This window comes from Ruegeria sp. HKCCA5491, from assembly GCF_013034565.1.
GTDB lineage: Bacteria > Pseudomonadota > Alphaproteobacteria > Rhodobacterales > Rhodobacteraceae > Ruegeria.
This window is the reverse complement of the sequence record NZ_WQGG01000010.1, coordinates 1-54974: the sequence shown is the minus strand read 5'-3', so window position 1 is coordinate 54974 and position 54974 is coordinate 1. Positions and strand designations below refer to the sequence as shown.

59 protein-coding genes and 1 tRNA gene (1 of these 60 running past the window's edge) are annotated in these 54974 nt (G+C 56.3%); 28 read left to right on the top strand and 32 right to left on the bottom strand.

Translation table 11 applies throughout. From position 1 onward, the window contains the following. The 3 genes in view from obgE to GOV88_RS13970 are tightly spaced (at most 25 nt apart) and all read left to right on the top strand, a layout consistent with a single transcriptional unit that may run on beyond the window. Nucleotides 1–469 carry the 3' end of a GTPase ObgE gene (obgE, locus tag GOV88_RS13980; RefSeq protein WP_171240818.1) on the top strand. The gene continues 566 nt to the left of window position 1, outside the view, so 469 of the gene's 1035 nt are visible here — the last part of the coding sequence; its start codon lies beyond the left edge, outside the window; it ends in the stop codon at nucleotides 467–469. Next, nucleotides 457–1563, top strand: a complete 1107-nt coding sequence (gene proB, locus GOV88_RS13975; RefSeq protein ID WP_171240817.1) for a glutamate 5-kinase — start codon at nucleotides 457–459, stop codon at nucleotides 1561–1563. Before obgE ends, proB begins: the two co-directional genes overlap by 13 nt. 25 nt (nucleotides 1564–1588) lie before the next feature. Then, complete coding sequence (locus GOV88_RS13970; RefSeq protein WP_171240816.1) at nucleotides 1589–2851, top strand: glutamate-5-semialdehyde dehydrogenase; 1263 nt, start codon at nucleotides 1589–1591, stop codon at nucleotides 2849–2851. On the opposite strand, the gene GOV88_RS13965 is transcribed toward GOV88_RS13970, so the two are convergent. Beyond that, nucleotides 2848–3444: a histidine phosphotransferase family protein gene (locus tag GOV88_RS13965; RefSeq protein WP_171240815.1), complete on the bottom strand. Its 597-nt coding sequence runs from the start codon at nucleotides 3442–3444 to the stop codon at nucleotides 2848–2850. The two genes, GOV88_RS13970 and GOV88_RS13965, sit on opposite strands and share 4 nt — an antisense overlap. Nucleotides 3445–3487: 43 nt before the next feature. On the opposite strand from GOV88_RS13965, the gene GOV88_RS13960 reads away from it, so the two are divergent. The 5 genes from GOV88_RS13960 (at nucleotide 3488) to tsf (ending at nucleotide 7281) form a co-directional block, all read left to right on the top strand. Next, entirely contained in the window at nucleotides 3488–3670 is a 183-nt protein-coding gene (locus GOV88_RS13960) for a DUF3553 domain-containing protein (RefSeq protein WP_170388360.1), read from the top strand. Nucleotides 3671–3768: 98 nt separating this feature from the next. Continuing rightward, the gene (locus GOV88_RS13955; RefSeq protein WP_171121425.1) at nucleotides 3769–4524 is read left to right on the top strand and encodes a GNAT family N-acetyltransferase; all 756 of its coding nucleotides are present in this window, start codon (nucleotides 3769–3771) and stop codon (nucleotides 4522–4524) included. Then, nucleotides 4490–5365 (top strand): 1-acyl-sn-glycerol-3-phosphate acyltransferase, encoded by an 876-nt coding sequence (locus GOV88_RS13950; protein ID WP_171240814.1) that lies wholly within the window; start codon nucleotides 4490–4492, stop codon nucleotides 5363–5365. Before GOV88_RS13955 ends, GOV88_RS13950 begins: the two co-directional genes overlap by 35 nt. Nucleotides 5366–5531: 166 nt before the next feature. Further along, on the top strand, nucleotides 5532–6329 hold the full coding sequence (rpsB, locus tag GOV88_RS13945; protein ID WP_171240813.1) for a 30S ribosomal protein S2: 798 nt from the start codon (nucleotides 5532–5534) through the stop codon (nucleotides 6327–6329). 76 nt (nucleotides 6330–6405) lie between these two features. Further along, nucleotides 6406–7281 (top strand): translation elongation factor Ts, encoded by an 876-nt coding sequence (tsf, locus tag GOV88_RS13940; RefSeq protein ID WP_171121428.1) that lies wholly within the window; start codon nucleotides 6406–6408, stop codon nucleotides 7279–7281. Between the two features lie 383 nt (nucleotides 7282–7664). Here tsf and GOV88_RS13935 read toward each other — a convergent pair whose 3' ends face one another. Together GOV88_RS13935 and aroQ are read right to left on the bottom strand one after the other, a co-directional pair. Then, nucleotides 7665–8414, bottom strand: a complete 750-nt coding sequence (locus GOV88_RS13935) for a LuxR family transcriptional regulator (RefSeq protein ID WP_171240812.1) — start codon at nucleotides 8412–8414, stop codon at nucleotides 7665–7667. Continuing rightward, the gene (aroQ, locus tag GOV88_RS13930; protein ID WP_171121430.1) at nucleotides 8411–8860 is read right to left on the bottom strand and encodes a type II 3-dehydroquinate dehydratase; all 450 of its coding nucleotides are present in this window, start codon (nucleotides 8858–8860) and stop codon (nucleotides 8411–8413) included. Before aroQ ends, GOV88_RS13935 begins: the two co-directional genes overlap by 4 nt. An 82-nt stretch (nucleotides 8861–8942) precedes the next feature. Between aroQ and GOV88_RS13925 the strand changes: the two genes are divergently transcribed. Further along, the gene (locus tag GOV88_RS13925) at nucleotides 8943–9083 is read left to right on the top strand and encodes a hypothetical protein (protein WP_171240811.1); all 141 of its coding nucleotides are present in this window, start codon (nucleotides 8943–8945) and stop codon (nucleotides 9081–9083) included. Nucleotides 9084–9249: 166 nt separating this feature from the next. Beyond that, entirely contained in the window at nucleotides 9250–10068 is an 819-nt protein-coding gene (locus GOV88_RS13920) for an SDR family oxidoreductase (protein WP_171240810.1), read from the top strand. A gap of 90 nt (nucleotides 10069–10158) precedes the next feature. Here GOV88_RS13920 and GOV88_RS13915 read toward each other — a convergent pair whose 3' ends face one another. Beyond that, nucleotides 10159–10764, bottom strand: coding sequence for a 2-hydroxychromene-2-carboxylate isomerase (locus GOV88_RS13915; RefSeq protein ID WP_171240809.1), 606 nt, complete (start codon nucleotides 10762–10764; stop codon nucleotides 10159–10161). 246 nt (nucleotides 10765–11010) lie between these two features. Between GOV88_RS13915 and GOV88_RS13910 the strand changes: the two genes are divergently transcribed. After that, a complete protein-coding gene (locus GOV88_RS13910) occupies nucleotides 11011–11880 on the top strand; it encodes an acyl-CoA thioesterase II (RefSeq protein ID WP_171240808.1) in 870 nt (289 codons plus the stop codon). 167 nt (nucleotides 11881–12047) lie between these two features. Here GOV88_RS13910 and GOV88_RS13905 read toward each other — a convergent pair whose 3' ends face one another. From GOV88_RS13905 to GOV88_RS13855, 11 genes are all read right to left on the bottom strand, one after another. Beyond that, nucleotides 12048–13277, bottom strand: a complete 1230-nt coding sequence (locus GOV88_RS13905) for an acyl-CoA dehydrogenase (protein ID WP_171240807.1) — start codon at nucleotides 13275–13277, stop codon at nucleotides 12048–12050. A 123-nt stretch (nucleotides 13278–13400) separates the two neighbouring features. Next, the gene (gene phoB, locus GOV88_RS13900) at nucleotides 13401–14090 is read right to left on the bottom strand and encodes a phosphate regulon transcriptional regulator PhoB (protein WP_171121435.1); all 690 of its coding nucleotides are present in this window, start codon (nucleotides 14088–14090) and stop codon (nucleotides 13401–13403) included. Between the two features lie 3 nt (nucleotides 14091–14093). Beyond that, entirely contained in the window at nucleotides 14094–14804 is a 711-nt protein-coding gene (phoU, locus tag GOV88_RS13895) for a phosphate signaling complex protein PhoU (RefSeq protein ID WP_171121436.1), read from the bottom strand. Nucleotides 14805–14820: 16 nt separating this feature from the next. Further along, entirely contained in the window at nucleotides 14821–15618 is a 798-nt protein-coding gene (gene pstB, locus GOV88_RS13890; protein ID WP_171240806.1) for a phosphate ABC transporter ATP-binding protein PstB, read from the bottom strand. Nucleotides 15619–15628: 10 nt separating this feature from the next. Further along, nucleotides 15629–16990, bottom strand: coding sequence for a phosphate ABC transporter permease PstA (gene pstA, locus GOV88_RS13885; RefSeq protein ID WP_171240805.1), 1362 nt, complete (start codon nucleotides 16988–16990; stop codon nucleotides 15629–15631). Then, nucleotides 16987–18459: a phosphate ABC transporter permease subunit PstC gene (gene pstC, locus GOV88_RS13880; RefSeq protein WP_171240804.1), complete on the bottom strand. Its 1473-nt coding sequence runs from the start codon at nucleotides 18457–18459 to the stop codon at nucleotides 16987–16989. Before pstC ends, pstA begins: the two co-directional genes overlap by 4 nt. An 84-nt stretch (nucleotides 18460–18543) precedes the next feature. Beyond that, complete coding sequence (locus GOV88_RS13875; RefSeq protein ID WP_171121440.1) at nucleotides 18544–19584, bottom strand: substrate-binding domain-containing protein; 1041 nt, start codon at nucleotides 19582–19584, stop codon at nucleotides 18544–18546. Between the two features lie 196 nt (nucleotides 19585–19780). Further along, nucleotides 19781–20827, bottom strand: coding sequence for an ATP-binding protein (locus GOV88_RS13870; protein ID WP_171121441.1), 1047 nt, complete (start codon nucleotides 20825–20827; stop codon nucleotides 19781–19783). A gap of 22 nt (nucleotides 20828–20849) precedes the next feature. Next, entirely contained in the window at nucleotides 20850–21371 is a 522-nt protein-coding gene (locus GOV88_RS13865; RefSeq protein WP_171121442.1) for a gamma carbonic anhydrase family protein, read from the bottom strand. Next, the gene (gene gmk, locus GOV88_RS13860) at nucleotides 21368–22009 is read right to left on the bottom strand and encodes a guanylate kinase (protein WP_171121443.1); all 642 of its coding nucleotides are present in this window, start codon (nucleotides 22007–22009) and stop codon (nucleotides 21368–21370) included. The genes GOV88_RS13865 and gmk overlap by 4 nt, the downstream gene beginning before the upstream one ends. 15 nt (nucleotides 22010–22024) lie before the next feature. Next, entirely contained in the window at nucleotides 22025–22903 is an 879-nt protein-coding gene (locus GOV88_RS13855) for a YicC/YloC family endoribonuclease (protein ID WP_254449239.1), read from the bottom strand. Nucleotides 22904–23159: 256 nt separating this feature from the next. Between GOV88_RS13855 and GOV88_RS13850 the strand changes: the two genes are divergently transcribed. Beyond that, complete coding sequence (locus GOV88_RS13850) at nucleotides 23160–23825, top strand: PAS domain-containing protein (protein ID WP_171240802.1); 666 nt, start codon at nucleotides 23160–23162, stop codon at nucleotides 23823–23825. Nucleotides 23826–23860: 35 nt separating this feature from the next. On the opposite strand, the gene GOV88_RS13845 is transcribed toward GOV88_RS13850, so the two are convergent. After that, nucleotides 23861–25231 (bottom strand): class II 3-deoxy-7-phosphoheptulonate synthase, encoded by a 1371-nt coding sequence (locus tag GOV88_RS13845; RefSeq protein WP_171121446.1) that lies wholly within the window; start codon nucleotides 25229–25231, stop codon nucleotides 23861–23863. 168 nt (nucleotides 25232–25399) lie between these two features. Between GOV88_RS13845 and GOV88_RS13840 the strand changes: the two genes are divergently transcribed. Continuing rightward, nucleotides 25400–26404, top strand: a complete 1005-nt coding sequence (locus GOV88_RS13840; RefSeq protein ID WP_171121447.1) for a GlxA family transcriptional regulator — start codon at nucleotides 25400–25402, stop codon at nucleotides 26402–26404. On the opposite strand, the gene GOV88_RS13835 is transcribed toward GOV88_RS13840, so the two are convergent. Beyond that, nucleotides 26401–27498, bottom strand: a complete 1098-nt coding sequence (locus tag GOV88_RS13835) for a PQQ-dependent sugar dehydrogenase (protein WP_171240801.1) — start codon at nucleotides 27496–27498, stop codon at nucleotides 26401–26403. The genes GOV88_RS13840 and GOV88_RS13835 overlap by 4 nt on opposite strands. A 153-nt stretch (nucleotides 27499–27651) precedes the next feature. Here GOV88_RS13835 and GOV88_RS13830 point away from each other — a divergent pair, with 153 nt between their 5' ends. The 7 genes from GOV88_RS13830 (at nucleotide 27652) to GOV88_RS13800 (ending at nucleotide 33737) form a co-directional block, all read left to right on the top strand. Next, nucleotides 27652–28833 carry an ABC transporter substrate-binding protein gene (locus GOV88_RS13830; RefSeq protein ID WP_171125033.1) on the top strand — a complete coding sequence of 394 codons (1182 nt, stop codon included), beginning with the start codon at nucleotides 27652–27654 and terminating at the stop codon, nucleotides 28831–28833. Between the two features lie 127 nt (nucleotides 28834–28960). Continuing rightward, nucleotides 28961–29749 (top strand): ABC transporter ATP-binding protein, encoded by a 789-nt coding sequence (locus GOV88_RS13825; RefSeq protein ID WP_171121450.1) that lies wholly within the window; start codon nucleotides 28961–28963, stop codon nucleotides 29747–29749. Beyond that, nucleotides 29746–30576 carry an ABC transporter ATP-binding protein gene (locus GOV88_RS13820; RefSeq protein WP_170769848.1) on the top strand — a complete coding sequence of 277 codons (831 nt, stop codon included), beginning with the start codon at nucleotides 29746–29748 and terminating at the stop codon, nucleotides 30574–30576. The genes GOV88_RS13825 and GOV88_RS13820 overlap by 4 nt, the downstream gene beginning before the upstream one ends. A gap of 2 nt (nucleotides 30577–30578) precedes the next feature. Continuing rightward, nucleotides 30579–31004, top strand: a complete 426-nt coding sequence (locus GOV88_RS13815) for a hypothetical protein (protein WP_171240800.1) — start codon at nucleotides 30579–30581, stop codon at nucleotides 31002–31004. After that, nucleotides 31004–32014 (top strand): branched-chain amino acid ABC transporter permease, encoded by a 1011-nt coding sequence (locus tag GOV88_RS13810; RefSeq protein ID WP_171211476.1) that lies wholly within the window; start codon nucleotides 31004–31006, stop codon nucleotides 32012–32014. Before GOV88_RS13815 ends, GOV88_RS13810 begins: the two co-directional genes overlap by 1 nt. Then, complete coding sequence (locus GOV88_RS13805) at nucleotides 32011–33324, top strand: branched-chain amino acid ABC transporter permease (RefSeq protein ID WP_171121453.1); 1314 nt, start codon at nucleotides 32011–32013, stop codon at nucleotides 33322–33324. Before GOV88_RS13810 ends, GOV88_RS13805 begins: the two co-directional genes overlap by 4 nt. Before the next feature lie 140 nt (nucleotides 33325–33464). Then, nucleotides 33465–33737 carry a hypothetical protein gene (locus tag GOV88_RS13800; protein ID WP_254428763.1) on the top strand — a complete coding sequence of 91 codons (273 nt, stop codon included), beginning with the start codon at nucleotides 33465–33467 and terminating at the stop codon, nucleotides 33735–33737. A 45-nt stretch (nucleotides 33738–33782) separates the two neighbouring features. Here the strand turns inward: GOV88_RS13800 and GOV88_RS13795 are convergent, their stop codons facing one another. Further along, on the bottom strand, nucleotides 33783–35324 hold the full coding sequence (locus GOV88_RS13795) for a helicase HerA-like domain-containing protein (RefSeq protein ID WP_171240799.1): 1542 nt from the start codon (nucleotides 35322–35324) through the stop codon (nucleotides 33783–33785). A 436-nt stretch (nucleotides 35325–35760) separates the two neighbouring features. Between GOV88_RS13795 and GOV88_RS13790 the strand changes: the two genes are divergently transcribed. After that, nucleotides 35761–36354 (top strand): invasion associated locus B family protein, encoded by a 594-nt coding sequence (locus GOV88_RS13790; protein ID WP_171240798.1) that lies wholly within the window; start codon nucleotides 35761–35763, stop codon nucleotides 36352–36354. Between the two features lie 57 nt (nucleotides 36355–36411). On the opposite strand, the gene GOV88_RS13785 is transcribed toward GOV88_RS13790, so the two are convergent. From GOV88_RS13785 to GOV88_RS13770, 4 genes are read right to left on the bottom strand one after another with little or no spacing between them, the layout of a single operon-like run. Continuing rightward, complete coding sequence (locus tag GOV88_RS13785; RefSeq protein WP_171240797.1) at nucleotides 36412–37620, bottom strand: beta-ketoacyl synthase; 1209 nt, start codon at nucleotides 37618–37620, stop codon at nucleotides 36412–36414. Nucleotides 37621–37629: 9 nt separating this feature from the next. Next, nucleotides 37630–37887: an acyl carrier protein gene (locus tag GOV88_RS13780; protein WP_171121457.1), complete on the bottom strand. Its 258-nt coding sequence runs from the start codon at nucleotides 37885–37887 to the stop codon at nucleotides 37630–37632. Nucleotides 37888–37919: 32 nt separating this feature from the next. Next, nucleotides 37920–39011: a UDP-3-O-(3-hydroxymyristoyl)glucosamine N-acyltransferase gene (gene lpxD, locus GOV88_RS13775; protein ID WP_171240796.1), complete on the bottom strand. Its 1092-nt coding sequence runs from the start codon at nucleotides 39009–39011 to the stop codon at nucleotides 37920–37922. A 35-nt stretch (nucleotides 39012–39046) separates the two neighbouring features. Continuing rightward, the gene (locus GOV88_RS13770) at nucleotides 39047–40648 is read right to left on the bottom strand and encodes a murein L,D-transpeptidase (protein ID WP_171121459.1); all 1602 of its coding nucleotides are present in this window, start codon (nucleotides 40646–40648) and stop codon (nucleotides 39047–39049) included. A 356-nt stretch (nucleotides 40649–41004) separates the two neighbouring features. Here GOV88_RS13770 and GOV88_RS13765 point away from each other — a divergent pair, with 356 nt between their 5' ends. Next, nucleotides 41005–41574 (top strand): DUF882 domain-containing protein, encoded by a 570-nt coding sequence (locus GOV88_RS13765; protein WP_171121460.1) that lies wholly within the window; start codon nucleotides 41005–41007, stop codon nucleotides 41572–41574. Between the two features lie 130 nt (nucleotides 41575–41704). On the opposite strand, the gene GOV88_RS13760 is transcribed toward GOV88_RS13765, so the two are convergent. The 9 genes from GOV88_RS13760 to GOV88_RS13720 form a co-directional block, all read right to left on the bottom strand. Then, nucleotides 41705–41781, bottom strand: a tRNA-Arg gene (locus tag GOV88_RS13760). 65 nt (nucleotides 41782–41846) lie between these two features. Next, nucleotides 41847–43067 carry a cysteine desulfurase gene (locus GOV88_RS13755; RefSeq protein ID WP_171121463.1) on the bottom strand — a complete coding sequence of 407 codons (1221 nt, stop codon included), beginning with the start codon at nucleotides 43065–43067 and terminating at the stop codon, nucleotides 41847–41849. 13 nt (nucleotides 43068–43080) lie between these two features. Beyond that, nucleotides 43081–43647, bottom strand: coding sequence for a Yip1 family protein (locus GOV88_RS13750; protein ID WP_171125001.1), 567 nt, complete (start codon nucleotides 43645–43647; stop codon nucleotides 43081–43083). Then, nucleotides 43644–44129 (bottom strand): YIP1 family protein, encoded by a 486-nt coding sequence (locus GOV88_RS13745; RefSeq protein ID WP_171124999.1) that lies wholly within the window; start codon nucleotides 44127–44129, stop codon nucleotides 43644–43646. The genes GOV88_RS13750 and GOV88_RS13745 overlap by 4 nt, the downstream gene beginning before the upstream one ends. Then, the gene (locus GOV88_RS13740; RefSeq protein WP_171240795.1) at nucleotides 44129–45409 is read right to left on the bottom strand and encodes a SufD family Fe-S cluster assembly protein; all 1281 of its coding nucleotides are present in this window, start codon (nucleotides 45407–45409) and stop codon (nucleotides 44129–44131) included. The genes GOV88_RS13745 and GOV88_RS13740 overlap by 1 nt, the downstream gene beginning before the upstream one ends. Then, nucleotides 45409–46164 carry a Fe-S cluster assembly ATPase SufC gene (gene sufC / locus GOV88_RS13735; RefSeq protein WP_171121467.1) on the bottom strand — a complete coding sequence of 252 codons (756 nt, stop codon included), beginning with the start codon at nucleotides 46162–46164 and terminating at the stop codon, nucleotides 45409–45411. Before sufC ends, GOV88_RS13740 begins: the two co-directional genes overlap by 1 nt. A gap of 73 nt (nucleotides 46165–46237) precedes the next feature. After that, a complete protein-coding gene (sufB, locus tag GOV88_RS13730; RefSeq protein ID WP_171240794.1) occupies nucleotides 46238–47758 on the bottom strand; it encodes a Fe-S cluster assembly protein SufB in 1521 nt (506 codons plus the stop codon). Between the two features lie 18 nt (nucleotides 47759–47776). Next, nucleotides 47777–48820: a cysteine desulfurase family protein gene (locus GOV88_RS13725; RefSeq protein ID WP_171240793.1), complete on the bottom strand. Its 1044-nt coding sequence runs from the start codon at nucleotides 48818–48820 to the stop codon at nucleotides 47777–47779. Between the two features lie 60 nt (nucleotides 48821–48880). After that, nucleotides 48881–49339, bottom strand: coding sequence for an Rrf2 family transcriptional regulator (locus GOV88_RS13720; protein ID WP_171240792.1), 459 nt, complete (start codon nucleotides 49337–49339; stop codon nucleotides 48881–48883). 178 nt (nucleotides 49340–49517) lie between these two features. Between GOV88_RS13720 and GOV88_RS13715 the strand changes: the two genes are divergently transcribed. Genes GOV88_RS13715 through GOV88_RS13705 form a run of 3 tightly spaced genes read left to right on the top strand, consistent with a single transcriptional unit; the run spans nucleotide 49518 to nucleotide 51570 of the window. Continuing rightward, on the top strand, nucleotides 49518–50171 hold the full coding sequence (locus GOV88_RS13715) for an alpha/beta hydrolase (protein ID WP_170450609.1): 654 nt from the start codon (nucleotides 49518–49520) through the stop codon (nucleotides 50169–50171). Beyond that, nucleotides 50171–50416: a hypothetical protein gene (locus GOV88_RS13710; RefSeq protein ID WP_171240791.1), complete on the top strand. Its 246-nt coding sequence runs from the start codon at nucleotides 50171–50173 to the stop codon at nucleotides 50414–50416. Before GOV88_RS13715 ends, GOV88_RS13710 begins: the two co-directional genes overlap by 1 nt. Further along, the gene (locus tag GOV88_RS13705; protein WP_171240790.1) at nucleotides 50413–51570 is read left to right on the top strand and encodes an HD domain-containing protein; all 1158 of its coding nucleotides are present in this window, start codon (nucleotides 50413–50415) and stop codon (nucleotides 51568–51570) included. The genes GOV88_RS13710 and GOV88_RS13705 overlap by 4 nt, the downstream gene beginning before the upstream one ends. Before the next feature lie 47 nt (nucleotides 51571–51617). Here GOV88_RS13705 and GOV88_RS20630 read toward each other — a convergent pair whose 3' ends face one another. Beyond that, nucleotides 51618–51749 carry a hypothetical protein gene (locus GOV88_RS20630; protein WP_256367684.1) on the bottom strand — a complete coding sequence of 44 codons (132 nt, stop codon included), beginning with the start codon at nucleotides 51747–51749 and terminating at the stop codon, nucleotides 51618–51620. Between the two features lie 199 nt (nucleotides 51750–51948). Here GOV88_RS20630 and GOV88_RS13700 point away from each other — a divergent pair, with 199 nt between their 5' ends. The 3 genes from GOV88_RS13700 to GOV88_RS13690 all read left to right on the top strand — a co-directional run. After that, a complete protein-coding gene (locus tag GOV88_RS13700) occupies nucleotides 51949–52284 on the top strand; it encodes an SMR family transporter (RefSeq protein ID WP_171240789.1) in 336 nt (111 codons plus the stop codon). Nucleotides 52285–52360: 76 nt separating this feature from the next. After that, nucleotides 52361–54178, top strand: coding sequence for a translational GTPase TypA (gene typA / locus GOV88_RS13695; RefSeq protein ID WP_171121474.1), 1818 nt, complete (start codon nucleotides 52361–52363; stop codon nucleotides 54176–54178). 272 nt (nucleotides 54179–54450) lie between these two features. Beyond that, on the top strand, nucleotides 54451–54974 hold a 524-nt coding region (locus GOV88_RS13690; protein ID WP_171240788.1), incomplete at its 3' end, for a hypothetical protein.

Here is a 54974-nt window from a genome sequence, read left to right as displayed (position 1 = left end):
TCCTTTTACTACTTTGCACCCCAATCTGGGCGTTGTAGCCGTGGATAACGTGGAATTTGTTGTCGCCGACATCCCCGGCCTGATCGAAGGCGCGCATGAGGGGCGCGGCATTGGCGACCGCTTTCTGGGCCATGTCGAACGCTGCGCCGTGTTGCTGCATCTGGTCGATGGCACCTCGGAATCCGTGGCCGAAGATTACCGCACCATCATTCACGAGCTTGAGGCCTATGGCGGAGAACTGGCCGAGAAACCTCGGATCACGGTGCTGAACAAGGTCGACGCACTAGATGACGAAGAACAAGAACTAGCCAAGGCTGAACTGGAAGAAGCGGTGGGCCGCCCCGTCATGGCCATGTCCGGTGTTGCGCATCTGGGCGTGACCGAGGTGCTGCGTGCGTTACGTGCCGAAATTGATGACAACCGCGTGCGCCACAAACCCGCCGAGGAGGCCGCACCTTGGCAACCCTGACGTCGGCGAAACGACTGGTTGTAAAGATCGGGTCCGCCTTGCTGGTGGACCGAAATTCAGGGTTGTTGCGTTCAGATTGGCTGCATTCACTGGCACAGGACGTAGCGTGGCTCAAGGGGCAGGGGACTGACGTCATTTTGGTGTCGTCCGGGTCGATCGCCTTAGGGCGGGGTGTCTTAGGGCTGCCTATGGATGCCCTGCCTCTGGAACAATCACAAGCCGCGGCCGCCGTTGGTCAAATCCGGCTGGCCCGCGCCTATGAAGAGGCGCTGACCCCGCACAATATTACGACAGCACAGGTTCTGGTGACCTTGGAGGATAGCGCCGACCGCCGCCGCTACCTGAACTCACGCGCGACGCTTGAGACATTGCTAAGCCTTGGCGTGGTGCCGATTGTCAACGAGAATGACACGGTCGCAACGGATGAGATCCGGTACGGCGACAATGATCGTCTGGCTGCCCAGATCGCCGTTACAGTCGGTGCAGATCAGTTGATCCTGCTGTCGGACGTGGATGGATTCTATACCGGCAACCCTGTTCAGGATGTCTCGGCCACACGCTATGACGTGATCGAGGAAATCACGCCAGAGATTGAAGAAATGGCGGGTGACGCCGGTTCGGGCCTGTCCAAGGGTGGGATGAAAACCAAATTGCTGGCGGCTAAGATGGCGACGGCGGCAGGTTGCGATATGGCAATCACCGAAGGTTCACCACTGAACCCACTGAAAACACTCGAAAATGGTGCCAATTGCACATGGTTCACCGCAACGGTCGATCCGCACGCGGCGCGCAAACGCTGGATTTCGGCCATGAAACCGCGTGGTGAAATCGTGGTTGATGCGGGCGCGGCGAGGGCCCTTGGCAATGGCAAAAGCCTGCTGCCAGCGGGTATCGTCGAAGTGACCGGAGATTTCGGGCGCGGCGATCCTGTGGCAATCATCGACCCACAGGCGCGGCGGTTGGCCCAAGGACTCAGCCGCTATACCGCGCAAGAGGCGGACGCAATCAAGGGCCGCAAGTCGTCAGAGATCGAAGCCACGCTGGGCTATCCCGGCCGCGCTGTTCTCATCCACCGGGACGACCTGGCGCTATGAAAAACACACGAGAAAGGCACCTGAGATGAAGGATTTTGACAGCATTCCCGCCCTGATGGCTGATCTCGGTGCACGGGCGAAGGCCGCTTCGTCCGAACTGGCCTTTGCCAGTGCCGAGCGTAAGCACGCCGCCCTGATCGCGGCGGCCGATGCAGTATGGGCACGTCGCGCAGAGATCGTCGAAGCCAACAAGAAAGACCTCGAGTTCGGGCGCGAAAAGGGCCTGAGCCCGGCCATGATGGATCGTCTGATGCTGGACGAAGCCCGTGTGCAAGGTATGGTCGATGGGCTGCTAACCGTGGCTGATCAGGCTGACCCAGTCGGTGAGGTTCTTTCCGAATGGGACATGGCGTCCGGCCTCAACATTCAGCGCGTGCGTACACCGCTCGGCGTCATTGGCGTCATCTATGAAAGTCGCCCGAACGTGACGGCGGATGCCGGTGCCTTGTGCCTGAAATCAGGGAATGCCGTGATCCTGCGCGGCGGGTCCGAGAGCTTTCACTCTTCGAGCGCGATCCATGCCTGCCTGGTCGAAGGATTGAAGGCCGCGAACCTGCCCGAAGACGCTATTCAGTTAGTCCCCACACGGGATAGGGCGGCCGTTCAGGAATTGTTGCGAATGACCGACTATGTCGACGTCATTGTCCCGCGCGGCGGCAAAGGTCTGGTTGGGTTGGTGCAACGCGAAGCCCGCGTACCGGTCTTTGCGCATCTCGAAGGGATCGTGCACATCTATATCGACAAAGCTGCGGACCCGGCCAAAACGCTCGACGTGGTGCTGAACGCCAAGACCCGCCGGACGGGGATATGCGGTGCTGCCGAATGCCTGCTGATCCATCAGGATGTGGCCGAGACGCTGGGCCACGATGTCATCGCCGCCTTGCTGGCCACCGGGGTCGAGGTTCATGCCGAGGGCGCCTTGGCCGTCGAAGGCACGCAAGCCGCCAGCGATGAAGACTGGGGAAAGGAATTCCTCGATAGTATCATCGCCGCCAAGCCCGTCGCGGATATCGACGCGGCCATCGCGCATATCCGTCAGTACGGCTCGAACCATACCGACTGCATCATGACCGAAGATACGCAGGCCGCTGCCCGGTTCTTTGAACGCCTCGACAGCGCGATCCTGATGCACAACGCCTCGACCCAATTTGCTGATGGCGGTGAGTTTGGGATGGGCGCCGAGATCGGGATCGCCACCGGTAAAATGCACGCACGCGGGCCGGTGGGGGCGGCTCAGTTGACCAGTTTCAAATATCTGGTGCGCGGCAACGGCACCGTCCGCAGTTAGTACCGGATCACAATTCGGGTTGCAGTGGTCTCTACAGCAACCCGTCGCCCCATTGCAGCGGCCGCATCCGGAAGAAGGGCGAACTGAACCTGCGCCGAGGTAACTTTGTCTACAAAACGGCCCGTCGGGAGGTTTTTCCAAAGGCCACCATCAAGGTTGAGCCTGTCGGCAACGCCTGTGATGACCCAGTTTAGCCCGTCATTTTGCACGTTGACCTCTCCGCCCAGTGGCATCGCGCTTTCGCAGCACATCATCGCCAGAAACGCCAGTTTGACCTGATTGCGCGGAACGGCTTCGGTCAGATGCCAGCTCACGCGCACCCGACCTGCCTTTTCCACATCGTTCAAAAGCTCGGCGACTTCAGCCCGGCCAAGGGGCTGATCACTTGTGGACCCGAAGGCCACGCGAAAGAACCTTATCCGCGCCCCAGCGCTGCCCACGCTGCCCGCGATCAGTTCCATCTCTGGACCTTGCGTGCCGCCAACCATCTCCAGCAGTTCCAGCCCGTTGGTGATCGCGCCAATTGGGCTGATCAGGTCGTGGCAGATCCGCGAGCCGATCAGTTCGGCCAGGTTGACGTCTGTAGCGCTCATGCGTACCTCCTGCTGTATCTGCCACCGGACCCGGAGCCCAGTCATGTCAGACCTCAATGCCATTCTTGCACCGGGCATGTATGTCCGCCACCCCGATTTCCCCGATTGGGGCATTGGACAGGTGCAGTCCAACATCGGTGGCAAAATCACCGTTAACTTCCGCGAGCAGGGGAAAGTGGTGATTGACGGATCGCGCATCGCCCTGATGCCTGTCTTTGATCCGTGAAACTGGTTTAGGAAAGGTTAACGTCCGGTCGGTCTTACCCTATGTTGCCATCCCCCCGAAACCTGCGGTATCAGCGCTGAAACAACACGGAACATCAGATGCCGGACGCGGGCCCATCCTTCACCGTCAAACTTGCCGAGACAGAGGCCGAACTGCGCGCTGCGCAGCGCCTTCGATATGACGTGTTCGTGCGGGAGCTGGGCGGCGGCGGAGAGATGGTCGACCACGAGGCTGGGCTTGAGCGGGATCGCTTCGATCCCTATTTCGATCACATGCTAGCCATCGACGACCAGACCGGCGAAACTGTGGGTGTTTACAGGCTGTTGCCGGGCGAACGTGCCGCAGAGTTGGGTCAATTCTATTCCGAAGACGAATACGATCTGACCGTCCTGAGAGACAGCGGCCGTAGGCTGTTGGAACTGGGCCGTTCCTGCTTGCACCCCAACTATCGGGGCAGTACGGCGATGTACCATCTGTGGAATGGTCTGGCGAGGTATGTGTCAGAACGACAGATCGAAGTTCTGTTCGGCGTTGCCAGCTTTCACGGCACCGATGTGCAGGCTTTGGCGCAGCCTCTGTCCATGCTGCATCACAACCATCTTGCCCCACCGGACTTAAGGGTCCGGGCGCAACCTGACGTGTTTCAGTCTATGAATATCGTCGACGCGGACGCGTTGGATCGTCGCGCGGCCATGGTGCGAGTGCCCGCCCTAATCAAAGCCTATTTGCGACTGGGCGGGTTCGTGGGCGAGGGGGCGTTTATCGACCACACCTTTAACACAACGGATGTGTGCCTGATCCTCGACACGGCGCGCATGAATGAACGCCAACGGCGAATTTATAGCGGAGCATGAAGCGTTGAGTGAATCGTCCTGGCACAGCGAAGATGCCCCTGACCCCATCGAACTTGGCGTTTCGGGCTGGGCGCTTGCCATCCTGCGGGGTGTACCGTTGGTTGTGTTGCTGCTTGGCGGCCTTGCCATCCTTCTCGTCCTGCGTCTGATCGAAATCCCCTTTTTCGGGCTACGTCGCCCAGTGACTCCGTTCATTACGCAATTCGTCTGTCGAAATGCCCTGCGTATTCTCGGCATCGGGTTCAAAGGGTCCGGTGAATTGATGACGCAGCGCGGAGCGGTTGTCGCAAACCACTCATCCTGGCTGGACATTTTTTCGCTGAACGCGCGCAAAAGAGTATACTTTGTGTCGAAGGCAGAGGTCGCCAAATGGCCCGGCATCGGTTGGCTGGCCCGCGCAACTGGCACGGTTTTCATCGAAAGAAACCGCAAAAAGGCGCGCGAACAGACGCTTCTTTTTCAAGAGCGTTTGACCGCCGGTCACAAATTGCTGTTCTTCCCCGAGGGCACATCGACGGACGGGTTGCGCGTTTTGCCATTTAAAACAACGCTCTTTGCGGCGTTCTTCACAGATGAACTACGTGATTTCATGTACGTACAGCCGGTTTCGGTGATCTATCACGCGCCCCAAGGGGAGCCAGACAGGTTTTACGGATGGTGGGGGGACATGGATTTCGGACCGCATCTGCTGAAAACACTCGGGGCGCGGCGTCAGGGCTCTATCGAATTGATTTACCACACACCCGCTAAGGTCAGCGACTTCGCCAACCGCAAAGAACTGGCGGCGCATTGCGAAGCGGCGGTTCGTCACGCACACAGTCTGGCGCAGCTTGAAAAATAAGGGCAAAAGCCTCTTGCGTTGCTATTAAAGCTGCCGTATACGCGCGCCAATCAAACCCGCAGGCGGGGTTTGGGCTTTTTGAGGGAGACATCCTCATCAGGACCGCCGGTTGGAGCATCCGCTTCTTTCACCCCCGCCAAGGCGTAAACCGGAAAAGGAAAATAGCATGGCTCTTCCCGAGTTCACCATGCGTCAGCTGTTGGAAGCTGGCGTTCACTTTGGTCACCAGACACAGCGTTGGAATCCCCGCATGGGCCCGTTCATCTACGGCTCGCGCAATGGCATCCACATCATGGACCTGACCCAGACCGTTCCGATGCTGGATCAGGCGCTACAGGCCGTTCGTGACACCGTTGCAAAAGGTGGCCGCGTTCTGTTCGTTGGTACCAAGCGTCAGGCCGCTGGCCCGATCGCTGAAGCGGCTGAAAAGTCGGCTCAGTACTACATGAACCACCGCTGGTTGGGTGGCACGCTGACCAACTGGAAAACCGTTTCCCAGTCGATCAATCGTCTGAACCAGATCGACGAAGCGATGGAATCCGGTGCCGAAGGCCTGACCAAGAAAGAGCGTCTGGGCATGGAGCGTGACCAAGCTAAGCTGCAGGCTTCGCTGGGCGGTATCCGCGAAATGGGCGGGGTTCCTGACCTGCTGTTCGTCATCGACGTCAAAAAAGAAGCACTGGCCATCGCCGAAGCCAACAAGCTGGGTATCCCGGTTGTGGCTGTTGTCGACACCAACTGCTCGCCCGACGGCGTGGATTACATCATCCCCGGAAACGACGACGCAGCCCGCGCAATCGGCCTGTACTGTGACCTGGCCGCACGTGCAGCTCTGGACGGTATGACCGCTCAGATGGGTGCCGCAGGCGTTGACCTGGGCGCGTTCGAAGAAGCTCCGGTTGAAGAAGCCGTTGCGGAAGAAGCGCCCGCAGAAGCCGACGCAGAAACCCCTGCCGAAGGGTAAGCTGCCCGTCACGTAAATGACATATGGGGCAGGGTATGACCTGCCCCAATTCCGTTTGAATTGAGGAGAGCCAAAAATGGCAATCACAGCAGCAATGGTAAAAGAACTGCGCGACTCGACCGGCGCAGGCATGATGGACGCGAAAAAAGCACTGACCGAAACCGGCGGCAACATGGATGAGGCCGTTGATTGGCTGCGCACCAAAGGTCTGGCCAAGGCGGCCAAGAAATCGGGCCGTACCGCAGCCGAAGGTCTGGTTGCTGTTCACGTTGACGGCGGCAATGGTGTCGCTGTCGAAGTGAACTCTGAAACCGACTTCGTTGCGAAGAACGCCGAGTTCCAGGAAATGGTTGGCAAGATCGCTTATGCGGCTGAAGGCGTTGCTGATGTTGACGCACTGCTGGCGGCTGACCTGGGTGGCAAGACCGTTGCAGACACACTGACCGACAAGATCGCCACCATCGGCGAAAACATGTCGGTTCGCCGCATGGCCAAGCTGTCGGGCGACACTGTTGTGTCATATGTCCACAACGCGGCCACCAACGGCATGGGCAAGATCGGCGTTCTGGTCGCTTTGACCGGTGGCGACGAAGCGATCGGCAAGCAGGTTGCGATGCACATCGCGGCTGTGAACCCTGCAGCTCTGTCCGAAGCCGATATGGATCCGGCGGTTGTCGAGAAGGAAAAGCAGGTTCAGATGGACATCGCCCGCGAATCCGGCAAGCCCGAGCAGGTGATTGAGAAGATGATCGAAGGCCGCATGAAGAAGTTCGTGGCGGAATCGACTCTGCTGAACCAGCAATTCGTTGTGAACCCCGACCTGACCGTTGAAGCAGCAGCCAAAGAGGCGGGCGCAACCATCACCGGCTTCATCCGTTTGGAAGTTGGCGAAGGCATCGTTGTCGAAAAAGAAGACTTCGCAGCCGAAGTTGCCAAAGCCGCTCAGGGCTAAATTTGATCTCAGGACCTGCTTTGGGGTTCTGAGATAACTGCAAAGGCCGGTTACGCATTGCGTGGCCGGCCTTTTGCTTGCGCAAATAAAAAAGGACACCGAAGTGTCCTGTGCTCATTGGTTAGAATGAGGGGCCCCGCATGATGGGGATGGTCGAGGCCCCCCACAATTTCCGACATAGGTACGTGGACGAATAGACGCCCCTTTGCCAGAGCGATCAAAGAGCTTTGTTATTGCAAAGATCCGACCAAATGTTCCCAGGCTAAAGCCACCACTCACGGAACAATATCACTTTGCAACCAAACGCTCAGATTCGGGAAGTCATGTTTTCCTTACCTAGGGTAAATTGACGCAGAGAAGCGTCAATAACTCAGCGATTTTGCCTACATAATGAACATTTGGTTTTGCAGCGATGCTTTGAGAACAGCTTGAGCCGTCGTCTCCACGGCAAGCGACTCGCGTGCAAGCCTGAGATGCTTTTCGACAGTCGCTGCGGTCAGCCCCATCAGCAGGGCAATGTCCTGCGTCGTTTTACCGTCACCCACCCATTCCAGAGCTTCGCGCTGCCGCTTAGTCAGCGCGCGGTTGGGGGCATTGTAGGGCAGGGTCAAAATCTTGAGATGCGCGACATTGTTCATCAACAAAATGTCTTCGCCATGCTCGGCCCATACCTCATCAACTTCTTCCTGTGTGCGCGAGCCGCAGCCTGAAAGAGAGATTGCACCCTTCGAGCGCATAGATACAGAATTGAAGCTGACCGTATAACCGGCCGCAACACCCTTGGAACGATTGAACTCAATAACCTTGCGCTCAAGCTCTGTAAGCGTGCCGTCCTCCATCATGTCCTGAGTAATTTTCCAACTACCGGCGCCTTCGTTCTGCAATGCCCATTTCAGCATCGGAGCGTTGAAATACAGACCATCCCGCAGGAACCCGTCCAGATAATCCCTGCCATGGTTGGTCAGGATCACAAAGTCTTCGGGATCACCCAGCGACGTTTCAGTTCTATAGCGCGTGAACCCATAGAGCAGGCGATCGAAACCATACTCGGCCATTTGCCTGCAATGAGCGTCCCAAAGCTCCTCCAGCGTTTTTGTATAGCTGAGAAAATGGAGATACTCTGCTAGCTTCATGTAGAAGCCCTTGCGTTCAAATGGGCAGACAATGCATCCAGTGCCAATATATAGCTCTGCGGTCCAAACCCGCAAATTTGCCCGATTGCCACACGCGCAATGTACGAGTTGTGCCGAAAGCTTTCACGCGCATGGATATTGGACAGGTGTACTTCGACAACAGGCAACTCAACTGATGCGATGGCATCCATCAACGCGATCGACGTATGCGTATACGCTCCAGCGTTCAGAACGATTCCGTGCTGGGTGCCCTTGGCAACGTGAATTGCATCAATAAGCTGACCTTCATGATTGGATTGGAAATGCGATACGTCCAAACCGACAGAATTGCCGTGTTTCACACACAAGCTTTCAATCATTTCAAGCGTGGTGCTACCGTAAACCTTAGGCTGACGCGTGCCCAGAAGATTTAGGTTCGGACCGTTTAAAATCAGAGCTTTGTGCATTATCTCACTGTTCCTGTTTACAAGTTCATAAACGCGAAAAGGTAGGAATGTCCACCGCCTGCAATTTTTCGAACATAAGGGAATGGCCCTTCCCACACAGTTCCATGGAGCGGCTGTTCGCCTTCCCGAGCTGCGCGCCACGACGAAAACCGCTTTACCCAAGATGCGACTGTCCGACGGTGTCAGCGAAACCAAGATCACGCTCTTTCAGGCGCGACGTTGAGTAATGCTTGCATGTCGTCCCCGTTATCCCTGTTATCCAATCAGAAAGAACACTGGCGTCACCGCAAAAAACATCACGATCCCGGCCAAGCGCACCTTCAAATTGCAGTTGCGCGCCGGATCGCGGCAGTCTTTGCACGCCAACCAAAGCTCGGAGGAGAAAGATCATGACCCCAGAAACGTTGTTCTCAATGAACGGCAAAACAGCGCTCGTGACAGGTGGCGCGACTGGAATTGGGCGCATGGCCGCCGAAGCCTTGGTTAGGGCAGGGGCCCGTGTTCTGATCGCCTCGCGAAACCGCGATGCCTGCGAAGCCGTGGCAGAGGAGTTGAATGCCCTGGATGCCCCGGGCAGCGCCGAAGGGTTCGGAGGCGACGTCGGCACCAAAGAGGGTATCGATGACATGGTGTCCAAGGTTGGGAAGCGGACGGAAAGACTCGACATCCTTATGAACAATGCGGGCGTTACTTGGGGCGCGCCGATGGGGCAGTTTCCCTACGAAGCCTGGGACAAAGTGATGTCTGTAAACGTCGCCGGGATTTTTGACCTGACCCAAAAACTGTTGCCAATGCTGATGAAGTCCGGCACGCCCGATGATCCTGCCCGCGTGGTCAACGTCGGATCCGTGATGGGAGAGGTCCCAATGGGGGACGGTGCCTATAGCTACTCGGCATCGAAGGCGGCGGTTCTGCACCTGACAAAGATCATGGCAAAGGAACTGTCACCATACAATGTCACCGTGAACGCGTTGGCCCCGGGGCCGTTTGTTTCCCGAATGACAGCGTTCGCGACTGCGGACGAGGACGTAAGGGCCAAAGTAGGGAAATCCGTTCCGCTTGGCCGGGTCGGCAGCGAAGAAGACATTGCCGGTTGTATGCTGTTTCTCTGCGGGCGCGGCGGCAGCTATGTAACCGGAGCCGTCATTCCGGTTTCAGGTGGCATTAACGTGGTGACCGCTGGAAACATCTTCGCTGAGGCCCTCTAAGACTATGTTGCGGTAGATGCCGAAGTTTCCGAGCCTTTAAACTGACTAACAGTTTGAGCATACGCACTTCGGCCAACGGGCGACAATTAATCACGACGGACCGGACAGCTCTAGTTCAAGGTTGCCAAGGCTGTTCTTTCCAAAGAACATCTCAGACCCAACAAAGAACGTAGGCACACCGAATACGCCCTTTCTTACAGCAGCTTTTGTTTGATCCTTAAGCTGCTGTTTGACCTCGACACTTGTCATCGCCTCGCGAAGCTTGCGAACAGGCAATTCGTTTTCCTGTAGGATATCCATCAAAACGCCAAGCTCATCAACCTTTTGGCCATGCACCCAAATCGCGTCAAATAAGGCATCTACATATTTGTTTTCCCATGATTTTCCCTTGGCATAAACTGCACCCCGCATGGCAAATTTCGTGTTTACGGGAAAGTGCGGGCTCATGTGGAAACTCAAACCGCGACGTCTGGCAAAACGGTGCAGGTCATGCGTGAGGTAAGCACTTTTCTGACGGATGTCGGAAAAGGCCTGAAACGGGCTTTGGTTATTCGTGGCCTTGAAAACTGTTGCCAGCAACACTGGCACCAAGTTGATTTCCACGTCGTGTCTGTCGGCCAATTCCGGCAGTATCTTATGCGCAAGAAACGCATTTGGACTGCAGAAATCATAAATAAAATCTATGGCTTGCGACATGTTCTTCCTCCTGAAGGAATATGGCTACTACGCACTCACCACAAGCAAATGATTCTCCAACTGCCAACAGTTTAACAGACTGATGCCCTTAAAGTGCGACAGCAGGCGAATTCCGCCGATTTCCTGCCGATCTGCTTAGTGATGCCTCATGAAATCGATTCGCCCTACGGCATTCAGTCAGGGCAATTATTGAACGAAACGGGCTAGGCTGTTACGCCATGTCTTAAATCCAATTGGAGACCCCGTATGACCGAGGCAGAACGTATTCTCATAGACCTTTTGAACCTCGAAAGATTGGAAGTTGACCTTTATCGGGGCGTAGGGTCAGGCGGCGAAACATCCACACGGATATTCGGCGGGCAGGTGGTTGCCCAGGCGCTTGCCGCCGCGTATCGCACAGTGGACGAACGGCTGTGCCATTCCTTACACGCATATTTTATTCGACCTGGCGATCCATCAATACCTGTTATTTATCAAGTTGATAGAGCCCGAGATGGAGGTTCATTTACAACGCGCCGGGTCGTTGCAATTCAACACGGAAAGCAAATCCTGAACATGTCCGCATCGTTTCATGTGCGCGACGAAGGCTGGGATCATCAGCATGATATGCCGCAACTGGAAAAGCCGGAAAATTATCCAGCACGCACAGAGCTAAAGGAAAAATACCTGAGCGCGCTTCCGGAACGATTGCATGGCGAACTGATGCGTGAACGTCCAATTGAAGTGCGAGAAGTCAACCATGTGCATCCTTTGAAACCAGAGAAAACAGACGATCGCAACCAAATGTGGATGCGCATGAATGCCGCAAAGCAAGCAGATGAAAGAACGCAACAATTACTACTGACCTATGCGTCCGACATGAGCCTGTTGAGTTCTGGGATGCGACCACATGGGCTGAGCTGGTTCACAGGCGAAGTTAATGGCGCAAGCCTTGACCACGCCATGTGGTTTCACGCCCCGGTGCGGTTCGAGAACTGGCACTTATACTCAATGGATTCCCCGTGGACCGGACGAGGCCGGAATTTTAATCGAGGCTCAATCTATTCCGAAGACGGAATCCTGGTGGCATCGGTTGCTCAGGAAGGGTTAATGCGGAAAGTCCAAAGGAGCTCGTAAGATTCTGTTTTAACATCAAATTTCCAAGGCAAATGCTGTTTGTACGGCTGTTTTCTAACGCCGCATATTCGCAATTTAACCATAATACAGATTATGCGAACAATCATTGCAGCCCTACAATGAAAAATCGCAGGACTTCCATCCTGCGATTCAACAGTAAAATCCCCTTAGTAAAACGCCTGCAATCCGGTTTGCGCGCGTCCGAGGATCAAGGCATGCACGTCATGCGTTCCTTCATAGGTGTTTACCGTCTCAAGGTTGACCATGTGGCGGATCACCTGGAATTCCAGAGAAATCCCGTTGCCGCCATGCATGTCGCGGGCCATGCGTGCGATTTCAAGCGCCTTACCACAGTTGTTGCGCTTGACGATCGAAATCATCTCAGGCGCTGCTTCGGCCTGATCCATCAGACGACCGACACGCAGACTGCCCTGCAACCCCAACGCAATCTCGGTCTGCATGTCAGCTAGCTTGCGTTGGAACAACTGTGTTTGGGCCAAAGGTTTGTCGAATTGCTTTCGGTCCAAGCCATATTGACGTGCGCCATGCCAACAAGCCTCGGCTGCGCCCATGACGCCCCAGCTAATTCCATAGCGTGCGCGATTCAGACAGCCAAACGGGCCTTTCAAACCTTGCACATGCGGTAACAAAGCATCGTCGCCCACTTCGACACCATCCAGAACGATCTCACCAGTGATCGACGCACGCAAGCTCATCTTGTTTTGAATTTTCGGAGCACTCAGCCCCTTGAGGCCTTTTTCCAGAACGAACCCACGAATTCTACCGTCATGCGCATCCGACTTGGCCCAGATCACGAAGACATCCGAAATCGGAGAGTTCGAAATCCACATTTTGCTACCGGTCAGCCGATAGCCGCCGTCAATCTTTTCGGCACGGGTTTTCATACCGGCCGGGTCTGAACCAGCATCCGGTTCGGTCAGCCCGAAACACCCAATCCATTCACCGCTGGCAAGTTTGGGCAGATATTTTCGGCGTTGTTCTTCGCTGCCATAGGCATAGATCGGGTACATCACCAATGAGCTTTGAACCGACATCATCGAACGATAACCAGAGTCCACGCGCTCTACTTCACGGGCGACCAAACCATAGGAAACGTATCCCCCGCCCAAGCCACCGTATTCTTCAGGGATCGTTGTCCCCAACAGGCCCATTTCACCCATTTCCAGAAAGATCTCGGGGTCGGTTTCTTCGTTCTGAAAGGCGTCGGTGACTCGGGGCTGCAGCTTTTCCTGCGCATAAGCCCGCGCGCTGTCGGAAATCATCCGCTCGTCTTCCGTCAACTGATCAGACAGACGGAATGGATCGTCCCAGGCGAATTGCCCCAAGTCCGGTGCATCTTTGGCGCGCAAGGTGGGCTTCGTATTGGGGGCGTTCATGGTGTGTCTCCGCTCAAATATCTGGGCGCAAACTAACCTGTCAGCCTTTCAAATGACAGTAAGAGATTCGCAACCAACCATGAGTTTTTCTCATGGTCGATTACGCGTGTCCCCTGCCCGGCTTTACCCCAGAGCGTAACCTGCACCGCGTACGGTGCGAACAGGATCTTCGCCACCATGTTGGGTCAATGCTTTGCGCAACCGTCCGATATGCACATCTACCGTCCGTGTATCGACATAGATATCGCGGCCCCACACGCGGTCCAATAGCTGCTCACGGCTCCAAACACGCCCCGGCTTTTCCATGAACGTGCTCAGAAGACGGAATTCTGTCGGGCCAAGCTTCAGAGGTTTACTGTCTCGGCTGACCTTATGTGTTTCGGAATCCAGTATGATATCACCGAACTCCAGCCTAATGCCCACTGTTGCAGGCCGTACGCGCCGCAGTTGAGTTCTGACCCGGGCCATCAGTTCGACAACCGAATATGGCTTGACCACATAGTCATCCGCTCCGGTTTCCAGACCGCGCACCTTGTCGACCTCTTCCGTGCGAGCAGACAGCATAATGATCGGAATGGAACGCGTATCGGGCCTTGATTTTAGCCTGCGGCAAACCTCGATCCCGCTGAGATTTGGCATCATCCAGTCCAGAACGATGATGTCCGGACTGTCCTCATCGACCAAAAGCAGGGCCTCGTCCCCGTTCTCGGCCTTGGCCACCCGAAACCCCTCGGCCTCAAGGTTGTACGCCAGCACCTCACGCTGTGCCAGCTCATCTTCGACCACAAGAACGGTGGGTTGGTCGGCGGACATGTGTCAGATCTCCTGCGGGGTGTGCGACGTGATATCGGCCTTGGGTCGCGCCTCGGCGGGGCGTTCACCCGTGACAAGATAGACAACCTGTTCGGCAATGGCGGTGACGTGGTCGCCCATGCGTTCGATGTTCTTGGCAATGAAATGCAAGTGCATACAGGAAGAAATGTTGCGCGGGTCTTCGGCCATGAAGGTCAGAAACTCGCGGAAGAGGCCGTTATACATTTGGTCCACCTCTTCATCACGGTTGATGACATCGGTGGCCAGTTCTGCGTCACGTTGGATATAGGCGTCCAGCGCGTCACGCAGCATATGTTCAACCTCGCGGGCCATACGGCGAAGAGCCGCAGCGCTGCCGTTGATCTCACCCGCATTGACCAGAACCGTAGTGCGCTTGGCGATGTTCTTGGCATAGTCCCCAATACGTTCCAGGTTGCCTGAAACCTTTAGCACCGACAGCACCAGACGCAGATCACTGGCCGTCGGCGCCCGCAAGGCGATAAGACGCGCAGTTTCTTCGTCGATCAACTCTTCCAGCGCGTCGATGGCCTTGTCGCCTGCGCGGACCTGCTGGGCCAGCTCTTCATCTCGTGATTCCAGCGAGCGAGCGGCGCCCATGATGGCGGCCTCAACCAGACCGCCCATTTTCATGATGTGGGCCTGAATCGCTTCGAGATCGCGGTCGAAAGCGGATGCAATATGTTGTTCAGTCATGATCTGATACCTGTCCTCAACCGATCCGGCCGGTGATGTAGCTTTCGGTGCGGGGATCTTCGGGGTTGGTGAAAATCTGGCCTGTCTCGCCAAATTCAACGAGGTTCCCAAGGTGGAAAAACGCAGTTTTCTGGCTGACCCGTGCGGCCTGCTGCATCGAGTGGGTCACGATCACCACCGAATAGCGCGAACGCAACTCGTCAATCAGTTCCTCGACCTGTGCGGTTGCAATTGGATCAAGGGCCGAGCACGGCTCATCCATCAGAAGGACTTCCGGTGCAGTCGCAATGGCGCGTGCGATGCACAGACGCTGCTGCTGACCACCGGATAGGCCGGTGCCGGGGGCATCCAGACGATCCTTGACCTCATCCCAGATCGCACCACGGCGTAGGGATTTTTCAACGATTTCGTCCAGTTCCGACTTGTTCTTGGCAAGGCCGTGAATGCGTGGGCCATAGGCCACGTTGTCATAGATAGACTTGGGGAACGGGTTCGGCTTCTGGAACACCATACCCACTTTGGCGCGCAGCTGCACCGGATCAACGCGCTTGTCATAGATATCTTCACCATCCAGCAAGATGTCGCCCTCAACCCGGCAGATGTCGATCGTGTCGTTCATCCGATTCAGACAGCGCAGAAAAGTGGACTTGCCGCAACCCGACGGGCCAATGAACGCTGTCACAGTTTTTTCTTCAATCTCAACGTTCACGTCCTTGATGGCGTGAGTGTCGCCGTAATAGACCTGAACCTTGTTCGCGGCGATCTTGATAGCTTTGGAGTCCACGGCTCTCTCCACTCGTGTCATATCGTTCATAATTAGCCCCTTACCAGCGGCGTTCAAAGCGGCGGCGCAGGAGTACCGCGATGGTGTTCATTGTCACGAGGAAGATCAACAGAATGATGATTCCCCCCCAAGCACGTTCGTAAAAAGCAGGGTCAGCGCGTTTGGACCATTCGTAGATTTGTGCAGGCATGGCCGAGTTCGGCGATAGGAACCCCGCCACAATCCCATCCGGCGGGTTCGAGGCGATAAAGCCCACCATCCCGATCAAAAGCAGCGGTGCGGTTTCGCCAAGCGCCTGCGCCAGACCAATGATGGTCCCGGTCAAAATGCCGGGAGCGGCCAGCGGCAGCACATGGTGGAACACAGCCTGCATTTTCGAGGCCCCTACCCCAAGGGCTGCATCGCGTATCGACGGCGGCACCGCCTTCAGCGACGCGCGTGTCGAGATGATGATCGTCGGCAACGTCATCAGCGTCAGCACCAGACCGCCCACCAGCGGCGCCGAGGTCGGTAGGTGCATATAGTTGATGAACACGGCCAGACCCAGAATACCAAACACAATCGACGGGACGGCGGCCAGGTTCGAAATGTTCACCTCAATGATATCTGTCAGCCGGTTCTGTGGCGCAAATTCCTCAAGATAGATTGAGGCCGCAACACCGATCGGCAGCGCCAAAGCTAACACCACGAACATCATGAACAGCGATCCCAGCATAGACACACCGATCCCCGCGGCCTCGGGCCGTTGGTCTGAAGCGTCAGAGCCGAAGATGAAATCGGGGTTGAACGCCTTATACAGCACACCCGCGTCCCGCAGTTGATCTACAAAATCCAACTGTGCAGCCGTTATGCTTTTGTCATTGGCGATGGACTCACGGGTGACGCGGCCTTTCATATACCCATCGACGCGGCTGTTGACCAGAAAGCGGAAGCTGACGGTTTTGCCGATCTCATCTGGGTTGGCGATCACGTAGTTCCGCAACTGAGCCTGCGCCGATTTTGACAGGATCTTACCCATATCTTTGGGTTTCAGATCCGTCTGAATGCCAAGTTTTTGTACTTCGGCCTCAAGCGCCGAGGCAATCAGCGGGGCGTAACCGAAGGTCGAGACCTTTTTGATATCTTCGATGTTGCGGTTGCCCTTCTTGTCCAGCTTGTCGGCCTTTAGTTCGACATTCAGCTCAAGAAAGCTCTGCTGGAAGGCGCCGGTGCCTGCTGTCACGATTTTCGTGACCAGAATGATCAGCATCAGCAGGCCGATCCCGATGGCGGCAATTCCGTACAGCTTGAACCGACCCTCGGCGGCATTACGGCGTTTGGTGCGCGCGTCTTTCTCGAACAGTGAGCCACCCCTGGGCTTTGCAGCAGGAGCAGCGCCAGGCGTTTGGGAAATATCGGTCATTCGTACTGCTCCCGGTATTTGCGTACGATATAAAGGGCGAAGATGTTCAGCCCCAGCGTGATGATGAACAGGGTCAGACCCAGCGCAAAAGCCACCAGCGTCTCAGGGCTGGCAAAGTCGGTATCGCCGGTCAACTGACTGACGATCCGGGTTGTGATGGTCGTCATCGCCTCGAACGGGTTGCCCGAGAACTTGGCGATTGCACCGGCGGCCATAACCACGATCATTGTCTCACCAATGGCGCGGCTGGCGGCCAGCAGGATCGCACCCACGATACCCGGCAAAGCAGCGGGCAGAACCACCTGACGCACGGTTTCGGACTTTGTAGCACCCAATCCCAACGACCCATCGCGCATCGACTGCGGAACCGCGTTGATGATGTCATCCGACAGCGAGGACACGAACGGGATCAGCATGATGCCCATTACCAGCCCCGCAGTCAGCACCGCGTTCGAGCTGGCCATCCAGCCAACCCCCAGCGCACCGCCTTCGCCGAACATCGACACCAATGCGGGGCCGACCGTCAAAAGGGCAAACAGACCGTAAACGATGGTCGGGATACCGGCTAGGATTTCAAGCAGCGGTTTCGCCACAGCGCGCGTCGCGCCCGTGGCGTATTCCGACAGGTAGATCGCCGCGAACAGGCCAATCGGTACCGCGACCAGCAACGCAATCAACGAGATATAGAGCGTACCCCACAGCAGCGGAAGGATCGACAGCTCTGACCCGCCACGGAAGTTGGGGGCCCAAGTACTGCCAAAGAAGAAGTCTTTCCACGAATGAAGCTGGAAGAAGTTCAGCGTTTCAAAGAGCATCGACAAAACGATGCCCACGGTTGTCAAGATCGCGATAGAGGCCGCCAGCAGCAGTAGCGCCAGAACCGCCTGCTCGACCACGTTACGGGCGCGGAATTCTTTATGCGTGCGGATATAAGCGAACGCTGCCCCCAAAAGTGCGACAGCCAGAACAATGGCCTGCATGGCAACCGATCCGGTCGACGTCATACTGCGGTATTTTTGCGCCGCAATCAGGATCGGCTGAGAAATCTCCTGTGTCAGTACCTGCCCGGCGTCCTTTAGTGTTGCCGTCAGTTGATCAATATCCGAATTCGCGTCTTGGGCCTGCGCTTCGGTCATTGCGCCTGCGGCGACTGCCCCATCCAACCCAACGGCCACACGACGTACTTCGCTCATTATGAGGCCGCGATCAGAACCTTCTGGGATCGACTGCTCGGGGATAAGGCTGGAAACCGTACTGTTCACGATCATCGGCTGGGCAAGAAGCCATACAATCAAAACGCCAAGTGCCGGAACCAACGCTGACAGGGCGACATTGTACCCATAATAGGACGGCAGCGAATGCAAATCGCGCGCGTCTCCTCCTGCGCTTGCCAAGGCACGGGAGCGACCCGTGAAGAAACCGATCACTGCCAGCGCAAGCAGGATAAGCAGCAGCCAGGATAATGCCATGAGAACTCCGATGGTATCGCAAGTGGAGGAGTCAAAAAGAACCGGGGCGCGAATATTACGCCCCGGTTCCGTTCACAAGATATATTAGGAACCGCCGCCCAGAACGGTTTCGTTCGCAACTGTTTCCTGTACTTTCGCCAGTTCAGGATCCGAGACCAGACCGTATTCTGCCAGCGGGCCGTCGGGGCCTGCGATCTCGTCCGCGACGAAGAACTCAGCATATTCTTTCAGACCGGGGATCACGCCGATATGGGCTTTTTTCACGTAGAAGAACAGCGGACGCGAAACCGGATACTCACCTGATGCGATCGACTCGGTCGAGGGAACAACGCCCGACATGGTCGCAACTTGCAGCTTGTCGGTATTGTTCTCGTAGAAGGCCAGACCAAAGACGCCGATGCCGTCCTTGTTGCTGTCGATACGGGCCAGAGTTTCGGTGTAGTCGCCGTCGATGTCGACCGACACGCCGTCGGTGCGGATCGCGATGCACTGTTTCTCGGCTGCTTTCTTGTCGTCGCCGGCAGCTGCCTTGAACACTTCGAAATCGCCCAGGTGCTCACAGCCAGCCAAGATAACCTTATCTTCGAACACTTCACGGGTGCCGTGCTTGGTGCCCGGAATGAAGGTTGCGATCGGCTGCGCCGGGAAGTCCGGGTTCACGTCGGCCCAGGTCTTGTTGGGGTTGTCGACAACTTCACCGTCCACGACGATTTTGGCTGCCAGCGCTTTGTACCAGTCTTCCGGCGTGAACTCGAACGAGTTGCCGTTGATGTCGGATGCGAAAACGATGCCGTCATAGCCGATCTGAACTTCGATGATGTCCGTTACACCGTTTTCGGCGCAGGCTTTGATTTCTTTCTCGCGGATAGCGCGCGATGCGTTGGCAACGTCGATGGTGTTTTCACCAACACCTTCGCAGAAGCGCTTGAGGCCAGCCGACGAACCGCCCGATTCAACAACCGGTGTCGGGAAGTCAAAGTTCTCACCGAAGGCTTCAGCAACAATCGAAGCATAAGGCAGGACGGTCGAAGAACCAGCTACCTGAACCTGATCACGAGCAGCGGCAGCAGTGGCCGAGATTGCAGAGATGGCAAGAGCCGAAGCCGACAGTTTTACAAAGGACATTTCAGTCTCCCTGAAAGGATAGAATTTGATCACCCCCATGATGATCCTGCGGCACCCCTAAGAGCCGTGCGTAAGCCTTTTGTGACAGGTTTGTAACGCTTTTATGACACCTTGCTTTGTTTGAAGGTGACGTTACGAAAGAAATATCGGCCAAAAACTGACAAATTGGACGACCATAGACAGAATCTGAACCGAGTTATCGCGGCAAAATAACTGTAAACACAGAACCTTTTCCAAGGTCGCTTTCCACGCGCAGGCGACCACGGTGGCGATTTACAATATGCTTCACAATGGCCAAGCCCAGCCCCGTTCCGCCCAGCTCACGCGATCTATGACTGTCGGCGCGATAGAATCGCTCAGTCAGACGCGGCAAGTGTGTCGCATCGATTCCCGGCCCCTTGTCGATGACCTGTACCCTTACAGCAGGACCACGCATCGCCGTATCCCGGTCCGAGGACGTGATGCGTACCTTGACCACTCCACCGCTGCCGCCGTATTTGATTCCGTTTTCGATCAGGTTGGTGAAAACCTGACGCAGCTGATCGCTGTCACCGGTTAACGTAACAGGCCCCTGATCCGCCGAAAGGGTCAGTTCGACACCGGCGTCCTCGGCCAAAGGACGTACCGAGTTCAAAATCGACTGCATCATTCCCGTCAGTTCCAGTTGCTCTTTCGGGCGGACGCGTTCTTCGCTTTCAACCCGGTTCAATGAAAGCAAATCACCCACCAACCTGTTCATGCGGTTGGCTTCCTCGGTCATGATCTTAAGAAACCGCTCGCGCGCGACGGCATCGTCACGGGCAGGTCCCCGTAGGGTTTCAATGAACCCCATCAAGGCGGTCAGAGGGGTTCGCAGCTCGTGACTGACATTGGCAACGAAGTCACGACGCATCTGACCGGCCTGCTCCAGATGGGTGACATCCTGAAAGATGGCCAACACAGCGCCGCCGGAAACCGCTCCGACGCCGTTCATATACCGGCACTGAACTTCGAAGGTTGTGTCCTGCGCCCCGTCGTTCGCCAGATGACGCGTTTTCGCCGGCCCTTTTGTGCGCAGGCTCTGCTCCATGGCTTCGATGACCTGAGGCTGCCTCAGGATCGTTGCGAAGTGCCGACCCTCGATCCCCGCGCCAAGCAAGGTTTTGGCGTGCGTGTTGGCGGCGATAATGCGTTCCGTTTGATCGACCACCAAAGCCGGCATGGGAACGGCCGCGACAAATTCGGTGAGCTGGTCATTTGACATGGAAAAAACCTCTTGGAGGTAATCAGACCGCCGTCATCGTATCCCGGAACCTGCGCATATTGCTCTGGTAATGCAGGGCGCTTAGGGTCAGACCCTTCGCGGCTGCATCGTCCAATGTGCGCACAACCTTGCCCGGTGATCCCATAACAAGTGAATTATCCGGTATCTCTTTGCCTTCCGTAATCAAAGCCCCTGCCCCGATCAGGCAATTCTTGCCAATCTTTGCCCCATTCAGGACGATCGCCCCCATTCCAATCAGAGAGTTCTCGCCAATCGTACAGCCATGCAGCATAACCTTGTGGCCGATGGTGCAGTTCTTGCCAATAGTCAGGGGAAAACCTGCATCAATATGCATGACGCAGTTTTCCTGAACATTGCTGCCTTCGCCGATGCGGATCTCTTCATGGTCGGCGCGGATGGTGGACCCAAACCAGACCGAGGCGCCCTGCTCCATCACCACTTTACCGATCAGGTTGGCGTCCGGTGCAACCCATGTGTCATCGTGAATTTGCGGCGTATGCTCGCCCAAGGCGTAGATTGTCATGACAGGCCCTCAAATTCATTTTGTAGTGCGCGAACGTGGTTTTGAAGGCTGGGTTGCTGAATACGGCGCATACGTTCGGCGCTGACGATGGTCTTCAGCTTTTCTTCCGTCGAATCCAGATCGTCATTGACCAGAACGTAATCGTAATACCCCCAATGGCTGATTTCGTCCCAGCTCTTGAGCATCCGTTTGGCGATCACGTCGTCACTGTCCTGGCCACGGCTTTCCAACCGACGGCGCAGTTCCGGGATCGAGGGCGGCAGGATAAAGATCGAAAGCGCGTGTTTGCCAAGGTCCGAGTTGCGGATCTGAACTTCACCCTGCCAATCCACATCGAACAAAACGTCCTTTCCGCTGTTGATCGACTCGCGGACAGGCCCGGCTGGTGAGCCGTAGAAGTTCCCGAAAACATGCGCGTGTTCCAGCATCTGCCCTTCGGCGACCTGCTGTTTGAACGCATCCTCCGTCAGAAAGAAATACTCGCGACCGTGTTCTTCGCCCGGACGCGGCGCGCGGGTGGTGGCCGAGACCGAAAACTCCAGATCGGTATCCCACTGCATCAACCGTTTGGCCAATGTGGATTTTCCTGCACCAGAGGGCGAGGACAGAATGATAAGTAGGCCGCGTCGATCCGCCATTTGGCGCTCCTGTCGTTATTCCACGTTCTGAACTTGTTCGCGCATCTGATCTATAACGGCTTTCAACTCAAGCCCTACCGAAGTCAGATCGGCACTTTGCGCCTTTGAACACAGGGTATTGGCCTCCCGGTTGAACTCCTGCATCAGAAAGTCAAGCTTTCGGCCAACTGCAACGTCCTGTTCAAGCAAGTCCCGCGCAGCCAAGACATGCGCTTTCAGGCGATCAATTTCTTCGGTGATATCGGCCTTGACCGCGATCAGTGCAAGTTCCTGCGCAACACGGTCCGGGTCGGCACCCTGCGCGTTATCCATGACGCGCGACAGGTTCTCGCGTAGCGTTTCTGCGACCTTGTCCTTTCGCTGCTCCGCCAGAATTGCAGCCTGTTCTGTCAATTCCGCCACCGTTTCCAGTTGACCGTTCAATATTTGCGAAAGCGACTGACCTTCGGTCTCGCGCATCGCGATAAATTCGGTCAAAAGCCCCGGGAACTCAGCGATTAGATGTCCGACCAATGGCGCAGGATCGTCTACGTCGCTGCCTGCATCCAGCATACCTTTTAACGCGATAAGGTCAGAAGCACGCGACGGGGCAAGCATGATATCCCACGCTTCTGCCATTTGCTGCGTTTTTGCCAGGGCCTCCAGCGCAGCCCCCATTGCGACTTCGTTCAAAACAAGGTCCGGCGCAGATTCATCACGGTTAAGCCGCAGGGACAGCGTGACGCTTCCCCGGCTCAGGGCCTTGGACAATTGCCCACGCAATGCGACCTCTAACCCCGTCAACCAGTCCGGAGCACGCACGCGCATGTCTAGCCCCTTGCCATTGACGCTGCGCAACTCCCACGTCCAGCTATGCGGCCCAAACGCCCCCTTGCCAGAGGCAAATCCAGTCATGGATCTGATCATGCCCGCCCTTTCGTCGCTGCTCGTCTCAGAATACTTGACCGCACCTAATGCCATCACAGCACGCAGGGCAAGAGTTTGCTGGGTTTCGCCTGAAGACAGCTAAGTTAACCATTCATTAAAGAATTCCTCCAAGAGTGGCACCAACCATGTCAGTTTGGCCCCTGTCAGAACTGGTCATTCGAAAGATGCCCCCGATATCTGGCATTTTAGGAAAATGATGGCCACTTGGCGTTAGGGCTATGAAATGACAACCTTTTTCGGAAACGGGTCCGGGTCTAACTTTGGAAAGATCATCGCGATGGATCGCTTTGACAGTGGCCGCATATTTTCACCCATTCGCCAGGCTGAGGCTTATTGGAGCGCGCTGCTATCGGGTGGCGAGATTCCAATGCGATCGCAGATTGATCCGCGCGGACTTGAGAACATTTTGGAAAACACCTTTATCCTCGAACGCATAGCACCCGGCCTGGCCAGGTTTCGCCTTGCGGGCAGTCATCTGAACAGGCTTGCCGGGATGGAGGTTCGGGGCATGCCTCTGACCGCCTTTTTCGAACCGTCGGCACGATCTCAGGTTACAGAGATATTGGAGCAGGTTTTTGCAGGACCTGCGATTGCCGAGTTTGAACTTGCAGGCGCTGGGAAACCGGGGCGCGCCCACCTGGATGCGCGCATGATCCTGCTGCCACTGAAAAGCGATTTAGGGGACGTAAGCCGCGTCTTGGGCGTACTTGCCAGCAATGGCGCCATCGGTGCCACGCCCAGACGGTTCGGCTTGCTTGGTCAGAAGGTTCGCACAGTGGCGTCCGTTCAATCACCGCGTACGAAGATCGAACCGACGCCGAGGGACAAAGGGAGTTTGATCACTCAAAATCCTATTTGCGTCTGGTTGTATCGCGAGATGATTAAGTAACAAAAAAGCGGGCCTTTGCCCGCTTTTTCTATGATTTAGCTCGCCGCTCGTTTGCTGCGATCGCGCCTCAGGTTAGTCAGTTCCTCGGCCACAAGAAAGGCCAGTTCAAGGGACTGCGACGCGTTCAAACGAGGGTCGCAGGCGGTGTGGTAGCGGTCTGAAAGATCCTCTTCCGTCACGGCGCGCACGCCGCCCGTGCATTCGGTTACATCCAGACCGGTCATCTCGAAATGTACACCACCGGGGATAGTACCCTCGGCCTGATGTACGCCAAAGAAGTCGCGAACTTCGCGCAGGACTGAATCAAACGGACGCGTTTTATAGCCCGTTGCCGATTTGATGGTATTGCCGTGCATCGGATCGCAGACCCAAGTCACATTAGCACCCTCTTCCTTCACGGCTTTGACCAGACGCGGCAGATGCTCACCGGCTTTGCCCGCTCCGAACCGCGCGATCAGGGTCAGGCGACCCTCTTCGTTTTCGGGGTTTAGCTTTGACATCAGAACCTTCAGGTCTTCCGCCGTCGTGGTCGGACCGCATTTTAGACCAATTGGGTTCAATACACCGCGGCAGAATTCCACATGCGCGCCGTCGGGCTGACGGGTGCGGTCGCCGATCCAGATCATATGGCCAGACCCGGCCAGCCAGTTGCCCGAGGTCGAATCCAGACGCGTCAACGCCTCTTCATACTCCAGCAGCAGACTTTCGTGGCTGGTATAGAACTCGACGGTCGAGAACTCATGCGTGGTGTCGGCGGTGATACCAGCCGCGTGCATAAAGTCGATCGTGTCCTGAATCCGGTCCGCAATCTCAGAGTATTTCTGAACGTCCTGTTCGTCCGTGAAGCCCAAAGTCCACGAATGCACCATGCTCATATCCGCGAAGCCTCCGGTCGAGAAGGCCCGCAAAAGGTTAAGCGTCGCCGCGGCCTGCGTATAGGCCTGCAACATCTTGCCGGGATTCGGAATACGCGCTTCGGGCGTGAACGCCAGTTCGTTGATGATGTCGCCACGATAACTTGGCAGTTCCACACCATCGACAACCTCGGTCGGGGCGCTGCGTGGCTTGGCAAACTGTCCCGCCATCCGGCCAACTTTGACCACGGGAACTTTGGCGCCATACGTCAGCACCATCGCCATTTGCAGCATCACCTTGAAGGTATCACGGATTGCGTCGGCGCTGAATTGTTCAAAGCTTTCAGCACAGTCGCCACCTTGCAGCAGGAACGCCTCTCCACGTCCGGCGGCACCCAAAAGCTGTTTCAGGCGGCGCGCTTCCCCGGCAAAAACCAGCGGGGGATACTGCGAAAGCTGGGCCTCGACCTTAGACAGCGCGTCCGCGTCGGTATAATCTGGCATCTGAACCCGGGGCTTGTTGCGCCAGTTCGATTTTTGCCACTCGGTCATAGCTTTGATCTCCGCTGAGGTATTCAGGTCGTCTCTATACAAAATGCATTGAAGAGTGACCATATACGATTTGCGCCTCTTGACGCGGGAAACAAGCTTTGATCATGGTTGCTGTCAAATCTGTCGCCGACGCAACGTCATTAGGCGCCGAATCAAGGACACCTCGCCATGCAAGAGCAACGCCAAGTTGTCACGGTGGAAGACACTGCGGCCAACCCTAAGAATTTCGTATTTGTCTTGCTGGACAAATTTTCGCTGCTGTCCTTTGCTTCGGCGCTGGACAGCCTGCGTATTGCCAATCGCATGGCCGACAAAGAGCTGTATTCGTGGACTTTTGCAGGCGAAGGCGGTGATACCGTCAAATGCTCGGCCGGGACCGAGTTCAAGCTGGACACCGATCTGAACGAATTGCAGCGCGACGACGTTGTGATCATATGCGGCGGTGTAGACGTTCAGGCGGCGACCACCAAGAAAGTTCTGAATTGGGTTCGGCGCGAGGCACGGCGTGGTCTGAAAATCGGCGGGCTTTGCACAGCGGCCTATACTCTGGCCAAGGCCGGACTTCTGGACGGCAAACGTGCGACGATCCACTGGGAAAACTCGGACAGCTTTATCGAGGAATTCGATGAGGTCGAGCTAACAAAGTCTGTTTTCCAAATTGATGGCAACCGGATGACAACTGCGGGCGGGACCTCATCCATCGACCTGATGCTGAAGATCATCGCTGATGATTACGGCGAAGATCTTGCCAACGCGGTCGCCGACCAGATGATCTATTCCTCGATCCGCACCGATCAGGACACGCAGCGCCTGTCCACCCCTACCCGCATCGGCGTGCGCCATCCCAAGTTGAGCCAGGTCATCCTGATGATGGAAAAAAACATCGAGGAACCGATCTCACCTTCGATCCTTGCCAAGGATGTGGGCATGTCCACGCGCCAGTTGGAACGCCTGTTCCGTCGCTACCTGAGCCGTTCTCCCAAGCGGTACTACATGGAGCTTAGGCTGCACAAAGCACGCAACCTGCTGATGCAGACAGATATGAGTGTCATTAACGTGGCGCTTGCCTGCGGCTTCGCCAGCCCCTCGCATTTCTCGAAATGCTACCGCGCGCACTATAATACGACACCATACCGGGAGCGCGGTGCACAAAGTGGTCGCCTTTCGGTTTAACCTCCGGGCGACATCCGAAAAACCGCGCCTTCTCCAACGGAAATAAACCAGATGGACCCGTCAGGCGCTTCGACAATGTCCCGGACGCGCTCGGTCTCGGCTCCTTTGATTTGCTCGACTTCCTTTAGGGGTGACCCCTCAAGCCGGGCGATGTAGTTGAACTTGAGCGACCCCACGAAGATGTCGCCCTTCCACTCGGGCCAGAGTTTTCCGGAATACACCATCAATCCCGAAGGTGCGATGGATGGGTCCCAGTAGAATTTCGGTTGCTGCATCCCGGACTTCGCGGTGCCTTCGCCGATTGACTTGCCTGAATAATGCTTACCGTAGGAAATAACCGGCCAACCGAAGTTCTGACCCGGCAGAACAAGATTCACCTCATCCCCGCCCCGCGCACCATGTTCCGACGTCCACAGTCGCCCTTGTGCATCAAGACCCGCGCCCTGCGGGTTTCTATGCCCATAAGACCAAATCTCGGGCCTTAAATCGGGTTGACCGACAAACGGGTTGTCAGACGGGACCGAACCATCCCGGTTTATCCGGAGTACCGAGCCGATATGGTTCGACCTGTCCTGAGCTTGAGGCCGGTCACCGCGATCACCGATTGTGACAAACAAGGTTCCGTCATCGGCTTCTACGACCCGAGACCCAAAATGCCGACCACCAGATCCCCCCGGCATGGCTTCGAAGATCACCCTTAGATTTGTAAGGCGTTTTCCGTTCTCTGACAGGCGTGCGACCGCCACGGCAGTTCCTGCACCACCCTTCTGACTTTTTGAAAAAGTAAGAAAAATTTCACGACTTTGGGCAAAATCGCGTGCGATGGTCACGTCCAGCAACCCACCCTGCCCTTTGGCCACCACATCCGGTGCACCGCGCACCCGGCGGGCGTCCCCGTCAGTGACATATAATAGCTGTCCGTCACGCTCGGTCACCAGAAACGTGCCGTCTGGCAGTATCCCAACCGCCCACGGAGTATCCAGTCCATCGACAAGTGCGCTCACCTGCACCGGACCGGCTGATGTTCTTAGTTCATCGGCGTCGGCCACCATTGGACCGAACAACAGGAGTGAAACCGCGAACGCTCTGAGCATGGGGATCTCCACTTTAGGGGCACTGCGACAACCGCAACAAAACAAATAGGATTATGGGCCGCAAAAACACGTTTGCGTTAGGACTTTTCTTTTCCGAACAGCTTGCCTAGGGTCATGCCCAGAACGAATACGTTCACAATAGGGAGTAACCATATGAAAAAGCTGCTTACAGCAACTGCAGCAACCGCTCTGCTGTCCGGCACCGCAATGGCCGAAGATGTCACACTGGGCGTTCTGTTCGGCTTTACCGGTCCGATTGAATCGCTGGCGCCTGCCATGGGCTCGGGTGCGGAACTGGCAATGGCCGAAGTCACCGAATCCGGAAAACTGCTGGACGGTTCGTCTGTTTCGGCATCCCGGGCTGACACCGGCTGCATCGACAACGGTTTGGCCACCTCGAACGGCGAGCGCATGATTGCAGACGGTGTCGCTGGCATCATCGGCGGCGACTGCTCGGGCGTGACCGGAGCGATCCTGCAGAACGTCGCGATTCCGAACGGCATGGTCATGATCTCACCGTCGGCAACCTCGCCCGGCCTGTCGACCATGGAAGACAATGGCCTGTTCTTCCGCACCGCCCCGTCGGATGCGCGCGAAGGTCAGGTAATGGCCGACATCCTGAACGATCGCGGAATCAGCTCGATCGCTCTGACCTACACCAACAACGACTATGGTAAAGGTCTGGCGGACGCGATCCAGTCGTCGTTCGAGGCTTCGGGTGGCGAAGTCACTATCGTGGCCGCGCACGAAGACGGCAAGGCCGACTACTCGGCCGAAGTGGGCGCGCTGGCCTCGGCCGGTGGCGACATACTGGTGGTCGCGGGCTATCTGGATCAGGGCGGTCTGGGCATCATCCAGTCGGCGCTGGACAGCGGTGCGTTTGACACATTCGGTCTGCCCGGTGGCATGATCGGTGACTCGCTGCCCAATAACGTCGGCCCCGACCTGAACGGCTCGTTCGGTCAGATCGCCGGTTCGGGCGGTGAAGGTGCTGAAAAGTACTTTGCCATGGCCGAAGCTGCGGGTTTCGACGGCTCTTCGCCCTATTCGCCCGAAAGCTATGACGCCGCAGCGCTGTTCATGCTGGCAATGCAGGCCGCCGGGTCCACCAACCCTGCGGACTATGGCGCCAAGATTATGGACGTCGCCAACGCTCCGGGTGAAAAGATCTATCCCGGTGAACTGGCCAAGGGTCTGGAAATGCTGGCCGCAGGTCAGGACATCGACTATGTCGGCGCGTCGGGCGTTGAACTGATCGGCCCCGGTGAAAGCGCCGGTTCGTATCGTGAGATCGAAGTCACCGACGGCGAAAACAAGACCGTCAACTTCCGTTGATCGGACTTAAATAGTCATAAAAACAAGCAGCCCGGGCCTTGTGTCCGGGCTGTTTCAATGAAAAAAGGCCGCACCCCGGCAAACGGGGATGGGACAACAACGCCGAAAACGGCGGCTAGGGGAAAAGATGATCGTCGTCGAAGACGTGCACAAGCATTTCGGCGGGTTTCATGCGGTGGACGGGGCATCGCTGGAAATCCAAAAGGGCTCGATCACCGGTCTGATTGGGCCGAACGGGGCCGGAAAAACCACTCTGTTCAACGTGATCGCGGGCGTTCTGCCGCCGACCAGCGGCAAGGTTCATATGGACGGTGAGGACATCACCGGCCTGCCCCCGCATGAGCTGTTCCACAAAGGCCTGCTGCGCACGTTCCAGATCGCGCATGAGTTTTCCTCGATGTCGTGCCGTGAAAACCTGATGATGGTGCCCGGCGCGCAATCGGGTGAATCGCTTTGGAACACATGGTTTGGGCGCAAACGCATCGCTGACGAGGAACGCGCGCTGCGCGCCAAGGCCGATGAGGTGCTTGAGTTCCTGACCATCGAACATCTGGCCGATCACAAGGCCGGTCAGGTCTCGGGCGGGCAGAAAAAACTGCTGGAACTGGGTCGCACCATGATGGTCGACGCCAAGATCGTCTTTCTGGACGAGGTTGGTGCAGGCGTGAACCGTACCCTGCTGATGACCATCGCCGACACGATCCTGCGCCTGAACAAGGAACGCGGCTATACCTTCGTGGTTATTGAGCATGACATGGATTTCATCGGCAAAATCTGCGACCCGGTCATCTGTATGGCTGAGGGCAAGGTGCTGGCCGAAGGTACCTTGGATGAGATCAAAGCGAATGAGCACGTGATCGAAGCCTATCTAGGCACCGGCCTGAAGAACAAAGACAAGCTGGAGGCCGGGGCGTGAGCGACAATCCTTATCACGACGACAAGGGCAACAAGGACGCCTCGATTACCAATACGCATGGTGTCGGCACCATGACCCCCGCCCATCGCAAAAGCGGTGAAACGCATAAGGTCGAGGGCGGCCCCTTCCTGATCGGCGACACGATGACGGGCGGTTACGGCAAAGGGCCGGATATCCTGCACGACTGCACCATCGCCGTCGACAAAGGCGAGATTGCGGTGATCGTCGGCCCTAATGGCGCGGGCAAATCGACCGCGATGAAGGCTGTATTCGGCATGCTAGACGTCCGCGCCGGAGCCGTTCGACTGGATGGCGAAGACATCACCAAACTGTCGCCGCAGGACCGTGTGATCAAGGGCATGGGCTTTGTTCCGCAGACGTCGAACATCTTCACCTCAATGACGGTGGAGGAGAACCTCGAGATGGGCGCTTTCATCCGCCGCGACGATATTTCGGGAACGATGGAGCAGGTCTATGACCTTTTCCCCATCTTGCGCGATAAACGCAATCAGGCAGCCGGAGAGCTATCGGGCGGCCAACGCCAACAGGTCGCCGTGGGCCGCGCGCTGATGACTCAGCCCAAGGTGCTGATGCTGGACGAACCCACCGCCGGGGTCTCGCCCATCGTGATGGATGAGCTGTTCGACCGGATCATCGAAGTTTCGCGCACCGGGCTGCCGATCCTGATGGTCGAACAGAACGCCCGTCAGGCGCTGGAGATCGCGGACAAGGGATATGTGCTGGTTCAGGGGCGGAACGCCTATACCGGCACGGGCAAGGAACTGCTGGCCGATCCCGAAGTGCGCAAGAGCTTCTTGGGGGGGTGAGGATGCGATTTTCATTCACGCTGCTAATTGCGTGGCTTCTCCAATCTTCCACCCTTTTTGCTGCCTTGGATCAAACAGGATATCGCGCAAACTGCACTATTTATTCCGCGTGTGAGGACGAAGTTTGTGTGGGCGTAACAGTGCCACTTTACTCTCTTACTCTGATCCGTGAAGGAGAAGCATACTTTCTGATAGGCAATGCAAGCGAGCGTCGAAAACTCGGGCTTTTCGAAGACCCGATCAATGCAACAAGTTACCTTAACGAGAACCCAAGACCTGATTTTTCGACCGTCGTGATACCAAACAATGAAATCGCCGATGGTTTTGGCCTGAACTTTATCCCACTAGTTCGCAGTAGAGACCTTGTTGTCATGTCTAATCGGATCACGAAATTTACTTGTACCACTATTGGAGATGGGCTGTACTAATGGACTTCCTCAACGCCCTTGTGGCGCTCTCCAACTTCGTTCTTGTTCCCGCAATCGCCTATGGCAGCCAGTTGGCGCTGGGGGCGCTGGGGGTGACACTGATCTATGGCATCCTGCGGTTCTCGAATTTTGCTCATGGCGACACAATGGCCTTTGGCGCGATGATTGCTGTATTGGTAACTTGGGGTCTGCAAGCGGCAGGCGTCAGTTTCGGGCCGCTGCCGACCGCTCTGCTTGCCCTGCCCTTTGCCATACTGGGCTGTATCGTTCTGGTTCTGGTCACCGACCGACTGGTTTACAGGTTCTACCGCGAACAAAAGGCCAAGCCGGTCATTCTGGTAATCGTGTCGATGGGCGTGATGTTCATCATGAACGGGATCGTGCGATTCATCATCGGTCCTGATGATCAACGCTTCTCGGACGGCGCGCGGTTCATCGTCTCGGCTCGTGACTTCAAAGCGATGACCGGGCTACGTGAAGGGCTGGCGATCAAGACCTCTCAGGGCATTACCGTGGTTGTTGCGGTTGTCGCCGTGGTGCTGTTGTTCTGGTTCTTGAACAAGACACGCACCGGCAAGTCGATGCGCGCCTATTCCGATAACGAGGATTTGGCGCTGCTGTCCGGCATCAACCCAGAACGCGTGGTGATGATCACATGGATCATTGTCGCGGCGCTGGCGACTACGGCGGGTGTGCTCTATGGTCTCGACAAAAGCTTCAAACCCTTCGTCTATTTCCAGCTTCTGCTGCCGATCTTCGCCTCGGCCATTGTCGGCGGTCTTGGCAACCCGATTGGTGCCATCGCGGGCGGGTTCATCATCGCGTTTTCCGAAGTCACCATCACCTATGCGTGGAAAAAGGTGCTGACCTATCTAGCACCCGAAGGTCTAGAGCCCTCGGGCCTCGTCCAGTTCCTATCCACCGATTACAAATTCGCCGTCAGTTTCGTGATCCTGCTGATCGTGCTTCTGTTTAAGCCCACGGGCCTGTTCAAGGGGAAAGCGGTATGACCGAGTCCGTCAAAAACACGCTGCTTTTCATTGCGGTCGGCTCTCTGATCCTGCTGACAGGATTCACGCAAAGCTGGAACTCGGCCATTTTGATCCTGAACATGGGGCTGATCTCGGCGATCATGGCGATCGGGGTGAACCTGCAATGGGGCTTTGCGGGCCTGTTCAATGTAGGCGTCATGGGATTTGTCGCGCTGGGCGGATTGGCTGTGGTACTGATCTCAACCCCGCCCACGCCGGGCGCTTGGTCGGCCGGGGGGTACGGTATTCTGCTAGCCCTGCTTTTGGGTGCCGCGACAGTGGTCGCAGCCGTGCTTGTCGCCACGCGAATGCCAAAGGGACGGATGCAAACCCTGTCTATCATCGGTATTCTCATCGCCGGGTTCTTTATCTATCGCGCGGTGTTCGATCCCAGCATCGCCGCGGTCGAGGCGATTGATCCCGCAGTCGCAGGCAATATCGGCGGTTTGAACCTGCCGGTTCTGTTGGCATGGCCTGCGGGCGGCTTGCTGGCAGCGGGCGCGGCCTGGTTGATCGGGAAAACTGCGCTGGGCCTGCGGTCAGACTATCTGGCGATTGCGACGCTGGGTATCGCCGAGATCATCATCGCCGTCATGAAGAACGAAGACTGGCTGGCTCGTGGCGTCAAGAATGTCTACGGCATCCCGCGCCCCGCCCCAGTGGTGGGTTATGAGGTCGAGTTGCAGGCCGATCCCGGCTTTATCGCCCGCGCCGAATGGCTGGGGCTTGATCCCGTCACGGCCTCGACCCTTTCGGTCAAGCTGGGCTATTCGTTGCTGTTCACAATCGTCCTGCTGGCGCTGCTATGGATGGCGCAAATGGCGCTAAAAAGCCCATGGGGTCGGATGATGCGCGCCATTCGCGACAACGAAGTCGCGGCCGAAGCAATGGGCAAGGACGTCACCCGCCGCCACTTGCAAATCTTCGTTTTGGGGTCGGCGATCTGCGGCATTGCTGGCGCGATGATGACCACGCTTGACGGCCAGTTGACGCCCGGCACCTACAATCCGCTGCGGTTTACATTCCTTGTTTGGGTCATGGTAATTGTCGGCGGGTCCGGCAACAATTTTGGCGCAGTTCTGGGGGCTTTCCTGATCTGGTTCCTGTGGGTCCAGGTCGAGCCGATTGGCTTGTGGATGATGAACCTGATTACGGCAGGAATGCCGGACGGCAGCGCGCTTAAGGCACACCTGATTGAAAGTGCCGCTCATATGCGGCTGTTCACTATGGGTCTGATCCTTCTCATCGTGCTCAGGTTCAGCCCACGAGGATTGATACCCGAAAAATAGACTGACCCAAGGTTAAGTTTCAAACCGCGCCAAGTGTTTGGCGCGGTTTGTTGATTTCAGCGTATCGCTTGTTTACACGATAGGTGACCGCAGTGCTTCAGGCCGGTGTTCCTCTCACCCTGGATAACGCGGACGGCCTGATGAGTATGAAAAGAGTTCACATGAAAACCTTGATCACCAAAACAGTTCTTTTTCTACCGCTTGTCGCAGGTTTGTCGGGATGTATTCCGTCACCCGAAGACGTCGAAAGCGCACCGGTGAAAGTTCAAACCCCCAAGGGCGAAGTCACCTGCCAGCTTTATCGCCTGGACCGGGTAATCTGGGATCGCGCCACTGACTTCCCGGCTGACAAGATGTCGGTGCCAGAGGCGGACGCCTACTGTAAGCAGGAAGGCCAGCGCCGCCTGAAGTGATCCGGCTGGCTGCGCGCTGAACCAAATTGGTCCGGCGCGCAGCCCCTAATTGTTTTTAAACAATCCACCAAGGATACCGCGAACAATGCGGCGTCCGGTGGTGCCTTTCAGCTCTTTGATGACCGCCTCGCTCATCGCCGACGTAAACGTATCCCTTTTGCGGGTTACGCGGGACGAGGACCGCCCCACCCTGCTGCCGGAATAGCGTCGCGCTGTCGAAAATTCACGTTCGGCCACGGATTGAGTTTCTTCGTGTTCTTCGGCCTCAGCAGCGGCTGCGGCGGCGGCCGAAGCACGGGATTTCAAAATCTCGAAGGCGGACTCTCGGTCTTGCAGCGCATCATATTTTGCTTTCATCGGGGACGTATCCATCACGGCCTGACGCTCGGCCGCAGTCACCGGGCCAAGCTGCGAGCCCGGCGGTCTGATCAAAGTACGTTCGACAATACCCGGCACGCCCTTTTTCTGAAGCATCGAAGTAACGGCTTCGCCAACCCCGACTTCACGGATTGCGGCCTCGGTATCAAAATCCGGGTTCTCGCGATATGTCTCGGCTGCAAGGCGCAGGTTCTTTCTGTCCCGCGCCGTAAAAGCGCGCAGTGCATGCTGAATACGGTTTCCGAGCTGACCCAGAATATCTTCTGGGATATCTGCGGGGTTCTGAGAAATGAAATAAACACCAACCCCCTTCGAACGGATCAGGCGCGCAACCTGTTCGACCTTGTCCACCAAAACTTTTGGGGCGTCTTCAAAAAGCAGGTGCGCCTCATCAAAGAAAAACACCAGCTTTGGCTTATCCGGATCGCCGACTTCGGGCAGTTCTTCGAACAATTCACTAAGCAGCCACAAAAGGAACGTCGCATAAAGACGCGGCGCACCCATCAGCTTGTCCGAGACAAGGATATTCACGACGCCCTGCCCGTTTTCGTCAACGCGCATCAAATCCGCAAGTTCCAAAGCAGGCTCGCCGAACAGGTTAGTGCCACCTTGGTTTTCAAGAACCAAGAGGCGTCGCTGAATGGCCCCTATCGAAGCCGTCGAGACATTGCCAAAGCGTAAGGACAACTGGGTTCGATTTTCACCGATCCACACCAGCAGCGATTGCAAATCCTTAAGGTCCAGCAGCGGCAACCCTTCTTCGTCCGCCACACGAAAGGCGATGTTCAAAATACCTTCCTGTGCCTCGCTCAGATCCATTAGACGAGAAAGAAGAAGCGGTCCCATCTCAGTTACGGTTGTACGGACGGGGTGCCCTTGTTTGCCAAACAGATCCCAAAAGGCGACAGGGCACGCCGCATAAGAATAATCTGTGAAGCCAATTCTTTCGGCGCGTTCGTGAAAAGACTTGTGCAGTTTATGCGCTTCACTACCCGCCTTGGCCAACCCGGACAGATCACCCTTAACATCGGACAAAAACACCGGAACACCTGCCTGCGAAAATCCCTCGGCAAGAATTTGCAATGTCACCGTTTTTCCGGTTCCAGTCGCACCAGCGATCAATCCATGCCGATTGGCATATTTCAACGTCAATGATTGAGGCTGGCCATACTCGTCACCCGCGCCACCCAAAAAAATACCATTTTCCATATGATTATGGTCCCAATATCCACCGATCTGACGGCAGCATACAAATTTAATATTTAACTGCGATAGTCTATTCGTTGTCTCCGCAGTGAGAGGTGCGAGGCAACGATCTTCCTCCCTGTCGACTGGCCGCGCTTTCGGGCGCGGCTTTTTTTTAAGATTGCGGCCTATGTCATTAAATTTTCAGGTTTGCAGTTGACCGATGCGCTCCCCTCTCGTAACGTCTGCGCATAACTAAGTCGGCCAGTCCGACGGGGAGAAAATTCAGTTGAAGGGAGCCGCTCCACCGGCTCCCTTCTTCGTTGGAAAAAGCCCCGAAAATCGCGGCAAACCGGCAAGATTCCGATCACTTCCCTGCATTTTGAAAGCTTAGTGCCTGACACCCTGCCACAAGGATGTTAGACCGGGCAAAAAGCTTAACCAATCTGCCGAGGCGTTCATGTTCAAGAAACTTCTCTCACTAAACATTGTTGGCGCCGTGCTTCTATCAGGCGCGGTTGCTGCTCAGGAAACTCAATCCGGTGAATCCCAACCGGCGCAGGCAGACAGCGGTCTTGATCTGGGTCAGCCCGGGCCGCGCGTCGGCGAACAGTTCATCAAGGAAAAGTCAGGCGACTGGGAGGTTTCCTGCATCAAGGCCGAAGAGGGCAATGACCCCTGCGCCTTGGTCCAGATCCTGAACGGTCAGCAGGGTGAACCTATTGCCGAAGTCACCATTGGTAAATTGCCCGCTGGTGGAGCTGCCGCTGCATGGGCCAGTGTGATCGTTCCCCTTGAAACCCTGCTTCAGGCGCAGCTTGCCCTGTCAATCGACGGAGCACCGCGCAAACTCTACAATTACCACCACTGTGTTCCTGTCGGCTGCGTTGCCCAACTTGGGTTGAGCCAAGGCGATGTCGACGCAATGAAAGCAGGCAGCAAAGCGGTTCTGTCGCTGGTTCCGGCCCGTTTTCCGGATCAGGTTCTGTCAATGGACATGTCGCTTGCGGGATTCACGTCGGGGTTTGACAGCCTGACGGCACAGCAAAACTAAGAACGGCAGACAAAGGCGGCTGAAGAAATAGTCGCCTTTCTTTTCCGCCCGACGTGCTTAGACACGTTTCAGCGCCAAAACCGCATTCAGGCCGCCAAAGGCAAACGCATTGCTCAGCGCCACATCCACTTTGGCATCACGCGCGTCATTTGGCACCACGTCCAAGGCGCACTCGGGATCAGGTTCTTCATAGCCTATGGTTGGCGCGATCAACCCGTCGCGCAAAGCCATTATGCAGGCCAGCAACTCAACAGCTCCGGTTCCTCCAATCAAGTGACCGTGCATCGACTTGGTGGACGAGATCATCAACTCGTCCGCATGCGGCCCAAAGACATCAGCAACGGCAGCACATTCGGTTTTGTCGTTGGCTGCCGTCCCCGTGCCGTGCGCATTGATATAACCAACCTGATCTGCGTTCAGACCCGCATCGGACAACGCACCAGACATGGCCCGCGCCGCGCCCTGCTTGCTGGGCATTACGATATCCGATGCATCGGATGACATAGCGAAGCCGACGACCTCGCACAATATGTCCGCACCACGGGCGCGCGCGTGTTCATATTCCTCGAACACAAAAACTCCAGCGCCTTCACCCTGAACCATTCCATTCCGGTTCGCGCTGAACGGGCGGCAGGCGTCCTTGGACATGACGCGCAGTCCCTCCCACGCTTTGACGCCGCCAAAGCAGAGCATGGATTCCGAACCACCGGTCAGCATCGTTGGCGCAGCGCCGCTGCGCACCATCTGAAATGCTAGCGCCATAGCGTGGTTCGAGGACGCACAGGCCGTCGAAACAGTAAAGCTTGGCCCCTTGAGGTTATGTTCCATCGACACATGGCTGGCAGCAGCATTATTCATCAATTTGGGCACGACGAACGGGTGAACCCGGTTCTTTCCATCCTCATAGACAGAGCGATAATTGTCGTCCCACGTCGAAACGCCCCCTCCGGCCGTGCCCAGCACAACACCGGACCGCGCGGCCAGATCACCGTGAAACTCGATACCGGATTGTTCGATTGCTTCCTTAGCAGCCGTCAGCGTGAACTGCGTGAACCGATCGTACAGGGTCATTTGCTGTCGGTTAAACCGGCCCTCGGCCTCGAACCCCCGGACCTGACCACCGATTTTGATGGCCAACCTCTCAACGTCGCGGAACTCCAGTTCGGAAATCCCACAGCGGCCCTCACGCATTGCTTCAAGTGTGGCGGGAACGGAGTGGCCCAGCGAATTGATCGTCCCGGCCCCGGTAATGACAACGCGTTTCATGATCTTGTGTCAGACCTTTTCCGACACAAGTTTTTCGATGCCGGAAATGATCGCTGCCACGTTCGAGATGTCGAAATCACTTGCCGTGGGTTCGTTGGCATTGAATGGAACGGTGATATCGAACTCTTCCTCGATGGCGAAAATGCTTTCCACCAGACCAAGGCTGTCGATTCCAAGATCCTCGAGCGTACTTTCGGGCGTCACATCCGAAGGTTCCAACACGGCCTGTTCGGCGATGATGGCGATGACGCGTTCGGTGATGCTCATGTCGAACCTCTGATTGTCCCGTTGAGGGTGATTTAATCGTTCGGAGCCTGTTTGAAAACAGCCTTTTTGAGCGCCTCTACGTCACGCGCCATGCGTGGAAGGCGGCGCTGGGCTTTGTACATGTCCGTATGCGTTTCCATCTTTACGCCCGGATACCCCATAATCACACGCCCGGCCGGCACATTGGAAAGGATTTTCGTACCCCCACCTGCGATCACACCGTCGCCGATAAAAATGTTATCGGCCACACCGGTTTGACCGCCAAGAACCACGTTATTGCCGATCTCGACCGAACCTGAGACGCCTGTTTGTCCGCACAGTAGGCAATCTTTACCAACACGCGTGTTGTGGCCGACATGCACTAGATTATCCAATTTCGAGCCATCACCGATATACGTGTTTCGGATTGTGCCGTTATCGACCGTGCAATTTGCGCCGACTTCGACATCGTCCCCGATTTCAACCGCGCCAAGCGAGTGGATACGCAACCAACTTTGCGCCCGCGCATCGCCCTGGTCACCCAACGTTTTACGCACGTTTTCTACGCCTGACACCTCGGGCGTAACAAAGCTAAACCCGTCGCCACCAATCCGGGCACCCGGTTGCGCAATGAAACGATGGCCGATTTGGGCTCGGGCGCCGATGCTGACCATCTCGCGCAGCAACGCGTTCTCACCCAAGACGGCATCCATTCCGATCACACAATGCGCGCCAATCACGGCCCCTTTGCCGATCTTTGCGCGCGCGCCAATCACCGCCAATGGACCAATCGAAACGCCGTCGGCCAATTCTGCCGTTGGGTCAACCACCGCCGAGGGGTGAATGCCAGGCGCAACACCCTGCCCCGGATCAAGCATCGAAGTGATCCCGGCCATGGCCATTCTGGGACGAGCAACAAAAATAGCAGCCTTCAGGCCCAATGCCCGCCAATCGGCCCCTGCCCACAGAACCGCCGCCTGCGCGTTCCCCGCACCAAGAGCGTCGGCATATTTTGGCGACATGGCCATTGCCAAATCCAAAGGGCCCGCATCACCGGGTTCTGCTGCGCGCTCAATGGCAAGATCACCTTCGCCCTGGTATTCAGCACCCAGGGCTTCGGCGATTTGTAGAATTGTGTACTGCATGTCGGGCTTCCCGGAACTAGGACTTAACCCGGTGATTACCCCTGAACGTCCGGCAGGGCTACCCCTGCTTTCTGGAGCGCCTCCCAGATTTTCCGGTCGCGGTCGTAGACATCACGCCGATACTGCACCTCACCCTTCGGGCCGATATAGGCCGTTCGATAGATCAGATGAACCGGCACGTGTTGCTCCAACGGCACCGTGGTCTCTTTTCCGGTGGCAAGAATGCGATGGAAGAACGCCTTGGGGTCTTCTTCCTGTTTGGCCAGAAGCGCATAGGCAAACTCGAACGGTTGAGCCAGACGAATACACCCGTGCGAGAACGCCCGAACCTCACGCGCGAACAGAGATTTCTGAGGCGTATCATGCAGATAGATATTGTATTGATTTGGGAACATGAACTTTACCAGCCCCAAAGCGTTACTTTGGCTCGGCGGCTGTCGCATGGCAAACGGAAAGTTGCGAGCGTTGAATTGGGTAAAGTCCACGGCCCCCCGGTTCACTTGCCGACCACTGCGGTCGGTGATGTGAATATGCCCAACAGCATTAGGGTTGGACTGCAGCTTTGGCAGGTATTCCTTGGTGATAATCGAACGTGGCACGTACCAACTGGGGTTGATAACCATATGCTCCATTTCGTCCGAAAATTCAGGGCTGCGCCGATCATGAGTGTTCTTACCGATCACCGTCCGGGTTTCGAATGAGACCAAGCCATCATCAACAATCTTGGCAGAAAAATCCGCCTGATTGACAAGGATATGCCGCGCGCCCCGCTCTTTCGGCAACCAGCGTTCACGCTCGAGCGCCACATATACGGACTTCAGGCGGTCAGATGCCGTCCGGTTCAACTCTGAGATTGTTCCTTGACCGGCCACCCCATCCGCAGCAAGGCCATGATCGGATTGAAACCTCTTTACAGCATCCAGCAACGCATCGTCGAATTCAGGGCTTGCCGTGGACTTCAAATACCCCATGGAAATCAGACGATTGCGCAGTTTAATTACATTCGGCCCCGTGTCACCGTATTCCAGCTTATCCGAGGGAACGCCCGCCCCCCAGCCGCCTTGTCGAATAAGGTTTTCAAGCGCGATCTTCTGCTTCATCAGCGCGCGGTACTGTGCGTTTTGCGGGGTAAGCAGATCAAAATACGCGGCATCGTGATCCACCAAGCCCTGCAGATGCTGGGCGGCTGTCCGGCGTTCGACCTTGCGCACCAGCCCGTCGTCAATCTGGGATGGGCGTAAGGCGCCTGAGTACATGTCATTGGCGTAGGCGACGAAAGCACGGCTCAGCGACATTTCGACCGCACCTAGATCGCGCTGGGTTTGCGCGTCCTGCATCTGAGCCAGCAAACCCTGCACGTCGTAAGCGCCCTGTGGCAAACCGTGCATGTCAACGCTGGACAGTGCGCGGATCAAACCTGACCTGCGTGCCTGATGTGCGGCCGAATTGCCAACCCAAACCGGAGAAAACCCGTTAGAGCGGTAAAAATCGGACATTCCAGAGCCTGAGGGCAGAAATTCGGCAACGGACATCTGAAACGCGGTCGCGGGTTTGGAATCGGTGTTCGCCATCGCCGCAGACGCCGCAATGCAGGCTGCGAATATGAAACCAGATGGCGCACGTAAAAATGCTCGCATGGGATGACCCTGATTATTCAATAACTTGGACGCTTTTTCAGTTCACGTCGAACAAATATGATTGCGGGTCAGACCGCTTGTCCATTCACAAATGCATCACTTCAAATCTTCTTTTTGGCCGTGATGCGCGTTTGCATCGTCAAGGGACCAGCATAACCCATCTGCTTAAAGACTATACCGAAATGCATCATCTGCGCAAAAAACTGCCGAAAATTCCCCCTTGAATAGATGAGTATGAAAGACTTCTTGGCGGTCTTTCGCGTCTGTGCCATAAATTCGGCATCTGGGATGGGAAAAAATTAAGAACGCGCGCGTAACATCGTGTGCAGGCAGGAACAGTACGGGACGAAACTATAATGACTACGAGCAGTACTTCGGGCTTGACCCGGCGTGCCCTATTGGGCGCATTCGCAGCTACGGCAGTTGTCGCGGCACCGACTTATTCCAATGCAGCAGGATTTCTCCGCGGCGGTGGCGACATTCGCCGTATTCGCATGTATTCGGGTCGCACCGGTGAACGGATCGACATGATCTACTGGGTCGACGGCAAATACATCAAGGATGCCGTCAAGGAAGTGAACCACTTCATGCGTGATTGGCGCACCGATCAGGTCAAACCTATGGATCTGCGCACCATCGACATCATGGCTGCCTCTCACAATCTCCTGAATGTTGACGAGCCTTATATGCTGCTGTCGGGCTATCGCTCGCCGCAGACAAACGCGATGTTGCGGTCACGGTCGCGTCGCGTTGCCAAGAACTCATTGCACATGAAAGGTCAGGCTGCTGACCTGCGCCTATCGTCCCGTTCAGTCTCGCAAATGGCCAAGGCCGCAATGTCCTGCCGGGCCGGTGGTGTTGGCAAATATTCCCGCTCGAATTTCGTCCACATGGATTGCGGTGAAATCCGAAGCTGGGGCGGCTAATAACAACCCACCCCCCAAAACACAGAGCGCCCACGGGCGCTTTTTGTTTTTCTGGAAGGTCTGACGACGGGCGCAATACCGACAAATGCAGAATTGCGACGTCAGGATAGATAAACTGATCGGATGATTATGGCGCACCTGAGAGGATTCGAACCTCTGGCCTCTGCCTTCGGAGGGCAGCGCTCTATCCAGCTGAGCTACAGGTGCGTTGGTCGTTAGCTAACCTTGATCCGATCCGGGTGCAACTGCAAATCGCCCCATAGCGCCGGCATCTACGCAAACAAATCATGCGCCAGTTCAAGCGCGTCGACCAGCGTATCGACCTCATCCGTCGTGTTGTAAAGACCAAAGCTCGCGCGGCAAGTTGCGGTAACACCAAAGAAATCCATCAGTGGCCCCGCGCAATGATGACCGGCGCGGACCGCGACGCCCTTCTTGTCCAGAATGGTGGACACATCATGCGCATGTCCGGCCCCATCAAGCGTGAAGCTAAAGATCGCGGCCTTGTCCGGACGCATGCCTTGAACCTGAAGCCAATTGAGACCAGCAAGTTTCTCAAACGCATAATCGCGCAGCCCCGCCTCATGCGCGGCAATGTTCTCCATACCTAGATCCATCATGTAATCCAGCGCGACACCTAGCCCGATGGTCTGAACTATGCCGGGGGTACCGGCCTCGAACTTCATGGGAGGGTCGTTATAGATCACCTGATCTTTGCTGACTTCTTTGATCATGTCGCCACCGCCGATAAAGGGGCGCATCTCGGCCATGCGCTCGGATTTGATGTAGATCGCACCCGAACCGGACGGACCATACAGCTTATGCCCCGTGATCGCATAGAAGTCGCAGCCGATTTCCTGCACGTTCACCGGCATGTGTACGGCGCCCTGACTTCCGTCCACCAGCACTGGAACGCCCTTGGCGTGTGCGCCTTCGGTAATTGCCTTTACGTCGACAACTGTGCCAAGAACATTCGAACACTGTGTTACGGCAACCAGCTTGGTCTTGGGGCCGATCGCGTCAATAACCGCTTGCGGGTCCAGCCCGCCGTCCGGATCAATGTCGACCCATTTCAGGACAACGCCCTGCCGCTCGCGCAGGAAGTGCCAGGGAACGATGTTGGCATGGTGCTCCATGACGCTCAGGACGATTTCATCACCGGCCTCGAGACGCGGCATCGCCCAGCCATAGGCTACAAGGTTAATTCCCTCAGTCGTGCCAGAATTCAAAACGACTTCGTTTTCATCTTGGGCGCCAAGGAACCGCGCGATGGTGCCACGAACGGATTCGTATTTCTCGGTCGCGAGGTTCGACAGATAATGCAAACCGCGATGAACATTTGAATATTCTTCGGCATACGCCCGCGTCACCGCATCAATCACGACCTGAGGTTTCTGCGCCGAAGCGCCATTGTCCAGATAGGTTAGCGGCTTTCCATTCACCTCTCGGGACAGGATCGGGAAGTCAGAGCGGATTTTCTGCACATCATACATGGTATTTTCTTTCCTACACCGGACCACTGGGTGTCAGCACAAGGACAAATGGCAATGCAACCAAAGCCGACAACACAATGACCCCAAAGGATTTGAGGAGTGAGCCGAACTTATGCGCTTCGTTCAGGAAATGCAGTGTGACGTAAAGGCTTAGTATCGCCGTCGCCAGCATCAACATGACCATAAAGAAGGGCACGACCAGTGACACCAGCAGAGTCACAGTAAGCGCGACAATTTGAAGAAACTGCAACCAAACGGACAGAATCATGATGTCTTCAAATGAGGCGGTACCACCCATGAACTTTCCAATGAACAGGAAGGCCGCGATACTCAGCAGCATGGCACCCGCCGATCGCACAAGGTTCAAAAGCACCGGTTCAGGTTCCAACACGCCCTGTCCCTGCGGAACTACGATAAGTTGGTCGATTCCAACCTGAACGAGTCCATTCAGAACAACCGCCAGGAAAAAGGCCAACCATAAAACCTCGCGCCCCGGACGCAGTGACAGCAAGCGGCGGGCGGCTTCGGCTGGATTGGTTACGGTGAGAACCGCAAGATGGCTGAGAGAGGCACTATTCATTCTGAGAACCCCTGCGCTTGCCGCAAACCGGACATCCAAAACCACAGAAATACCGCGACCCAGATCAGGCCGACCGCTGAAAGCGTTGGCCCCGGCCCAATAAATCCCGCAACCAGCCCATTTAGCAGAACCAGCGGCGTCGATGACAATAGAGCCCAGAACAGCGCGACCCGCGCGCCATAGGCCGAACCTTTGCCGCCAATCAAACGCGCTGCGCCGTACGATATGAACGCCAGCAAATAAAAGAAGAGAGGCAGGATAATCACCGTACCCAAAAGCGCACCGCCCATGAGCATGTTCAACTCAAGCCCTTCAAGATGCGCGCGTCGGGACAGGCTGGGTAGTTGCGCAATGAAGGCCACGACACAAAACGCCATGACAAAGACCAAAGCGCGATCTTCACGTTGCCCCAATTCGAGAAGCCGGCGCACGACACGGCCCGGCCCTCGATATGTGGCCACAATATCGGACGTAACCGGCATCAGCTATGTCGCGACAACCAGCCTTCCAGCTGGCTCACGATCGCTTCAGCCAAGGCTTCATCCTCGATCTCGTCCACGGCCTCGGCCAGAAACGCCAACGTCAGCATGTTGGTCGCGTCTTTGGTCGGAACTCCGCGCGAGCGCAGGTAGAAAAGAGCCGTTTCGTCGATCGCGCCCGAAGTCGAGCCATGCGAGCATGCAACGTCGTCGGCATAGATCTCAAGCTCGGGTTTGGCGAGAAACTGGCTGTCATCGTCCAACAGCAACGATTGGCTGATCTGATACCCGTCAGTTTTCTGCGCGCCCTCTTTCACAAGGATCTTGCCCTGGAAAACGCCGGTAGCGCCGTTGCGCAAAACCTTCTTGAACACCTGACGGCTTTCGCAGTTCACCGCGTCATGGGTGACAAAAACCGTATCATCGTGGTGAAAATCACCGTCGCCAACACAAGCACCCGCCACATGCGCCACGGCGTCATCGCCGGTCAGTTCGATGACTTGCTCGTTGCGGGTCAGCACTCCGTTCACGGTCAGTGTAAAGGACTTGTAGACCGACTCCTTACCCAAACGGGTGAACATATGGGTGGCGGCCCGACGCTCATGGTCCCGGCCTTGTGCGCGTACATGGTGCAGAACGCCTTCATCGGCGATGTCGATTTCCATGCATTTGTTGAAACGCGACGCGGCTGGCCCATTCTCAAGAATGGTCACTTCTGCTCCGGATTCCACGCGAATGATATGATGCAACATCGCATCCGAGGTTTCCGACGCGTGCCGATAAATAAAGCTGATCGGCTTCGAGGGCTTCCCAGTCACATGAATCGCTATACCGTCTGCGGCAAATGCCGTATTTAACGCAGCAAGCGGACGCTGCACCGGAGTCTGCCCACGTGCTTCCAGAACGCCATACAGTTCTTTTGCCCAGTGGATGTCTTTGCAGCAGATGTCTTCGATCCGATCAATCGTGATGCCTTCCAGCTCAAGATCATCCGACTCTTCGGGACTAAAAACACCGTCCACGAACACGATTTTCAAGCGGTCAAACTCGCTGAACAGCATCGCCTCATCAGGGTGGAACAAGGCAGCAGTGGGCGCCTCGGCCGAGACCAGCGTATCGGGGCGTGTATATTTCCAATACTCATCACGCCGCCCCGGCAGACCCATTTCAAGAACCCGCGCCAGCGCATCTTCGCGCGCGGCGCGCGTGCAACCAGCGTCGGGCATAACCAGATTGGCCAGGCGCGCCTCGGTTGCGGTTTGTTTCACTTCGGGCAGCGCCATCAGTTCACCTCGGCCAGAATGTCAGCGTAACCGTTGTTTTCAACCTCAAGCGCCAGATCAGGACCGCCGGTCTTGACGATCTTACCATCTGCCATGATGTGCACGACATCCGGTTTGATATGATCCAACAGACGCTGATAGTGCGTGATTACCAGGAACCCACGACCTTCGTCGCGCAGCGCGTTCACGCCTTCTGCGACCAGTTTCATCGCGTCGACATCAAGACCCGAATCCGTTTCATCCAGGATGCACATCTTGGGCTCAAGCATCGCCATTTGCAGGATCTCGTTACGCTTTTTCTCACCGCCCGAGAAGCCGACATTGACGGGGCGTTTCAGCATGTCCGCGTCGATCTTCAAGGATTTCGCCTTGGCGCGAACCTCTTTCAGGAAATCAGCGGCCGACAGTTCGTCTTCGCCGCGTGCTTTGCGTTGTGCATTCACAGCGGTGCGCAGGAAGGTCATGTTGCCAACGCCCGGAATTTCGACCGGGTATTGGAAGGCCAAGAAAACACCGGCGGCGGCGCGTTCCTCGGGCTCCATCTCCAGCAGGTCCTCACCATCCAACGTGGCTGACCCATTTGTGACTTCGTATCCGTCCCTACCCGACAGCACATAGCTGAGCGTCGATTTACCTGAGCCATTCGGCCCCATGATCGCATGCACTTTTCCCGCCTCGACGGTAAGGTCGACACCTTTGAGGATTTGCTTTTCCTCTTCCTCGAGTTTCACGTGCAGGTTTTTGATTTCCAGCATTTTTTGACCCTTTAGCATATCGCAAGGGACCACCCGGCCCCGATAAATTCAGATTTCAAGAGAGAGTTCAGGGTTACCCGACAGAACCTTCAAGGCTGATCGCAACCAATTGCTGCGCTTCCATGGCAAACTCCATCGGCAGCGCCTGCAGGACGTCCTTGCAGAACCCATTGACAACCAGCGCCACGGCCTCTTCCTCGTCCATGCCGCGTTGACGGCAATAGAAAAGCTGATCGTCATCCACCTTGGATGTCGTTGCCTCATGCTCAACCCGGCTCGAGTTGTTCTTAACCTCGATATACGGCACCGTATGCGCCCCGCATTTGTCGCCAATCAGCAGGCTGTCACACTGGGTATAGTTCCGGCTGTTCTTGGCCTTGGGATGCATCGAGACCAGCCCACGGTAGGTGTTTTGCGCCTTACCCGCACTGATGCCTTTGGACACGATCCGCGACTTGGTGTTCTTGCCAAGGTGAACCATCTTGGTGCCGGTATCGGCCTGCTGGTAGTTGTTCGTGATCGCGATCGAATAGAACTCACCCTGGCTTTCCTCACCACGCAGGATGCAGGACGGGTATTTCCACGTCACAGCCGAACCGGTTTCAACCTGCGTCCACATCACCTTGGAGCGATCCCCCCGGCAATCGGCGCGTTTGGTCACGAAGTTATAGATACCGCCCTTGCCGTTCTCATCCCCGGGGAACCAGTTCTGAACGGTCGAGTATTTCACCTCGGCGTCTTCCTCGATGATGATCTCAACCACAGCGGCGTGCAGTTGCGCGGTATCGCGCTGCGGCGCGGTGCAGCCTTCCAAATAGGACACATACGATCCCTTGTCGGCGATGATCAGCGTCCGCTCAAACTGACCGGTGTTTTCCGCGTTAATGCGGAAATAGGTGCTCAGCTCCATCGGGCAGCGCACACCCGGCGGGATGTAGACGAACGAGCCATCCGAGAACACGGCCGAATTCAGCGTGGCGTAGAAGTTGTCCGAGACCGGAACCACTGACCCAAGGTATTTCTTGACCAGTTCGGGGTGCTCGCGGATCGCCTCGGAAATCGAACAAAAGATCACACCGGCTTTCTTCAATTCGGCCTGAAATGTTGTTCCGACGGACACCGAATCAAACACCGCGTCCACGGCAACCTTGCGACCTTCGGCGGGCGCATCCTCGGCCCCCTCGACGCCAGCCAGAATCATCTGTTCTTTCAGCGGAATACCCAGCTTTTCATAAGTGGCCAACAGCTTGGGATCGACCTCGTCCAGCGACTTGGGCTTTTCTTCCATCGACTTTGGCCGGGCATAGTAATACTGGTCCTGAAAGTCGATCTTGGGATAGTTGACCATCGCCCAGTCCGGCTCTTCGATCTGTGTCCAGCGCTCGAACGCAGCCAGACGCCACTCGGTCATCCACTCGGGCTCTTCGTTCTTTTCCGAGATCAGACGGACGATATCGGGGTTCACGCCCTTGGGCGCATACTCCATCTCGATATCAGTGTCCCAACCGTATTTATAGGTTCCGACCTCGCGTACCGCGTCCACGGTTTCCTGATCGACACCCTCTTTTACCTGGGTATGGTCCAAAGCGGCCATAAGTCACCCTCCGTCAGATCACGCGGCCCGCGCGCGATGTTTCTTTTCTTTTGCCAGCCACGTTTCCGCGAAACGCAGCACATCTTCTTCCGTTGTCTGATGTCCAAGCGACACGCGCACTGCGCTGGATGCCACCTCCTCATCAAAACCCATTGCAGTCAAAACCGCGCTTGCCCGGACCTTGCCGCTGGAGCAGGCCGAGCCAGCACTGACCGCAAACCCTGATAAATCCATCTGCATGACCTGCGTCTCGCCTTTCCAGCCGGGAGTGGCAAAACACAGCGTGTTCGGCAGGCGATCCTGACCATTCCCGATAAAAATAGTAGTTTTAGAACCAGCCTCAAGAGCCATTTCTAGAATATTTCTAAATTCTTCAACCTGCGCCCAAACCCCATTGGCCAGATCGCGCGCAGCCGCCTCAGCCGCCGCTCCGAAACCCGCGATTCCAATGACATTTTCGGTGCCGGACCGACGCCCCATTTCCTGTCCGCCGCCCTTTATTCGGGCGGCCAGATCAGTTCCACGCTTCATTACGACTGCGCCAACCCCTTTTGGCCCACCCAGTTTGTGCGCCGAGATCAACGCCATTTGTACGTCCAGCCAGTTGAACGCCACGGGCAATTTTCCAAACGCCTGCGTCGCATCCGTTACTGCCAGACCCGCAGGCAAAGACTGGATGATCCCCGTCTCGGAATTAGCAAGCTGCAAGGTGGCGTTTTGCGGCTCTGGTACATTGACCAGTCCGTTTTCGGAAACTGTAAGGTCTTCCTGTATCCAGGCCCTGACCGCATCATGCTCAATCCCGGCTCCATGCAAGCCGCGGCCCTCCAACGCCAGCGCCGCACCTTCGGTCGACCCAGAGGTAAAAACGATATCGGCACCATCCGCCCCAAACGCCGCAGCAACCTGGGCGCGCGCCCGCTCAATCAGCGCCTTGGCCGCACGCCCTTCCGCATGGACCGACGACGGATTGCCACACAAATCCATTGCCGCCAGCATAGCATCCCGTGCTTCGGGCCGCAGAGGAGCTGTCGCGTTATGATCCAGATTAACGCGATTCATGGATGCACCTTTAACGGCTCATCATGTCGTATGATTGCCCTGAATGCGCAATTTATCATTTCAGTCGTCCACGACCGAAAATAGATTTGGAACTGCCGGGCAAGGCGCCAGATCATTTTTGATGACGTCAGAAAGACGGGTCTGATGCAAAAAGACATAGACATGTGCGCTCAGACCTTCCCACAACCTGTTGGTCAAGGATTGCGCGCGACTGCCAGAGGATCCGCCTGACGCTCCTGCGCCCTTTTGCAGCGCATCCACAGTCTCATCAACCGCAGCCAAAACTTCGACAATACGGATTTCCGAAGCGGGTCGCGCCAGCCGATAGCCACCACCCGGCCCTCTGACTGACGACACCAGATTGGCGCGACGCAGTTTGACGAACAATTGTTCGAGATAAGCTAAGGAAATGTCCTGTCTTTCCGAGATTTCGCCCAACGTCACCAGCCCGTCGGGCGGTTGAAGTGCGATATCAGCCAAAGCGACCATCGCATAACGACCTTTGGTCGACAGCTTCATTTTCTTTCCCTCTTGGCTGACATCGCGCGAAAACATTGACGCCGCCGCTGCCAGTGCGTATCTCCGACTGACAGCGCCAAAGCGCGCAGCATTACAATTAGAACCGTTCTAAGGTGCCTGACGATAACAGTCAAGTATAGACAGGCACCCAGAAGAAAAAGACAGGACCGACGCACACATGCCCGAGGTGATTTTTCCCGGACCAGAAGGCCGCCTGGAAGGCCGTTACCACCCGCAAAAGGAAAAAGACGCACCGATCGCCATCGTGCTGCACCCGCATCCTCAATTCGGCGGGACCATGAACAACAAGGTGGTCTATAATCTTCACTATGCGTTCTACAACATGGGCTTCACCGTTCTGCGGTTCAATTTCCGTGGAGTGGGCCGCAGCCAGGGCGAGTATGATCAAGGCGTCGGTGAACTGAGCGATGCCGCCTCGGCGCTGGATTACCTGCAGTCGATGAACAACAACTCGAAACACTGCTGGGTGGCCGGATTCTCGTTCGGTGCGTGGATCGGTATGCAACTGCTGATGCGTCGTCCTGAAATCACCGGCTTTATTAGTGTATCGCCCCCGGCCAACATGTACGATTTTTCGTTCCTGGCCCCCTGCCCCTCGTCCGGGCTGATCATCAACGGTTCCGCAGACCGTGTTGCACCACCTGCAGACACAACATCGCTGGTCAACAAACTGCACGAGCAAAAGGGCATCACCATCACCCATAACGAGGTTGAAGGCGCTGACCACTTTTTCCAGGATCGCCACATGGACACCCTGATCACCGATGTCAGCGACTATGTGAAACGCCGGCTGACCGAGACCACGCGCTGATGTCTGACACGCTCAACTCGCTTGCGGCGAAACTGGCCGAAGACACGTTGAAAGTCATGGATGAAACCGGTGACGATCGCTTCTTTGTCCAGGTCGGCGACTTGCTGGGCGCATCCTCTCAGACATTGGAAGAGGCATTTCTGACGGAAATCCGGGTGCGATTGGCCGAACGCAAGGCGCGACAGTTCGTCATCAAGCGCCTGTCGGAACACCGCAAGCAAGTAAAAGCGATTGAAAAGCAATGACTGACAGGCTGTCCGCGCAAGTTGAGTTCCTGAATCGCGCGGACAAACTGAAATCGGTTGATCGCGCCAACGCATTGTTGGATCAGTCCCGTGCCGAAAATGCGGCCGAGCATAGCTGGCAATTAGCTCTTTGGGCCTTGGTCATGCAGCCTTTGGCTAGCGATGACGTTGATATCGACCGCGTCATACGAATGCTTCTGCTGCATGATCTGGTTGAGATCATAGTCGGCGATCATCCGATCCACCTAGAGACAGACTGGCAGGCCGTTGAGCGCGCGGAACAAGCAGCGGCAGCAGAGTTGTTCGGGCTGCTTCCTGACGATCAGTCGCAGTCGTTCCTGTCGCTATGGCAAGAATTTGAGGCGGACACATCCGCAGACGCCCGTTTCGCCAAGATCCTTGACCGGTGCCAACCCATGTTCCAGGTACTGTACGCGCCGAAACCGCGCTCTGACCATTTGGACGTCGTCCGCGACAACCTGAACGGCGGACGTGCGGCTTATCTGGAAACAGACTTCCCCGAAGCGTTCCGGCTTGCCCGTGCAATGCTGGAAAACACGGATGGCCAAGACACACCGTTTGCAAGACGTCTTCCTTTCCTAACCGAGTCTGACCAGCTCAAATCCGTGTCACGGGCGTCGCGGCTATTGTCCGGAGAGCGGTTCGAAAACTCTGCGGAGCATTCCTGGCACATCATGCTGTTTGCGTGGGTGTTGTCCGAGTACGCCGACCCGGATGTATCAATCGACCGGGTCCTCAAAATGCTCTTATTGCACGACATCGTCGAAATTGACGCCGGTGATCATCCAATCCACGGTCAGGTAGACCACGCCGCCCAGGAAGCCGAGGAACAGGCTGCGGCGACCCGGTTGTTCGGAATGCTCCCGCCTGAGCAGAACATGAAGTTTTATGCACTTTGGCAGGAGTTCGAAGCCGCGGAGACGACAGATGCATGTTTTGCCAAAGCGATTGACCGGTTTCAAACCCCGATCGGAAATCTGGAAACCGGTGGCGGATCGTGGGTGGATTACAACGTGACCTTTGCCCAGATCGAAAGCCGCGTCGGCAAACCTATTTCGCGGGGCGCCCCAAAACTGTGGTCATGGCTGCGCCCCCAACTGGATAGGTATTTTTCAGAAACGCTGGCCGAATAACGAAAGAAGGGGCGCAAATGCCCCTTCTCCCCGCAACCGGCGGGCGCTTAGACCCGAGCACCATTTAACCATTCAACATTGTCGGCCACACTGTCGTTTACTTCCCCTCCGTCAGTCAGCCGCCCCAGCGCCACAATCAAAGCCGATACAGCAATGACAGAAATTGCAAATTTCGTCATGAAAATTACTCATAAAATACAACCTTCTAACACCTCCCGAATGCCACAAATTTGCGTGTCTAAACAGTAAGGTAAACCGGACCTTCAACGGAGTTTCTTGCTCTTTCCCCCTCGAAAAACCTGATCATCCAAAAAGGTCTTGCAGTGATCAGAAAAACCGTGCTCAACAACGCTTGGTTCAATCATATCGAGACCTACCGTGCCCAAAGCCTATTTGATCCTTCTTCTGGCAGTAATTGCTGAAACCGTTGGGACAAAGTCATTGCAAGCCAGCCAGCAATTCAGCCGATTCTGGCCATCAGTACTTGTTGTTGTGGGCTATGGCATCGCGTTCTATCTGCTGGGTCTGACGTTGAAGTACATGCCAGTCGGAATCGTTTACGCGATTTGGTCCGGTCTTGGCATCTTTCTGATTGCGATCATCGGGTTTATTGTCTTCGGCCAAAAGCTGGACTGGCCAGCCGTACTCGGACTGACAATGATATTGACCGGAATCTTTGTCATTCATCCTTTTTCAAAAACCGCTGGCCACTGATCGCCGGTTAGGGCTGGTCTATTTGGTCAAACCACGTTATGCGCGCGGCAACTTCCCGTTCAAAGGCTGACCTCTCATGGACCTGCGCAATATCGCAATCATCGCTCACGTGGACCACGGCAAGACGACCCTGGTGGATGAGCTGCTCAAACAATCCGGCGCGTTCCGGGAAAATCAGGCCGTGGCGGAACGCGCCATGGACAGCAACGATCTGGAGCGCGAGCGCGGGATCACCATCCTGGCCAAGGCAACTTCGGTCGAATGGAAAGGCACGCGCATCAACATCGTCGACACCCCCGGCCACGCCGATTTCGGCGGCGAGGTTGAGCGAATCCTGTCGATGGTCGACGGTGTGGTTCTGCTGGTCGATGCCGCCGAAGGCCCGATGCCGCAGACCAAGTTCGTGACCTCCAAGGCGCTGGCGCTGGGCTTGCGTCCAATCGTGGTGCTGAACAAGGTAGACAAACCCGACGCTGAACCCGACCGGGCGCTGGACGAATGCTTCGACCTGTTCGCCAATCTCGGCGCTGATGATGACCAGTTGGACTTCCCGGCGATGTACGCCTCGGGCCGATCCGGCTGGGCGGATATGGAGCTAGACGGTCCGCGCAAGGACCTGACCGCCTTGTTCGACCTGATCGTCGATCACGTCCCTGCCCCCAAACAGGCCGACAAGAAAGACGAGCCGTTTCGTATGCTGGCAACGACGCTGGGCAGCGACCCGTTCATCGGCCGAATCCTGACCGGCCGCGTCGAGAGCGGCACACTGAAAGCGGGCGACAGCCTAAAGGCGCTCAGCCGCGATGGCACGCTGATCGAGAACTTCCGCGCATCGAAAATCCTGGCCTTCCGTGGTCTGGCGCAACAACCGATCGACGTAGCCGAGGCCGGTGACATCGTCACCATCGCTGGCATGAGCAAAGCGACCGTTGCGGATTCTCTGGTATCCCCGCAGGTTGAAGAGGCCCTGCCCGCCCAACCCATCGACCCGCCGACCATCACAGTGACCTTTGGCATCAACGACTCGCCTCTGGCCGGTCGTGACGGAAAAAAGGTTCAGTCCCGCGTGATCCGCGACCGTCTGATGAAAGAGGCCGAATCGAACGTCGCCATCCGCATCACCGATACGCCCGGCGGCGAAGCGTTCGAGGTCGCAGGCCGTGGCGAATTGCAAATGGGCGTTCTGATCGAAAACATGCGTCGCGAAGGGTTCGAACTCAGCATCTCGCGCCCACAGGTTCTGTTCCGCGAAGAAGACGGTCAGCGCATGGAACCCATCGAAGAAGTCACCATCGACGTCGACGACGAATTCTCGGGCGCTGTGATCGAGAAAGTCACCGGCGCGCGCAAAGGCGAGTTGGTGGAAATGCGCCCTGCAGGCGCCGGTAAGACCCGCATTATCGCGCATGTGCCGTCGCGGGGTCTGATCGGCTATCACGGCGAGTTTCTGACCGACACGCGCGGCACCGGCGTGCTGAACCGCGTGTTTCACGGCTGGGCGGCCCATAAAGGCCAAATACCCGGTCGTCGTGCAGGTGTTCTGATCTCGATGGAAAACGGACAGGCTGTCGCCTACGCCCTGTGGAACCTTGAGGAACGCGGTCGCATGTTCGTGGCTCCGCAGACCGATGTCTATCAGGGCATGGTGATCGGCGAACATTCCCGCGACAACGATCTGGAAGTGAACCCACTCAAGGGCAAAAAACTGACGAACGTGCGCGCTAGCGGGTCTGATGACGCGGTACGACTGACGCCGCATGTCCAGTTCTCGCTAGAAGAGGCGATTGCCTATATCGACGACGACGAACTTGTTGAGGTTACGCCCAACGCCATCCGGCTTCGCAAGCGCTATCTTGATCCGCATGAACGCAAGCGGATGGCCAAGTCTGCATAGGGTTTTCAGTGAATAACTTCACAACCCAAAAACAATGACATGAGTGTTGTATTTTTGATCCCCATTTGGGGACAATCGCACCCTAAAAGCCCACCCACCCGGTGGGCTTTTTCCTTGTTTAGAAACGACTTTCTACCTATGGGCGATTAAAATTAACTTTTCTTTTACCCTCACTTCTTGAAATTATGGCGAAGGATGGATGTATTTGTGGTCAAACTGTGACATCATTGTGTCCAGTAGTGACGTGTTAAAGAGTTCGAAGGAGTGACGCTATGCGCGTGAAATCCCGTTTGTTATCTGTGGTCTTTGTGTCCGCAACTTTCCCCTTTCTTTCGGTCGGGGCCGCTCAGGCCAACGAAATGTGCACGGTCAAAACCGCGCGGCAATCAGTGTCCACCGAAACACTTTGTAGTTGCCAGACGGTAGACGCCCGAATGCTGCGTTACATTCAGCGCCGGCCAGACTTTGACGACATTCTCGCGCGCACTTTAGAGGCCTGCCCCGCGTTCGCGGCTGTTCTGACTGATATTCCGACAGCGGCCATTGGCAATTCACAACGCTCCGGCGACGGGCCTGCAAATAACGATCCTAGTTTTCAAACTGCTTCTGACGATTCGGGCGGCGGCGGTACTGGTGGTGGATCTGGTGGCGGTAATGACGGTGGTTCCGGCGGCGGTTCTGGCGGCGGATCTAGTCCGTCACCGACTAGCGGCGCACCAGGTGGCGGTAATAACGACGACAGCGGCGATAACGGAAACGGTGACGATAACGGCGACGGAAACGGCGGCGATAACGG

What these genes read in the sequence shown, in the direction of transcription:
- GOV88_RS13950 (WP_171240814.1), top strand. Translation starts at nt 4,490, where the DNA reads ATGAACGCCAACGGCGAATTTATAGCGGAGCATGAAGCGTTGAGTGAA.
- pstB (WP_171240806.1), bottom strand. Translation starts at nt 15,618, where the DNA reads ATGAACGATATGACACGAGTGGAGAGAGCCGTGGACTCCAAAGCTATC.
- GOV88_RS13835 (WP_171240801.1), bottom strand. Translation starts at nt 27,498, where the DNA reads ATGCTCAGAGCGTTCGCGGTTTCACTCCTGTTGTTCGGTCCAATGGTG.
- GOV88_RS13790 (WP_171240798.1), top strand. Translation starts at nt 35,761, where the DNA reads ATGTTCAAGAAACTTCTCTCACTAAACATTGTTGGCGCCGTGCTTCTA.
- lpxD (WP_171240796.1), bottom strand. Translation starts at nt 39,011, where the DNA reads ATGCAGTACACAATTCTACAAATCGCCGAAGCCCTGGGTGCTGAATAC.
- GOV88_RS13750 (WP_171125001.1), bottom strand. Translation starts at nt 43,647, where the DNA reads ATGAATAGTGCCTCTCTCAGCCATCTTGCGGTTCTCACCGTAACCAAT.
- GOV88_RS13870 (WP_171121441.1), bottom strand. Translation starts at nt 20,827, where the DNA reads ATGTCAAATGACCAGCTCACCGAATTTGTCGCGGCCGTTCCCATGCCG.
- GOV88_RS13720 (WP_171240792.1), bottom strand. Translation starts at nt 49,339, where the DNA reads ATGAAGCTGTCGACCAAAGGTCGTTATGCGATGGTCGCTTTGGCTGAT.
- GOV88_RS20630 (WP_256367684.1), bottom strand. Translation starts at nt 51,749, where the DNA reads ATGACGAAATTTGCAATTTCTGTCATTGCTGTATCGGCTTTGATTGTG.
- GOV88_RS13795 (WP_171240799.1), bottom strand. Translation starts at nt 35,324, where the DNA reads ATGGAAAATGGTATTTTTTTGGGTGGCGCGGGTGACGAGTATGGCCAG.
- GOV88_RS13905 (WP_171240807.1), bottom strand. Translation starts at nt 13,277, where the DNA reads ATGAACGCCCCCAATACGAAGCCCACCTTGCGCGCCAAAGATGCACCG.
- GOV88_RS13970 (WP_171240816.1), top strand. Translation starts at nt 1,589, where the DNA reads ATGAAGGATTTTGACAGCATTCCCGCCCTGATGGCTGATCTCGGTGCA.
- GOV88_RS13725 (WP_171240793.1), bottom strand. Translation starts at nt 48,820, where the DNA reads ATGAATCGCGTTAATCTGGATCATAACGCGACAGCTCCTCTGCGGCCC.
- GOV88_RS13830 (WP_171125033.1), top strand. Translation starts at nt 27,652, where the DNA reads ATGAAAAAGCTGCTTACAGCAACTGCAGCAACCGCTCTGCTGTCCGGC.
- GOV88_RS13850 (WP_171240802.1), top strand. Translation starts at nt 23,160, where the DNA reads ATGACAACCTTTTTCGGAAACGGGTCCGGGTCTAACTTTGGAAAGATC.
- pstC (WP_171240804.1), bottom strand. Translation starts at nt 18,459, where the DNA reads ATGGCATTATCCTGGCTGCTGCTTATCCTGCTTGCGCTGGCAGTGATC.
- GOV88_RS13840 (WP_171121447.1), top strand. Translation starts at nt 25,400, where the DNA reads ATGCAAGAGCAACGCCAAGTTGTCACGGTGGAAGACACTGCGGCCAAC.
- tsf (WP_171121428.1), top strand. Translation starts at nt 6,406, where the DNA reads ATGGCAATCACAGCAGCAATGGTAAAAGAACTGCGCGACTCGACCGGC.
- typA (WP_171121474.1), top strand. Translation starts at nt 52,361, where the DNA reads ATGGACCTGCGCAATATCGCAATCATCGCTCACGTGGACCACGGCAAG.
- aroQ (WP_171121430.1), bottom strand. Translation starts at nt 8,860, where the DNA reads ATGCACAAAGCTCTGATTTTAAACGGTCCGAACCTAAATCTTCTGGGC.
- GOV88_RS13755 (WP_171121463.1), bottom strand. Translation starts at nt 43,067, where the DNA reads ATGTATGATGTGCAGAAAATCCGCTCTGACTTCCCGATCCTGTCCCGA.
- GOV88_RS13915 (WP_171240809.1), bottom strand. Translation starts at nt 10,764, where the DNA reads ATGTCGCAAGCCATAGATTTTATTTATGATTTCTGCAGTCCAAATGCG.
- GOV88_RS13875 (WP_171121440.1), bottom strand. Translation starts at nt 19,584, where the DNA reads ATGTCCTTTGTAAAACTGTCGGCTTCGGCTCTTGCCATCTCTGCAATC.
- GOV88_RS13920 (WP_171240810.1), top strand. Translation starts at nt 9,250, where the DNA reads ATGACCCCAGAAACGTTGTTCTCAATGAACGGCAAAACAGCGCTCGTG.
- sufC (WP_171121467.1), bottom strand. Translation starts at nt 46,164, where the DNA reads ATGCTGGAAATCAAAAACCTGCACGTGAAACTCGAGGAAGAGGAAAAG.
- GOV88_RS13805 (WP_171121453.1), top strand. Translation starts at nt 32,011, where the DNA reads ATGACCGAGTCCGTCAAAAACACGCTGCTTTTCATTGCGGTCGGCTCT.
- gmk (WP_171121443.1), bottom strand. Translation starts at nt 22,009, where the DNA reads ATGGCGGATCGACGCGGCCTACTTATCATTCTGTCCTCGCCCTCTGGT.
- GOV88_RS13845 (WP_171121446.1), bottom strand. Translation starts at nt 25,231, where the DNA reads ATGACCGAGTGGCAAAAATCGAACTGGCGCAACAAGCCCCGGGTTCAG.
- rpsB (WP_171240813.1), top strand. Translation starts at nt 5,532, where the DNA reads ATGGCTCTTCCCGAGTTCACCATGCGTCAGCTGTTGGAAGCTGGCGTT.
- GOV88_RS13935 (WP_171240812.1), bottom strand. Translation starts at nt 8,414, where the DNA reads ATGAAGCTAGCAGAGTATCTCCATTTTCTCAGCTATACAAAAACGCTG.
- pstA (WP_171240805.1), bottom strand. Translation starts at nt 16,990, where the DNA reads ATGACCGATATTTCCCAAACGCCTGGCGCTGCTCCTGCTGCAAAGCCC.
- GOV88_RS13955 (WP_171121425.1), top strand. Translation starts at nt 3,769, where the DNA reads ATGCCGGACGCGGGCCCATCCTTCACCGTCAAACTTGCCGAGACAGAG.
- GOV88_RS13740 (WP_171240795.1), bottom strand. Translation starts at nt 45,409, where the DNA reads ATGGCGCTGCCCGAAGTGAAACAAACCGCAACCGAGGCGCGCCTGGCC.
- GOV88_RS13910 (WP_171240808.1), top strand. Translation starts at nt 11,011, where the DNA reads ATGACCGAGGCAGAACGTATTCTCATAGACCTTTTGAACCTCGAAAGA.
- GOV88_RS13705 (WP_171240790.1), top strand. Translation starts at nt 50,413, where the DNA reads ATGACTGACAGGCTGTCCGCGCAAGTTGAGTTCCTGAATCGCGCGGAC.
- GOV88_RS13785 (WP_171240797.1), bottom strand. Translation starts at nt 37,620, where the DNA reads ATGAAACGCGTTGTCATTACCGGGGCCGGGACGATCAATTCGCTGGGC.
- GOV88_RS13925 (WP_171240811.1), top strand. Translation starts at nt 8,943, where the DNA reads ATGGCCCTTCCCACACAGTTCCATGGAGCGGCTGTTCGCCTTCCCGAG.
- GOV88_RS13710 (WP_171240791.1), top strand. Translation starts at nt 50,171, where the DNA reads ATGTCTGACACGCTCAACTCGCTTGCGGCGAAACTGGCCGAAGACACG.
- GOV88_RS13780 (WP_171121457.1), bottom strand. Translation starts at nt 37,887, where the DNA reads ATGAGCATCACCGAACGCGTCATCGCCATCATCGCCGAACAGGCCGTG.
- GOV88_RS13715 (WP_170450609.1), top strand. Translation starts at nt 49,518, where the DNA reads ATGCCCGAGGTGATTTTTCCCGGACCAGAAGGCCGCCTGGAAGGCCGT.
- GOV88_RS13810 (WP_171211476.1), top strand. Translation starts at nt 31,004, where the DNA reads ATGGACTTCCTCAACGCCCTTGTGGCGCTCTCCAACTTCGTTCTTGTT.
- GOV88_RS13855 (WP_254449239.1), bottom strand. Translation starts at nt 22,903, where the DNA reads ATGACTGGATTTGCCTCTGGCAAGGGGGCGTTTGGGCCGCATAGCTGG.
- phoU (WP_171121436.1), bottom strand. Translation starts at nt 14,804, where the DNA reads ATGACTGAACAACATATTGCATCCGCTTTCGACCGCGATCTCGAAGCG.
- sufB (WP_171240794.1), bottom strand. Translation starts at nt 47,758, where the DNA reads ATGGCCGCTTTGGACCATACCCAGGTAAAAGAGGGTGTCGATCAGGAA.
- GOV88_RS13865 (WP_171121442.1), bottom strand. Translation starts at nt 21,371, where the DNA reads ATGACAATCTACGCCTTGGGCGAGCATACGCCGCAAATTCACGATGAC.
- GOV88_RS13770 (WP_171121459.1), bottom strand. Translation starts at nt 40,648, where the DNA reads ATGCGAGCATTTTTACGTGCGCCATCTGGTTTCATATTCGCAGCCTGC.
- GOV88_RS13800 (WP_254428763.1), top strand. Translation starts at nt 33,465, where the DNA reads ATGAGTATGAAAAGAGTTCACATGAAAACCTTGATCACCAAAACAGTT.
- GOV88_RS13960 (WP_170388360.1), top strand. Translation starts at nt 3,488, where the DNA reads ATGTCAGACCTCAATGCCATTCTTGCACCGGGCATGTATGTCCGCCAC.
- GOV88_RS13965 (WP_171240815.1), bottom strand. Translation starts at nt 3,444, where the DNA reads ATGAGCGCTACAGACGTCAACCTGGCCGAACTGATCGGCTCGCGGATC.
- GOV88_RS13815 (WP_171240800.1), top strand. Translation starts at nt 30,579, where the DNA reads ATGCGATTTTCATTCACGCTGCTAATTGCGTGGCTTCTCCAATCTTCC.
- GOV88_RS13745 (WP_171124999.1), bottom strand. Translation starts at nt 44,129, where the DNA reads ATGCCGGTTACGTCCGATATTGTGGCCACATATCGAGGGCCGGGCCGT.
- GOV88_RS13825 (WP_171121450.1), top strand. Translation starts at nt 28,961, where the DNA reads ATGATCGTCGTCGAAGACGTGCACAAGCATTTCGGCGGGTTTCATGCG.
- GOV88_RS13765 (WP_171121460.1), top strand. Translation starts at nt 41,005, where the DNA reads ATGACTACGAGCAGTACTTCGGGCTTGACCCGGCGTGCCCTATTGGGC.
- phoB (WP_171121435.1), bottom strand. Translation starts at nt 14,090, where the DNA reads ATGTCCGCCGACCAACCCACCGTTCTTGTGGTCGAAGATGAGCTGGCA.